This window comes from Enterobacter sp. Res13-Sevr-PEC09-46 (assembly GCF_015672585.1).
Lineage (GTDB): Bacteria > Pseudomonadota > Gammaproteobacteria > Enterobacterales > Enterobacteriaceae > Enterobacter > Enterobacter hormaechei_C.
Genome location: NZ_JADABR010000034.1, coordinates 1 through 42,174 on the forward strand (window position 1 = coordinate 1; position 42,174 = coordinate 42,174).

Here is a 42,174-nt window from a genome sequence, read left to right on the forward strand (position 1 = left end):
TGTGTCACTACTGAGTGCTGGGGGGACCAGGGGTTCTTACGAAAGGTTATGGGCGATGATACACCAGCATTTCAGGATCTGTATCCAGGATGGTTTGTAAGTTACAAGGCCGATGTTGTGGAACCTGGTTCAAAATATGCGAGCGCGCGTTACTCCAGGGGGAATGGGGCATTACCAAAAGACTGCCGAATAATCTTTTTCCACGGCAAACCGCGACCTCGCGAAGTGTCAGAGGATTGGCTTCCCCTTATCAGCTCATTTTTTGAGCGAGAATCAGAATAATATTGCTCTAATAATTCCATATTTTTAAAACGTGATGTACACTCATCACGTTTTTTATTAGAGCAATCTACAAGGTGCACTATGTGGCCATTCCGACGGAAATATCACTACTGGCTGATCGCCTTTGTTACGCCGACCGGCGGTATCAGGCATGTCATCACCAGGTATCGCAACAAGAGACTCACCTTAGCCAGAATTTTACAGGCTGCCATAGGTGAGGGACTGGATACAAATTGCGTAGTCCTTCCTCCTTCATACTTAGGAAAAATGACCGAAGCACAAGCTAATACGGAACTTTGAAATGAGCACTTCAGCACAAAACCAATCAATCGAAAATGTATGTATCCCTGATGTCCTGAATGCCGGTATCCCGGCCATTATCCAGAACATCCGGGCCGCGCAACGCCGCGTTAGTTGTGATGACCTCACAGCACGTTTTTTTGATAATGCGGTTCAGTCAGCGGAGATGCTTCACGCACAGCTTATTGATGTTTATAACGCAGAAGCTGATAGCCATAACTCCCTGGTAGATGCAGCTGAAAATATGCAGTTGGATCTCGGTCTGAAGGGTAAAGAAATTGAAGAGCTTCAGCTGGAAATTGAACATTTGAAACGCCAGCAACAGGACGCGATCGACGATGCGACGCATGACGCCAACCAGCGTGCTGATAATGCCGAACGTATAAGCATTGAGCTGGAAACAAAACTCAATGAAATGACTGCGATGGTTGAACTGCGGAACTCACAGATTTCAACGCTAAAATCTCAATATAAAGAGATCATGAAACTTGATCCTTTTAACCTTGAGAAACGCTATAACAAAGCTAAAAGCGAGCGACAGGAACTGCGTAAGCAGGTCGCCGACCTTAACCAACAGCTCAAAAAAACTATTAAAGATGCAAGCGAGGCGCGCGTGGCATTTGCTAATAAAAAAGCAGAGGTTACCGCGCTGGTTAATGAGAATGCCAAATTTGCGACGCTCAAGAAGGAAATGTATGGTATTACTGAGCGCCGTTTCCCTGCAAGCAAACTTCATCCGACGTTAGGGCAAATCTCCTTCTTCCCGCGCCTCCTGGCTTATGGGATCTCATCGCCTAAAGAGTTCAATAACGAGCGTCCTTATATCGTTTCTAAGCTGGACTTTGCTTATCAGTTCTGCTGCGACATGGGCTATGCCATTGATATCCGAATCAACGAATGGTTGATGCCAAACTTCCAGCCGTTGGCAATTTTCCGCGAGTTCCAGCCGGAAGGTTGGGTAGAGTTCTTCCATGAATTGATCTGTAAAGAGATGGAAAGCCGTCGCCCGGAATTGGTCCGTCGAGTTGAGTGGGCGCAAGAGGTTATGTTGGCAGATGCAGAGCTGCCGTTCGAACCGGAATTCATTGATGATCTGGCAACTAAAGGGCTGCATACCCTGTTTGATGTGGTTACCCGCCGTCATGAGCAGTTGGTTGTCGAATTGGGTTTAGAGGAAACTGCGGCAAGAAGACTTCTCGATGTTTGCTATGCACGTAGCGATGCATGGGAAAAAGAGAACGGCGGCACTATTTACGTTCGCTGATAGTTACAGTGTCACTTTTAATGCTGGTGGAGTGCTCCCACCAGCATTTTTTTTCGTCCAATGAGGAGGGCATTTGAGTATTTTCAATAAACACGCACACCAGGAACGTCCGTACATCGTCATAGTAGATATTGATGGGACGATATCAGAGGCAACGGAAGACAGGCTGCATTTACTTCCACCACCTGGCAAAGGTGCATTAACAGAGCACTGGAACGAGTTTAACCTTGCCTGTGACACTGATGCTCCCATCACTCCAGTTATTGATATGGTGCGCCAGTTGTCCGGCATTTACACCCTCTGGTTTGTAACCGGGCGCTGTGAGATAGCCAGGGATAAAACACGAGCCTGGTTGCGTAAGCACGTAACAAATGGGGCGGAGCCTTTGCTATCTATGCGTCCTGCCACCGATGACAGAAATGACGGTCCAGCAAAGATTGATCTCCTGAAGAAAATTGGTCTAAGTAAAATTGCGTTCGCGCTGGAAGATAAGATTGAAGTGGCGCGTGTTTTCAGGAGTCACGGCGTACTTACGTTAATGGTCAGGGAGTATGAAAACGCGCTTCTACATCAACAATAATTGCTCTAATAAATCTTGATTTTTAAAACAGAGAAAGTGAAAATAAAAACATGCCGTAAGGCGTGGCATGTATCCAATCAATCACAGGAGCTGAAAATATGAACACGGCATTCAAAATCATTATGGCCGCGATCTATTTCTGGCTGTTCTCTATCACTTTTGGCGGCATCGTCGCGCATGGGTAAGGGGGATGCATGAAAGGCGAAGTGAAAGAGCGCGGCATGATTTTCAACGATGAGATGGTCCGAGCCATCCTCGAAGGAAGGAAAACGCAGACGCGGCGGATAATGAAAAATCAGCCTGCGGAAGTTGGTCCAGAAGCACCAGTGATGGTTAGGGAAATTGGTGCAGGTTTTCAGTGGTACGGGGCTGATGGTGTAAGCAGTGTTTTCAATTGCCCCTTTGGTATCGTCGGCGATCGAATTTGGGTTCGTGAAACATGGGCGATATTAGGCAATGAGGATGGTTGCAGTGTGGACTGGAACGACAACCTTTGTCGTGGCGATGAGAAGAACGCAGCAAGGATTTATCGGGCCAGTTGCGAGCAAAAACCTGGTGATTACGGCTTATGGTCGATACCCGATGATGCCGACTGGAAACCTCACACTGTGAATGAAAAGTTTGATGGTGGGTGGCGTCCATCAATTCACATGCCGCGATGGGCATCACGCATTCTGTTGGAAATTACCAACGTGCGCGTTGAACGGTTGAACGATATCAGCGAATGCGATGCAAGGGCTGAGGGCGTTCCGCCTGCTGGAAGTTTGCTTCCTGATCACCCGGGAACATTCCTTACTCCCAAGGGGGATTTCGCAATGGCCAAGGTTGCGTTCCAGCGCCTGTGGGAATCCATCTATGGTGAAGAAAGCTGGAACGCTAATCCCTGGGTGTGGGTAATCGAGTTTAAGCGCATTCAGGAATAAACCGTGAGTATGCATCAAATCGTCAGTTTTTCAGGTGGACGAGCATCAGCCTGTCTCGTTCATCTGTTCGAATAGGTAGTGGCATGACAATCGTAAAAACCCATACCGGCACCGTGATCACCAAAGACGGTCCGCAGGTAAAAAAACTGCACCAAACAGAGCGGATGTGGGTCGTCGGCAAAAATGAGTTTTACCACAAAGATACCGGACGCCGCCACTTTGCAGAAAATACGCGCCGTCGACTGCTGTTAGACACCATCAAGCCTATCGAGGTGAAGCATGTTTAAACAGAACGAAAAAGCTATCGCTCAAATTGCTGATTATATCCCGCGTGCGTGCCGGGGTATGCAGTTGCAGGAAGCCAAAGCGCGCCTGGAGAAAAAAATTGCGCTCTATATTGATGACGGCTGTGATGCTGCCGTTCTTAACGCGGCGTTCGCACCAGCTCTTAACAGTCATACTCGGGAGTCTTTTTTTTCGTGCATCGAAGCGCAACTCCGCAAAGGAGGCAGCCAGTGAGCAAAATTAATTACCGGGCACTGCGTGAGATAGCAAAACAGGCAACACAGGGCGAATGGGTCGCATTTATTTCGCCGGGTACTGGTACGTATGCGGTGCATACGCCCGGTGATAAACGATGTGAAGATGTTATCAAATGGACCGGCTTTGATGGGCTGAAAAACGCAGAGAACAACGCTCGTTATGTTGCCGCATTCAACCCAAAGGTTGCACTGGCGCTACTTGGTGAAATTAAGCGCCTGGAGGACACAAATATTGATGCTATGTGCCGAATAGCACCGCTTGAGACTAAGCTCGCGGCGCTGGTGGCAGAGAACGCCGGGCTGAAACACGCAATGGCCGTAACTCTTGAGCATGTGTCGGTCACGGATGCAGGGCAGGCTGGTGTTGCTGCAATGATTATCAACGATGCCCTACACCACAGCGAAACTCCAGCTACCGATGCTTTTCTGGCTGAAATTCGTGCGGAAGCACGCAACGAGGGGATTAACTATACCGCCAGCCGTCTTGCTGCTGCGTTCAATCACGGATTTATCAATAAGTCTTTGCGTGAAGTTTTCGACGTTACACGCATGATTTTGTCAGCGAAAGAAGAGTTGGCTAATGAAGCGCATCCGATTGATGGCCTGTCTGGTGAATATGCGGAGAAATCCCTTGAAGAATGGGCGGAACAGATTCGCAAAGGAAGCAGCCAGTGAATATCGACACGACAATAACGATCGATACGCTCCTAAATACCGGTCTGGCACTTCTCGGTTGGCTTTACATCATGTCCCGTACATGGCGATGGCTGGGTTCCATTTTCCTAAAACAGTGGAAAAAACGGCGCAAACAGGAACTACGCCAGAAGGCATTAGAAGCGTTCTATGACGCATTTGAGCTTAGCCGCATTGAACCAGGTACAACAGCCAGGATAGCGACAAAAGGCGACCTGATGATAGTGATGTTCCGACAGGAGAGAGCAGAGAAAGGGGAATCAGCATGAAATTTTCCAAATTTTCTGAGTTGGTGAATCGTATTTTGTCCAACAACCACAGCCATCGTCGCGATATGGATGTAACAATCGTTGTTCATTCGCCTGGCAGTATTGGTTCAACACCTTCAGTTGAGGTTCAGTCAATTCACGCTGGTTTTGATTGGGATTCCGGGAAAGTGCTTATTTTCCCATCACAGCCACTGACCACGCTAACACCAGAACAGATTACTGATATCACTGATAGTGTGCGCAAAGGTCAGTCTTGGCACGCATATCAGGAATACAAGAAGCATCAAGAGCAGTTGGAAAAATTGTCGATTGAACTGGATGCCGCAAAACAGCGCATTGCAGAGCTGGATGGTAATCGCACGGCGCTGGCAGTGGAGAATGCCTCAATGAAGCTGTTTATCAGGGGCTGTTGCTACGTGTTTGATGGCCAGCAGGATGAAATATCTGATGCGTATATCTGCGCAACAGACGGAGGGATGCCGCAAATTCCAGCCACCGACGCTTTCCTGGCTGAAGTTCGGGCGCAGGGGGTGGATGCTGCTATAGAAGCTGCAAAAAATCTGGTGGCCCAAGAATATGAGTATAAGGATTTCAAAGCGGCGCAGAGTGATTGCTGTATGCACCCTGGTTCAGACCTGGTAGGGAAGGTTGAAATGACTGAGTGGTTAGTTGACTTTGCTGCCCAGCTTCGCAAAGGAGGCAACCAGTGAGCAAAATTAACTATCAAGAACTGCGCGAGGCGGCGGAGAAGGCTACGAAAGGTAAGTGGGCTGTTGAATTCGACGATGAGATTTACTCCACTGACGGCATAAAGCATGAGCAAATAGCTATGGTGTTCAGTGAAAACGAATCTCGTGATGCTGAATTCATCGCCGCAGCCAATCCGGCTACCGTCTTGGCGCTGCTGGATGAACGGGAAAGAAACCAGCAATACATCAAACGCCGTGACCAGGAGAACGAGGAAATTGCGCTAACGGTAGGGAGGCTTCGCGTTGAGCTGGAAGGCAAAGACAGCAAAATAGCCAATCTTACCGCCGAACGCGATGCTCTTCGTGAAGGTGAGATGGGCGACGCTAGGCATAGCAACACACGGGCCGCAGCTGATATCTACTTCCAACTGGTCGAGGAGTGCGAAATTCCTGCTGGCGGATCTCTGGTCGAGTACGTTGACGATATGCGCGAGAAGCTGGAAGCCGCAGAGAAGCGCATTGCAGAGTTAGAAAGTGGTTCTCAGGCACAAAAGTTAGTTGAAGCAATCATTGTTGCGATAGAAAACGAACAGGAAAGGCTTTTTGATGAAGATTACCTAATGGATTCGAAAGAATGCATTGACGTAATTCGTGAAGAAGTAAAGCGATGGAATGATTCCCGTGCCGCTGGCATTCGCATCAACGGAGGTGAGTAGTGCGTGTGGCATGTATCGGCTTGTTACCGTACCCGACTCGTTTTTGGGCTTCTGCGCTAATTGCAAAGCCACATGTCCTGATGGCTGACAACATCATCCCGGCACCAAAGCGCCGCCATACCGGTATTGCAGCGGCACGACGAGCAGCAAAGAGACGCAGGAGAGCAAAGCGATGAAAAACCGTAAGGCAAAACGACTTTTTTTACAGCGACCTGTGCGTGTGGTGGAGCTGGTTATTAGCAACCATAAGATAGCGGCACTCCATCCATTTGGTCAGGTGGCTTTTGCCGCAAAGCGTAAGCCTACTGCGTCACAGAACAGGCGGAAGAAAGGGTACGCTGTAAGATGAAAAACCGTAAAGCAAAGATTCTGTTAGTTCGTAGAAACGCTCCTGGCGTCTGGCAGTGGGTGAGACTCAGCAACCGACGGATGGGGTTGATGAAATATTACGGGATGATGGATTGTGGTTTTTGCAAAAAGCCCAGCGCGGCGCAAAACCGCTGGAAAAACCACTTGCGCACTAAAGGAGAGTGATATGGCGTTAACACACCGCGAACTCTGTCAAATTGCGTACAAGTTCCTTAAGCGCAACGGGTTCAAGGTTTGTTTTCATGACCGCTTTATAGCTGTAACCAGTACCGGAGAACAGCCAGATGCTATGGGGTTCAGAAATTCAGCATCATGCCTGATAGAGGCGAAGTGTTCTCGTGCTGACTTGTTGGCAGATAGAAAAAAGCGTTTCCGTAAAAATCCCTCACTTGGCATGGGCGACTGGCGATTCTTTATTAGTGAGCCGGGAATTATTTCAATTGAGGATTTACCACCTGGCTGGGGATTACTTCACGTTGTTAACGGAAGAGTACGGAAAGTACATGGGTGGCCCAAGGGTAATTGCTGTTGGGGTAATCCTGACGATAAGCCATTTACTGGAAATAAGCAGGTTGAATGCGATTACATGTTATCTGCATTAAGGCGCATGGAGTTGAGAGGGCACCTTAATGAAATATATGACGGTGTAATTGTTAATAAGAAAGAAGGAAACGCGGCATGATCACTATTACCAAAGAGCGACTGCTGACAATCAAGCAGTGGCGCGAAACATACGGACCTGGTAGCAACGTTGTACTGCCAGCAGAAGAAGCGGAAGAGCTGGCACGGATTGCTCTGGCATCGCTGGAAGCAGAACCGGTGGCATGGACTGATGAAGAGGAACTGCGCGATGTCAGGAAGTATGGTTTCGGTGAGATATTTCAGTGTCCGCCAGATAAATATGCGGACCCGCGTCGTGTAATCTCGCTGTATCGCGAGCTGCCAGCACCGGTAGTGCCAGATGATTGGCAACTCGTACCTAAGAAAATAACACTGGAAATGGAATGTGCTCTATCAAAAGCTGATAGCTATGAAATTGGTTGGCTATGGGCATTGGCAGCCGCACCTAAATACGAAGTACAGAACGCTAAACGCGTGCAAAACGCGCTTAACGCCTGCCGCGCCGCCATGCTTCAGTCCGGAAACTTTCGGGAAAACAAGAATTCGTCAACCAATAATTTTCGGGAAATCGCGGAAACGTCAACCAACTATCCGGCAATTCCTAGTGAGGTGTTGTCCGCAATCCTGAAGGTTGCCAGGATTCGTGCCGATTTCGATGATTTTGACGGTGACAGGCGAGGTATCGGTGATTGTCTGGATGAGGCTGAGCAAGAGCTTATCGTTACCATTAACAAATATGCCAGTCAGTTGGCAGCAGAACCGATAGCGACTAATGACGTTCGAGAGCAGCAGACAGCCGTTCCGCCAGTTCCGGAAATACAGGATGATGTCGCGCAAGCAATTGAAAATCTCAAGCAGAAGTTAGTGGAATGCAATCGCTATAACTACTGCGCAGATGCAGTTAAAGGCGTAGAGGATGCCTGCCACGCTGCCATGCTTCAGGGTAGCCAACCTGTAAGCCAAACTTACAAGTTGCCAGTTAATACACCTTGCCAAGATGCGCCAGCCCATATCTGGCTGCAAACGGCTGGAGTATGGCCAGAAGATGGCGAGTTAAGCGAATTAACGTGGTGCAGCCACAATCAGCACCATGATGACACGCTATATGTTCGAGCTGACCTTGTGAATGGCAACTATCCGGTAACTCCGGATAGTTGGATAAGCTGTAGTGAGCGAATGCCGGATACCAAAACAGCCGTTCTTGTTGCCGTGGAGTTTGACAGGAAAGGTGACTGGCGAATGAAATGGGCGACTTACATCCCGGGTCATCCTGACGCTAATGATGGGTGGATAATTCCTGGTGCGTCGTGGAAACCGTCACACTGGATGCCGCTACCAGAACCGCCGCAGGAGGCGAAATGATGGATGTAAAAGAGAAGGTTTTGCAGGTGATGCGTTCCCGGGCTGCCCTGCAAGATAAAGCTCTCGGCGGGGAATATCCATTCAGGATGGCAACCTGGAATCTGCGGTTGGCAATGGAGAAGGAATTTCCTGATGAAGAATGGCGTTCGGCAGATTTGCGCAAAATTCTTATGGAGCTGGCTAAAGATGGAACAGTATCCAAAGATACCCATGCCAGCCGGATTGGTCAGGCGGTATGGAGACTGGAGGTGAGGTAATAAGCTGGCCTGAAGCATTTGCGATTGTAGGCGTAGCTATGGCGATTGCCGCTATTTTTATCTTCTGGGGGTAACGATGGGAAAATTAACTTTTGTAGTCGAATTTGAGGATGGCAAAGAGCCACCTGTTAGCGCCAATCTTGATGTTGCTGGTGGCAGGCTGGTTTCGGTTCTATTTGGTGATTACCGCGACGACTTCTTTCAGCCTGAAGAAGTTGATGTAGTGCGAGAAGCATTAAACGAGCTAAGTGTTGATAACGATGATGCTCATGCGGAAATCATCAAAAAAATGGAACTGCTAACTCACTAAATTATCAATTATGGTGCTATCACCTACGACACCGAGAGAAAATTTATAATGTCAAAAGTAAATGTTTTGATTTTTTCAGCAATTGTTGGCTTTGGTTTTACTGCCGGAGTGCAGATTTATATTACGTGGGAAAAAATCATCAACTACGCATGGAGTTGTTTTATTAAGTGAGGTAAGTATGTGGAGAGGTAATAATCATGGCAAAAGCCAGATGATACTTACCGAATATAAGCTAGACCACAAAACCAATAAATCACGCTCAGTATATTTGCTCCGGCACAATAGCCGCGTAAGAAATACCGTGCTGGAACAAAATCTGACAGTTGAAATGGATAATTGCGGGGGATTCAAGCCAACAATTTCGCTTGATGATTTTCCTCGTGGTTTAAGCGAAAGAGAAGCAATGCTGAAATTAGCAGAATGGCTACAAAGATTAAGCATTGCTATTGAAGATAACTGGTCTGAACCTTAAATTTATATGATGACACTAAAACATTTTCTTGACCGCCCATTATGGGCGGCAGCCGCAGGCTATGACTTTAATTATATGGATTGCATGTCTTATACTGCCAATGCATACGACCATTCGTTCATCCTGCTGTTTAATTCTTTAAGAATATTGCCGGAAACAGAAGTTGGAGAGCTTCATTTATGGCTATTGGGCTTTATCGCGGCTGTCGTTGGTATTGCTGTATGGCCTTTTATTTTCTGGCTGGTGGCTGTTGTAGTGTGGTTTAAGTGCAAGACATACCGGAAAAAGTATTTCTTAGGTGATGGAATGACTGATATTGCCAAAATGAACATTGAAGAATGGACTAAGGAATGTGAAAAGAAATGGCGCAAAAAGAAATGACCAGAATCACTGAAGAGCGCATATCAGAGATTATTTCCCGTATCGAAATGTATGGTCACGGTGCTGGATATACGGCAGATGAAGTATTGGAAATAGCCCAGCAGATGCTGGCCTTGAGACAAAAAGAGCAACATGAAAGTAATACGTGTAGATTGAATTTTGAGCATTGGCTGGAACAGCAACGCGGAAAAATCGATGTGGACTGTGGTTGTGTGTCCACTGAAACATTCATGCACTGGCTGCGGGTAGCTTACGAGGCTGGCAACTATCCGGATATTCCGGATAGTTCGGTGCCAGCGCCAGGAAAGGGCGTCACCGGTGAACGTATCCGCATTAAGCCGCATGTTTATCGCGAACTGGTTAACCGTCTCCACGATACAGCGATCAAGTGTGCTGGCACCCAGCAATTACGAGAAAGAATTAGCCGTGTTTTGGGCGACGTTATTACACCAGATCATCATAAACAAGCCGAGAAAAGTGACCTGGAAAGGTGTCACCTTGAGGCGGCATTAAACATTAAGCCGGGGCATACGCTTGGCATTATTGATGCACTATTGGTTCATAAGATGGCCAGGGCTTTATTGCCGCTGGTGGCTGAAAAGCATGAGGTGGACCATGCCAACGAAAGCTGAATTACAGGTGCGCGTAGATGAGCTGAAAAAGAGAACGCGAGCCTCAAAAAAATGCTGTCGCGGGCGGAAAGGGAATTATCAGGCAAATTATTGCCAGAAGAACTGCCACCAGCAGATATACTAGATCGAGTGTCCCAGTGGATGAAGTCTTTTGGTTTACCGTGGGAGGCTTTTGGTGCTACGACCATCGCAGATGGTGTGATGAACTTGATAGCAATTTTCCCTACTTTGCGGAAGGGAACACCTGCCCTCAATGCAGGGGATAGCATTTGACGAAATCGATCACCCTATCCTGAACTTCAGAAAGAAGGTCTTTTTCACGCGCCAGGACGTCAGGATATTGACGTTCTGGCCTTACCAGATGCCGGAACTTCCCATTAAGCAGAATGGCCTCAGAAAACACTTTTACGCTGTGCTTTATCCCCTCTGTTTCACTTTTCAGCGTCAAAATAAAGCGCAATTGCTTATTAGCCTGATTCGGATTCAATACACGAATTTGCAGTTCGTCTATGCTGTTTCGCAATGGGATTGATGCCACCACACTGGTGCAGTCTCTGATTGTCTGAATTGAACGGCTAACATTGAGAACGTTATTGTGCATGTGCCTGATCCACTAACTCCTGGAGGTTTCTTGTGTCAGATCGAAATATAGCAGCTAAAAGCCAGGAAGAGCGAGACAAGGTGAACGTAGACCTTGCCGCCAGCGGCGTTGCTTACAAAGAACGGCTGAATATACCTGTGATTGCAGAGCAGGTGGCCCGTGAGCAACCGGAAAACCTGCGCGCCTATTTCATGGAACGGCTACGGCACTACCGGCAGTTAAGCCTCCAGTTGCCAAAAGGGAGCGATCCGGTGTATCAGAACGAGGATGCACCAAAAAAATAACGGCAAGATGGGGGAGAAATGTGATTAGCCCCCAGCGTGGCGCGCCTACAAACCCCGCTTTCACAAACTATGCCTTTTCAATGTATACTGTATGAATAAACAGTATCATTGAGGTAAAACGCTATGGGCTTCCCTTCTCCTGCGGCGGATTATGTTGAAAGCCGAATTTCTCTTGATCAGCAGATAATTAGACATCCATCAGCAACCTACTTCATGCGGGCAGCTGATAGCCATCACCGTGAGGGAATATTGCAGGGTGCTTTGCTGGTGGTTGATTCTTCGCTTACTCCAGTTGATGGTTCGCTGCTTGTGTGCGCTATGGAGGGTGAATATCGCATAAAGAGATACAGGAAGTATCCGCGCCAGCACCTGGAGGATTTAAGCACCGGGAAGAAAGAGGCGTTACCAGTAGATGACGATGGATGCACGGGCAGTAATGCTGTTTTTGGTGTGATCACTCATGTCATCAATGATGCCCGAAGTGGGGAGTTTGATGATTGTCCGGTTATTTAAGCTGCAAAGGGCTGGTGCTTTATGCCTGTGAGGTTTATAATTGTGTACACATAACGAGTACACGAGGTGTTTATGCAATCCATTAACTTCCGTACCGCGCGCGGCAACCTTTCTGAAGTGCTCAACAATGTTGAAGCCGGGGAAGAGGTTGAAATCACCCGCAGAGGCCGTGAGCCAGCAGTAATTGTCAGCAAGGCTACTTTCGAAGCCTACAAAAAAGCGGCGCTGGATGCTGAATTTGCATCCCTGTTTGACACCCTGGACTCCACCAACAAGGAACTGGTTAACCGATAATGAGGCATATATCACCGGAAGAACTTATTGCGCTTCATGATGCGAATATAAGCCGCTACGGCGGCCTGCCTGGCATGTCAGATCCGGGCAGGGCAGAGGCCATTATCGGGAGAGTTCAGGCCAGAGTTGCCTACGAAGAGATCACCGACCTTTTCGAAGTCTCCGCCACCTACCTGGTGGCTACAGCGAGAGGGCATATATTCAATGATGCCAATAAGCGTACCGCGCTAAACAGCGCGCTGCTATTTCTACGCCGTAACGGGGTGCAGGTATTTGATTCACCTGAACTGGCAGACCTTACTGTAGGCGCTGCGACTGGCGAGATATCTGTATCTTCTGTCGCCGACACGTTACGTAGATTGTATGGTTCTGCGGAGTAGATTAATGGCACGCAAATACAACAAATTGTCCCGTGAAGCGTTAAAGATGCTTCTTGATGGCGTGAGTCGCCGCGAGGTAAAGCAATACCTGGTTGGTAAGCAAATTGGAGCCAGGGCTGCTATTGCTGTGTTATGCCGTCAGGAAATGGTTGTGCTTAAACAGAGAATGCCGGGCAGCAGATAAAGCCCAATCAGTGATGAAAGGTGTGATGTGAAAGCCGTAATTACTCCCTTTGTACAAAAAGAGCTTGGCGTCGCCACATTCAAAGTGGATCAGGAAGTCAGAAAGCTGGTGGAGGCTGGCCGTAAATTTATTATGGAGCCGGTGCCGCGTGAGTTAATCGAGCACATGGAAGACGGCCTCGTTGTTACCGAGCAAACCATGGCAACAAATGAGGCGTTGCAGCCGTTTTTTAACAGCGATGAACTGTTTCGCCGTATTGGTGGAATTGACGCGCTGGTGGCGTGGTTGCGCAGGAAAGAGGGGCAATGCCAGGCCGCAGATCGTAGCTGGTGTGACAACCATATTGTCCACGCAGAACGAGACAATAGCGCGGTGTTGTTGTGCTGGCATCACGATAACCATTACCGGATGCGTGGTTTTAATGAGCTGAAAGAAACGCTGCACAATAATCGCGTTAACTGGATACTGGATGTCGCCCGTCAGGAAATGGGCCTTTCAAATAGCCATGATTTAAGTATTCAGGAGCTGTGCTGGTGGGCTTTCATGCGCAACATGATGCACCTGATGCCGGAAGAAGTCTGCCGCATATCAATAAATAAGATGAAGGCTACTCCGCAGGATAGCGGACCTCTGAAAGAGGCGGATATTCGCCCGTATGACGATCGCGCTACAGCATATGTTCAGATGATGGAAGAACGCGCCGCGCCGATGCGTGCAAAAGTATGCCCTGTGGATGTTGACTCCGACCCAGGTATGGCGCATTTCAAAATACCAAAACTTCAATCGCTAAAATTGCCCGAGTACATGGACTTTGTGGCTTCCCGTCCATGCTGTGGCTGTGGAGCTGCGGGAGCTGGCGCTCACATTACGCCTTATATCGTTCGTCATAGTCGATTATGCGCGCATGACATTTATGCTATTCCTCTGTGCCAGTCATGCCAGCGTGATATTGAGCGTGACCGCGATAATTGGGAGAAGACGCACGGTAGGCTGGCGATGCATCAACGATTGTTCTTTGATTACGCGCTTGGAGTCGGCGCTATCACAAGTCACTCGTCGAGCGTTAGATAAAATTGCTCTAATGTATTGCTATTTCTTTAATCGAGGGTATTATATTCGACGTTGATTAGTTGACATGGGCTAATCAGTAGGTGACAGGATGTTACTTAACTGGCAGGGACGCCACTTCATGGAAATAAATCACTCACGAATAACATCGTACGAGATTGCGGATTACATGATCCGCACTAAATCTCTTCTATCAGCGAAAGAACTCGCAGCAATTCTTGAAAAGGAATACCCGCATCTGGATGTCGATAAGCGCGATGTTTATCTGCGCTTAAAGGCTATCGCTGTGTCTAAGTATTCGTCTGTTTTGATTGATGACAGTACACGCCCACGTAGATTTCAGATCCACTCTCTGAATCCTGAATTCTTTCGCCGCAGCCGCGCTCCGCGCCGGTTTGATGAAAAACTCCAGAACGAACTCTATATGACGCAGGACGAAAAGGAACGCCGGGAGCACCAGCCTTGGGTGATGGCGCGTCAACTTTTCAATAAGGTGGTCCGTCAGCACCGTCATTACGGTAATGCCACATCCGCACGTATCTGATTGATTGCTTGCCCGTTCCGGGCCTTTTGACATGTGACTTTCGTTACCCTCGCGTCAAAAAGAGTTTTATACGAAAGGAAGCATAAGTGACCTGGGACGATCACAAGAAGAATTTTGCTCGCCTGGCGCGAGATGGTGGTTACACCATCGCACAATATGCCGCCGAGTTTAATCTCAACCCAAACACCGCACGTCGTTATCTCCGTGCATTCAAAGAAGACACCGGAACAGCGGACAGCCGTAAGCCAAATAAGCCTGTCAGAAAACCACTAAAAAGCATGATCATTGATCACGCTAATGATCAACGTGCAGGTGATCACATTGTGGCTGAAATGGCTGAAAAACAAAGAGTTAATGCTGTTGTCAGTGCCGCAGTCGAGAACGCGAAGCGCCAGAATAAGCGCATAAATGATCGTTCTGATGATCATGACGTGATCACCCGCGCCCACCGGACCTTACGTGATCGCCTGGAACGCGACACCCTGGATGATGATGGTGAACGCTTTGAATTCGAAGCTGGCGATTACCTGATAGATAACGTTGAAGCGCGGAAGGCCGCGCGCGCTATGTTGCGTCGGTCCGGGGCTGATGTTCTGGAAACCACTCTTCTGGAAAAGTCTCTCTCTCATCTCCTTATGCTGGAGAACGCCAGGGATACGTGTATTCGCTTGGTTCAGGAAATGCGCGATCAGCAAAAAGACGATGATGAAGGAACTCCGCCTGAATACCGTATCGCGAGCATGCTAAACAGCTGTTCCGCGCAGATAAGCAGCCTGATCAACACCATTTACAGCATCCGGAATAACTATCGAAAAGAAAGCCGGGAGGCGGAAAAGCACGCTTTGTCTATGGGGCAAGCTGGCATTGTTAAGCTGGCATACGAACGAAAGCGTGAAAACAACTGGTCAGTGCTGGAGGCAGCTGAATTCATCGAGGCGCATGGAGGGAAAGTACCGCCCCTGATGCTGGAGCAAATCAAAGCCGATCTGCGTGCTCCTAAGACCAATACCGATGATGAGGAAAGGCAAACAGCCGTCGGTGGCCCTTCTCTTGAAGATCTGGACAAAGTTGCGCGAGAACGGGCCGCCAACCGCCGCGCCGATGCCGCATTGTGGATTGAGCAGCGTAGGGAAGAAATCGCCGATATCGTTGATACAGGCGGTTATGGAGATGTTGATACTGAAGGTGTATCAAACGACCCATGGCTGGAACAAGACCTGGACGAAGACGAGGAGGAAGACGAAGAAGTTACCCGCAAGCTATACGGGGATGATGATTAATGGCCAGAAGTTGCGTAACGGATCCACGTTGGCGCGAGCTGGTGGCGCTATATCGTTATGACTGGATTGCTGCCGCTGATGTTTTGTTCGGCAAAACACCTACCTGGCAGCAGGATCTGATTATTGAGTCTGTGCAGGAACAGGGTAGCAAGACATCTGTTTCGTCTGGTCACGGTACCGGGAAATCAGACATGACTTCTATCATGATCATGTTGTTCATAATCATGTATCCCGGTGCCCGCGCCATTATCGTTGCGAACAAAATTCAGCAGGTAATGACCGGTATATTCAAGTACATCAAGATAAACTGGGCTACTGCCACCAGCCGTTTTCCATGGCTTGCTGATTATTTTGTTCTGACAGAAACCGCTTTCTATGAGGTTACTGGTAAAGGTGTATGGACTGTAGTACCGAAGGGCTTTCGTCTGGGAAGTGAAGAAGCTCTCGCCGGTGAACACGCAGATCATCTTCTGTATATTATCGATGAAGCCTCCGGTGTCAGTGATAGAGCTTTCGGTATCATCACCGGTGCTCTTACCGGACAGGATAACCGCATCTTATTACTGTCACAGCCTACACGCCCAAGCGGCTATTTCTACGATACTCACCATAAACTGGCCAAGCGTCCTGGTAACCCTGATGGCGTTTATACGGCGATCACGCTTAACAGTGAGGAATCACCGCTGGTAACGCCAGCATTTATCAAAATGAAGCTGGCGGAGTACGGCGGGCGTGATAACCCTATGTACATGATTAAGGTACGCGGACTATTCCCTAAATCACAGGATGGCTTCCTTCTTGGACGTGATGAGGTTGAACGTGCGACGCGGCGGAAAGTCAAGATTGCCAAAGGATGGGGCTGGCTTGCATGTGTGGACGTTGCTGGTGGTACGGGACGGGATAAGTCCGTTATCAATATCATGATGGTGTCCGGCCAGAGAAATAAACGCCGTGTAATCAACTATCGAATGCTGGAATACACAGACGTTACAGAAACGCAGCTTGCCGCCAAAATTTTCGCAGAATGTAATCCTGAGCGATTCCCAAATATCACCATAGCGATAGACGGCGATGGGCTGGGTAAAGCAACGGCGGATCTGATGTACGAGTATTATGGTATTACCGTACAGCGTATACGCTGGGGTAAAAAGATGCATAGCCGTGAAGATAAGAGCCTGTACTTTGATAAACGTGCTTATGCCAACGTTCAAGCCGCAGAGGCCGTAAAATCTGGTCGTATGAGACTGGATAAGGGTAATGAAACTATTGAGGAAGCGTCGAAAATCCCTGTAGGGATTAACTCCGCAGGTCAATGGAAGGTGATGAGTAAGGAGGATATGAAGAAAAAACTCAACCTGCACTCACCAGACCATTGGGATACATATTGTTTCGCTATGCTGGCGGATTATGTTCCCCAGGATGAAGTGCTTAGCGTCGAAGACGAAGCGCAGGTTGATGAAGCTCTGGCATGGCTTAATGAATAACTCATTGACCATGCCGGATGGAAACTATTGCGCGCTTTCGGGGTTGTCGTTTACTGGCTGCCCTTTCTTAGTTTTACGGCTGCGCGTAACTGATGCGGCTGATTTGACCTTTTTCTCTTCGCGAGTGATGGCAATTTGTTTTTTTACATTTTCAATATCTGCCAGGCGATATATTTTTGCCTGCGGCCAGCGGTCGCAGATGATCGGTTCTATAGAGTCATAAAGGCTAAATTTTGCTTTCTCGAATTCACCGTTGATGATGATTCCATCACGGAGAGTTTCATCGCAGATAAACACACCACACAGCGGCACATGGTAACTAACTGATTTACCATCATTGTAGTTAGGGCTACTGGAAATGTAATGGACGCGCAGCATTGTTTCGCTAAAGCCGTGTACACGCATACGGAATTTTTCATCCTCCGGGTACTGCTTCATTAGCTCTTTTGTTGCTTCCAGGTTCTCTATGTATTTCGCACTGTGCTCATTGATCCCCGCGCTTTTCTGGATGCGAATGTCCTTATCAATCAGATGAATAATGCGGCCAGCGGTCATGTTGACGCTGTTCACAGCTTCTGTCTGATAAGTTGTAACCTTACGCACACCGCGAAGGATGTTAGGCACTGGATATAAAATAGTCTTTGGGATATTGAGGTCTGGGTACTGTTCCAGTTCCCGCGCCATTAAAGTCCATTTATCAATTTCAGCCTGAATGCTGTCCGTTTCTTTGAACGGCAGAACGACAACCGGGCGAACAGGACGACCGTCGCTGGCGGCATCAACGTGTTGGGCGCGTGCAACAGCTTTTTTTAGAAAGAGATCCCTGAAGCTGACGAACTCCTGGTACAGTTGTTCGCCGTAGACATAATTTATCATTGATCCTCCTCCAGAATTGACATGGCCAACAACTCACAGCGGATTACACTGGGAGTTGTTGGCCACCATTATAGAAGGATCCAACGAAAATAATAGATTTATTAGTGCATTTATTGTGAGTCTGGCTGGTTAGTGGCCATGAGATATTCGATTGTGTCAGTGAGATCATCCAGGTCGTCTTGGGTGATGCGGTACTCCTGATTGGATATCTTTGAGTAGTGTTCAGCAATGGCGCGGGCAGCGTCGGTTTCGGCGGGGTCTACAGATAAAGCGTTAGAGCAATGTCTAACGTCGTCGATGGTTGGTGGAATGAAAGCCATAATTATGCCTCACTGTATTGACAACACAGAGCCTGAAGCTCTGACCTACTGTTTCACCCATGATCCATGCTGGGGTAATCTAACAACATTGCGCTGTGTGTAAGATGAGCAATGCATAGCTGTAATGCCGTTGTATAAGGTTTCCCTGTTTGCTCATTTCCTTCTGAGCCGCTCTACAACGCTGAAGACACATTAAATAGTGAATCCAAAGTCGTATTACGAAACGGCGGCAAAACTATAATTTATTAGAGCAATTGTCAAACAACTATGAAAAACAATCCAGTTTTTGGCTGGTGGAGTGGGATTTTTCTCTCAAAATTTATTGCTCTAATAATTATTGATTTTTATGCGCAGCTGGACGTAAACTCCTCTTCAGACCTAATAACTTCGTATAGCATACATTATACGAAGTTATCTTAAGGGTTATTGAACATGATCAATTTACCTGTAAATCCATACAGTTCAATACCTTATCAGGTCAAATAGTGATCACTTGATCATTTGATCAAGGTTGCGCTACGTAAAATCTGCGAAATGTTGGCAGTGTTAGTGCTCCAGATTTCGCGTAGCGCACTTAGCACCACCAATCAATCAGAGGTGAAAAATGGGATATTCAGCTGCTAAAGTGTCCACTCATATTGAGCTTGAGAAAAACCGTGGTTACTGGCGGGCAAAAGGGTTTGATCGTGATAGTTGTCAACTGTCATTATCGCGCGGTGAAGAGAAAATAGAACGCACGCGCGGTCGCTGGCGTTTCTATGACGAGAACCATAAACAGGTAAAGGCAGAGCCGATCCTGTACACTTTACTTAAAACCATTATCTGAGTGTTAAATGTCCAATTTACTGACCGTACACCAAAATTTGCCTGCATTACCGGTCGATGCAACGAGTGATGAGGTTCGCAAGAACCTGATGGACATGTTCAGGGATCGCCAGGCGTTTTCTGAGCATACCTGGAAAATGCTTCTGTCCGTTTGCCGGTCATGGGCGGCATGGTGCAAGTTGAATAACCGGAAATGGTTTCCCGCAGAACCTGAAGATGTTCGCGATTATCTTCTATATCTTCAGGCGCGCGGTCTGGCAGTGAAAACTATCCAGCAACATTTGGGCCAGCTAAATATGCTTCATCGTCGGTCCGGGCTGCCACGACCAAGTGACAGCAATGCTGTTTCACTGGTCATGCGACGGATCCGAAAAGAAAACGTTGATGCCGGTGAGCGTGCAAAACAGGCGCTGGCGTTCGAACGCACTGATTTCGACCAGGTTCGTTCACTCATGGGAAATAGCGATCGCTGCCAGGATATACGGAATCTGGCATTTCTGGGGATTGCTTATAACACCCTGTTACGTATAGCCGAAATTGCCAGGATCAGGGTTAAAGATATCTCACGTACTGACGGTGGGAGAATGTTAATCCATATTGGCAGAACGAAAACGCTGGTTAGCACCGCAGGTGTAGAGAAGGCACTTAGCCTGGGGGTAACTAAACTGGTCGAGCGATGGATTTCCGTCTCTGGTGTGGCTGATGATCCGAATAACTACTTGTTTTGCCGGGTCAGAAAAAATGGTGTTGCCTCGCCATCATCCACCAGCCAGCTATCAACTCGCGCCCTGGAAGGGATTTTTGAAGCAACTCACCGATTGATTTACGGGGCTAAGGATGACTCTGGTCAGAGGTACCTGGCCTGGTCTGGACACAGTGCCCGTGTCGGAGCCGCACGAGATATGGCCCGCGCCGGAGTTTCAATACCGGAGATCATGCAAGCTGGTGGCTGGACCAACGTAAATATTGTCATGAACTATATCCGTAACCTGGATAGTGAAACAGGGGCAATGGTGCGCCTGCTGGAAGATGGCGATTAGCCATTAACGCGTAAATGATTGCTCTAATTCTTTGATATTTATGGTGACATATGAGAAAGAATTTCAACATCGGCGGAAAATATGTAGTGCTGTCAGTGAGCACTAATATTCAGTCGCCAGCCGTCATTGTCACTGTAAAGCTGAGCGATAGAATGCCTGATATTGACTCAATATCCGTTGCGTTCCCTGTCAGAAGTATGCGTAGTGCTGAACATTTCGTGATGAATGCCACCGAGGAAGAAGCACGGCGCGGTTTTGCTAAAGTGATGTCTGAGTTTGGCGAATTTTTGGGGCACGTTGACAAAGCCCTCTCAATCAGTTCAGCAAGGTCCAAAGCATTAACAGCTTCCATGATGAAATAAAAAAAGCCTGGCAAGGAGCCAGGCTGCACAAAAGAGCGGGTTTGTATTCCGCATCCAATCAATCAAGAAGGAGTATAGCACACAGGTACTGAAGTGAAAAAATGTGATTCGCGATAAACAAAATCTCTACCATTGCTCTAATTGATTGCTATAATTGAGCCGCAGTTTTTGTCAACTACGAAGACGTTGCCATTACTTAACTCCTTGACATCATTGGCGGCCATCAGGCCGCCTTTTTTTTGCCATATGAAAACAATCGAACAAAAAATTGAACAGCACCGTAAGTGGCAGAAGGCAGCCAGAGAACGAGCGATCGCTCGGCAACGGGAGAAGTTGGCTGATCCGGCCTGGCGAGAATCTCAATATCAGAAAATGCGGAATACTATCGACCGCCGTATCGCTAAACAGAAAGAGCGCCCACCAGCCAGCAAAACGCGGAAAAGCGCGGTAAAAATAAAATCTCGTGGCTTGAAGGGACGAACACCGACGGCGGAGGAGCGGCGCATAGCCAATGCTCTTGGCGCTCTCCCCTGCATTGCCTGCTATATGCATGGAGTAATATCTGAAGAGGTGTCTCTGCACCATATCTCCGGTCGTACCGCGCCTGGTTGTCACAAAAAGCAATTGCCACTTTGTAGATGGCACCACCAGCATGCAGCACCGGCTGAAGTAAGAGAAAAATACCCCTGGCTGGTCCCTGTTCATGCCGATGGTGTGGTTGGAGGCAAGAAAGAATTCACCTTGCTGAACAAGTCAGAGATGGAGTTGCTGGCTGACGCCTATGAGATGGCAAACATCATGCACTAATAAATATATTATTTTTAATCTGAAATAATTGACAACTGACAAGTGACTTCAGTCAGAATCATCACATGCCCGGTACGGATGGATCCCTTTTCAAATATTCCATGGACGGCACAGTCTGAGTACCGGGCGCTACCTTCAGTTGTATTGCTAAGCCGCCGCTGGTGGCTTTTCTTTTTTGTAGGGGGCGCTATGGATAAGAAAATATGCGTTGTTTCGATGAGCGTCGGCAAACCGGCGTCAATGACTGCTGCATGGATCAACAATGAGCTAATAATGGCTGAGCGGACCAGCTACCCTGAACGCCGCCGCGATATGGAACTCCAGCTGCTGCGCGAATTGCGAGAAAAAGAGGAAAAGGGTTTTATCGTGCTGGTGGAAGAGGAAAACAGCTTTATTACTGGTCGAGTTGGCCAGCGTGTAAGGTTGCGCGATCCCTTCATGAACGGCAGGCCGGTACTAATTGAGGCAATGCAGATTTATAAGGAGCTGGAACGCCAGAAAGCAATCAAGTTACCGCGCAAGGAATCCGGCAAATACATCCTCCACCAAAGCATCTTCGATTCCGAACACGATAAAAAAGGCGATGAATTTTTCAACATTAACTGGAGCGAAATAACGACAGAGCATGTTCTGACGTTACTATGTTGCTTTGCGACGGAATACAACAACGTTGCCAGCGCCGACTACATCAGGGCAATGGCTGGAGAAGTTGAGGCACGCCAGGAACCATCGTTACTAAGCCCTCTGATTAACATAATTCGCGGCACCCAAACGCTGGCACAAAAACAGGTGCCTAAGGGAGTATTAACAGGAAAAGGAAATTATCTATAAACGTCAATGCATTAGGGTATACTTCTCCGTAGAACTATAAGTAAATGGAGTAAGTAATGAGCGAGTATATAGAAATTGCCTATGCAGCGGCTACACATAGGCTGTGCTTTCTTACAGGCACTGGATTTTCAAAGGCTGTTTCTGATGATAAAGCCCCAAGTTGGCAATCTTTATTGGAGCAACTGTGCGGTTTATTGAAGGATGGTGACTCACTCAAAGAGGAATTATTTCCTGATGGAAAAGCAAAAGACCTTAGCCTTGAAGAAGCTGCTCAGGTTATTGCACTAAAATTTATACTTTCGGGGAAAAATATTTACCAAGAGATTGAGAAAATCATAGCCTCAATCGAACTTGATCCATCAATTGAATATATTCAAGACTTTTTCAAAGAAAACACATTTAAAGTAATTACGACAAATTATGACAAGTTAGCAGAAAAGCTGGCTGGAGAGAATCGAACGTGTACAATCACCCCCGGCCTGCCAATTCCAAAATATAATTGTGAGGTTAAAGTCTACCATGTTCACGGTTCTATAGACTCCCCATCAGACATGGTTGTTACTAGCGAGGATTATTTCAGATTTATAAATGGTAATTCTTACTTTTCTAATAAACTAAGCACAGTTCTACATGAAAACACTATTGTTATCCTTGGCTATTCTCTAAGTGACGCGAACCTAAAGGCTATTATAAATGAATATAAGGTATTTTCACGGGACAACGTAATGTCCTCCAATATTTTCCTTGTTTCCCGAGGGGAACTATTGCAACCTATTAAAGATTACTATTTTTCCTGCTATGGGGTTAGGGTTATAGATAAAACAGAGGTATCTGATTTCTTTAGAAAACTTAACGATAAAATTCCAGAAGCAAAAAAAATAAAAGACAAATTGAGGCACTCAATCAAATCGGTAATAAAAAACGGAAGAGAGTATAAAATAGAGTTCTTGAAGCTAGAGGATTCTTTTTATCATATCATTTCCTCCATTTCATCATCTGGATATAGCTGGAATAATGAAAATGTATTAAATGTTTTTTGTAATATAATAGATAAAAAAATAGAACTTACTAAAAAGCCTGGCGCATGGGAGCAGTATGAACACCTGGCAAAATGGCTTATTTATTTCGGTAGTTTATTTGAAGTAAAAGGAACCAATTTTGAGAAAAAATACATACATGCGGTTGAACACTCAATGACTTATATGAATAAACCTTACGAAACAGGCTACTCATGGCGAGCATATCTAGCCTGGAAAACAAAATGGCCTTCACTGACAGCATCTAACCGCTCTCTTATTAAGAATGAGATGGAAGATATCCCGCTACAACAGATTCACGATATTGTATCTAAGTTTATATAGTATATTTATCTCCGGCCTAATCTCCCTAGGCCGGAGAGTTCTTAATCAGCATTCAGAAGCAATGCGTTATCTATGATGATCTGCTCCCATTCTTCGAATGCCCGGTCGCGGACGCCCTGGGGAACACTGTTTGTTTTGAAATCGACGACCGTCCGCCATTTCCCGTCCGGACGGTACATGCGCAGAGCTTTACTTCCCCCTTCCCTGCGCACCTCAACGTTATGCTTGTCAGCAAACTCTTGTAATGCTCGTAGCGTCCCATGCTTTACTGTGTAGTATCGCTTTTTCAAGTTTTCTCTCCAGCCTGTGCCAAGGCTTCAACTTCCAAATCGTAAGACTCAAACTCATAGTCCTGGTCGTCAACTTCTTCAGGCACTGGCAGTAAATGCCAGGCTGAGTATATCTGACCATTATCAAAACGCTCCTGGCTGTAGAGCGTCGCGGCTATGAGTGTTAGCGCCGGGCGGTCATAACGGTAAATTTTGCGAACGTCACGGTCAACGAGACGACCGAAATTACCATAACCGCGCTCCAGTAATAATTTTTTAATTTCCGGCCAGTATGGACCATAGCTGCGGTACAGGCGGGGATTTTTCAGTAATCGCCCGCGTAGCCCTGACAGGAAGAAATCAACGTATTCGTCTTCTGTCTTTCCTAACAACGCTGTACGGAGTACCGCCTCAAGATATGTTTTATTCGGTTTTATTGTATCAGATAGTGTGGCCATATTATGCGACGCCCGGCGAACCGGGCGCTCCTGTTATGCGTATTGTTGGATGACGGCCAGAACGTCCGCCACGTTGTGTTTTGTCTCGATAATCCACCAGTTACCCGGGAAATCGCTGTTCTTCGCCTTCGCTGGCAGCCAGCGAGCGCCGAATTTCGCCTTGATTGCGTCTTTCGCACGGAAAAGAATGCCTTTCATGCCGGACGCCTCCTGAAGCCCAAATACCTCGCCAGCGGCGAATTTTGGTGCGTACATCATCTTCAGGTCGGCGGTGGATACGCGATAATTCAGACCAAGAGACTGAGCTATGCTGGTGGCATCACCCTGTATTGATGATAACTCTTCTTGTTTCTCGTTTCTGGCGGCAATTTCTTCCTCCGTGATGTTGCCTAGGGCCAGGTTTATCCGATCAGCGTCTGCCTGTTTCTCTTCATCGGTGCGCCCGGAAAGTACCGTGTTAATTCTGTGCAATATCTCCACATGGTTCTTGCGCATGCTGAGCAATTCCGGCGTAACCTCGTTAAGGTCCACCAGCCCAAGGATGGCAAGGTCGGAAAACATTGATACCAGGTTGTAGGTCATGCGATAGCTGAGTTGGCCATAGGCTGATGGCAACTGCACCGCATCCATTTGATAGGCATCCATAAATTTAGAGCCGTCGTTTACGACATCCGCAATTGCCGGTGTGATTTTTCCTGTGGTGGCGGCCTCCCTGATTGCTGTTACCCACGATTGAGTCAGCGCGGCGACTGCATGATTCAGATTGGCTTTCCGTTCTGCTGCAATGCGCGCACTTGCTGCGTCCATTGCCTGCTTGATCTCGTCTTTATTGCTGTAAATGCCAATGGTGCCAAACTGTGCTGTGGTGATCTCATAATCTGACGCCCGGAACTCATTGGTACCGAAAATGGCATTGGTGACTTCAAGTTCAGAATCCCCGTTACGAGTAGCCCCCTGGCTTGTTTTTTCCGGCATTCTGGCGATCGCATCCGCTATTTTCTCCTGAATTGCTTCAGGGGATAGCGTATCTCCGTATGACGCGATTACATCGCCATAATTGGAGCCAAACAGTTCAACCAGGAATGTTTCTGCCGAACGGATCTGGCGGTTATTCCCTTCCGACATCATACCAAGCACCCATTTTGCAATTGACGACTTCAGCGCGCCGTCACGGCGATCCGGGTAAACCGCATGCTTCAGTGGGTCCGTATAGGTACCAACAAAATCAATGCTATAGCCTGACTCTGTAGTCTGAACGCCGTATGAGTCAGTGATTTTGATCATGCCGCGCTGCTGGAAACGGTAGAAATCGTCACAGGAAATGATGTCGTTAATCCCGGCAATGGAGACGCCACCACTGATTTTCTGCATAACAGCATCTTCATCGGGAGTTACATCAACCTGTTTATCCAGCGTCTTCACATCCCAGTTACCCGATTTGGTACCTTTGAAGGTAAAGATAATCTCCACGTCTGCGCGCTGGCTGTCGAAGTCCAGCGACTTAATGCGAACGATATCACCGGCACAATCGTAGTATTGGCCTACACGCCATGAGCGATCGCCGATAACAAGGAACTCACTCGCATGGTTAACCAAGTCAGGATCAACATCCAGAATGCCTTTATTTATTGCATCCTCCACCAGCGGGCGCAGGCGTTTGATATCCGTCGCGGCCTTCTGAGTACGGTTCAATAATTTCTCATAGCGGGAGATGGCTTGAGAGATATTAGCCTTGCGCTGAATGGCGCTTTTCAACGACGCGCGATACTGTGCTAACAACGTACGGTCTGTGTGATGGACGCTACCCCAGCGGGCTTTCCAGTCTGCGTTATCAGCTGCTTTGGCCATTACCGCCTGTTTGAATTTAGCTACCTCGGCGGTGGTCTTTTCAAGTTCCGCTTTGCTTCGCTCTAATTCAGCGGTAAGTACCTCCACATCCTCGCCAGCTGCGTGCTGCGCCTTGATGTAGTTCTGAAGGTCGATAGTAGCCTGTTCTTTCTGGCGAGCGCGTTGCGCGGCTTTCGCCTTATCCATTTGAACCTGCATCATTGCCAGACGTTCGCCATCATCCTTAGCGGTATACATCTGCATTTCGATCATATCGTTGGCGTCGGCGTTCTCCATTTCTGACTTATCTGAACGGAGGATATCGGAGATCCAGCCTGCTTTACGCTTCAGCGTCTTCAGTCGGTATTCATCGAAAGAACCCTTGCCGCAGTAGTAGTGAACGCGAACGCTTGCACGGTTGGAACCAACTCGGGCACCGCGACCGTTACGCTGTGCGATACTGGCTGGTGTCCATGGCAACGTCAGATGATGGATGTCAGTCGTTCCTCGATGCAGGTTGATACCCACCTCTGCCTTTTTGTTGCAGATGATGATCGGAGTCCGGCCCTCCTGGAAGTCGGCTGCAATCTTTTCCAGACCGCCCAACGACATTTCATTTTGCTGCGCGATATAGGCGTCATACAGAGCCATTTGCTCGTTGTATTTCGCTATCTGTGCATCTGTTGGTTCATCCGGTAACTCTTTCGGCGGTTTAACCGCTTTCAGTTTCTTACCGGTTTTACCTGCCTCGGCAACCGTCTGAGCATTCAGTATCCCCACCTTTGAAGGTTCAAGGTTAAGAGCATTGCAGATAATGCGCTTGAGCTTCTGGTGCTGCGTTTTTTCATCGGTGAAGATGATTTGCTTACCTTCCGGGAAAAACTCCTTCAGCGTGGCGATCAGCTTCGCGTATTTGGGTGTAACGGGGTGAGTTACGGTCTGTTCGTCAATGCCAAACCTGGCCAGGCGCTTATTCACTTCCTGCTCGAACGCTTCCGGAACCTGCAACTGAATAAACTCGCCCTTATCTATCAGGGAGTATTGCGATTGCTGCGTGATTGAATCATCACTGTCGTCGTCTTCGCTGGTGGCTTGTTTAGGCAAACTGTCTGCCAGCTGCTGCACCGCATCGGCGTACTCCGGCAGGAAACGATAGGTGATCCGGCGATAGTACAGGTCCATGTCAGTACATACGCGGTCCATATCCCTGATTATTGAGAAGATCGGACGGGCTTTCTCGTGCTCAATCACGCCGTCTTCATTGACCGAGGTCGTTACACCATTGTTGGCTTTGGCCGCCGCTTCCGCCTGCTGACGCAATTCTTCATACGCCGCCAGTTGTTCTTCAGTAAGTGGTGCATCCTGCTGGTGTTCGTCCAGTTCCGGGATCTCCACGGTATCCTTAACGTCTTCCGCCGTTTTAAGCGTTGTCCAGCGATGGAATATGCCGCGCAGCGCATCAAGGTTTTCAAAACCCACCAGCGCCATTTTTTCTTCAACTTCGCCGCTGATTTTCTGTACCGTTTCCAGCCTGGTCTTGCCGAAGAATTTTACGAAGTCATCAGGACTGTAGATCCCCATCTTCTGCCAGTATTCCTTCGGCAGAACATGAGAAAGCATGTTGTATGCATCGATCGGGGTGTTAACGACTGGTGTTGCAGTCAGGAGAACCGGTCCGCGCCCGCCATTCTTTTTCATCAAGTACGCGTTTTTGATTGCCATATCTCGCGCCGATTGCGCCACCGCGCTGGTGGGCAGATAGGCCAGCTGTGACGCTTCGCGACCATTTTTATAGCTATTGCGGTAGTTGTGACCTTCGTCAGCGATCACACTATCGAAGCCCATATCCTCAAAGTACGGATACTTCTCTGCTTTTTCGGTGCCGGTATCTGAATACTCCGACAATACCCGGCGACGCGCGGCCTCTTTGCGGTGGGAGTCGGAGTCCATTGCGCTGGCTACGCGTCCGGCGGCAACGAAGTCATAAAGCATATCCTGTGCATGCTCATCTACGGTGTCATCACGTAGCGGAATGCGGGCGTATTGTTCTTTGGTAAACACGACTGCACGGTAATTTGAGTGCGGGATCGCGTTCATCCGCGCCGTGATAGTGGCTTCATCTGCCAGCTTAAGAGCATCGCGCATAACTGGAGTGCCATCAGTACCAAGAACAGGTTTACCGTTCTCATCGAGCACCTGCACCTGGCGAATCTGATCGCCATCCATCAGCACATCAAGACCGACGAACAGGTAGTTACTGAATGCCTCTTCACTCAGGAATTCTTTTGCTTCGTAATACCAGTTTTCCAGCACTGATTTAGGCACTACATACGCAGTACGGGTGGAGCGACCGTTCTCATAGTTGAACGCCTCAAGCGCCAGCGCGGTCGTGGTTTTACCCAGCCCGGTGCCGAAGCCCAGGATGCCGCGCCCATCTTCGGACAGTCGGCGCACCTCGCTATTCTGGTAATCAAATGGCTGGCGCTTACCGCTTAATCCCTTCAACCCAAGCGGATCGCCAGAGTGTTCATACGGGATATTGCTATTGAACACATCGTTGTATTTGGCAACCAGCTCATCGTAGCGATCGTGCGTCTTGATCCACTTATTGAACTGGTCCTCAAGCAGTGCCATCTGCTCGCGGTAGCCGTTCGCCGTCGCGCTATCTTTGCCACCGATACGCGCACCATTGAGATACTTTTCCAGCTGTGCCGGGAACCCGGTCGCGTTTTCACCTGATTTACGGTCCCACTCGTAGCGAATCTCACCTGTTTCTTTATCCTTGCGCTGGACGACACCGTATCGGTGCCCGACGAACAGACCATCACCACCGTGATAGGTGTCAGAAACCATTTCGTCGCCTTCCAGCTGCACTGACTGCACATAGCGCAGATCCGGATAGCCGTTTTCCTGCAAAAATTCCAGAATGACGGAACGGTCGAACCAACGGCTATTGAGCTTAAACCGGATATTCTCTGCTGGCGTCTTGATGCGCTTCTCTTCGATAGCTGCCAGCTGATTAAGGACGTTGTTCTTTACTGGACCGTCGGGGAGTGTGGCGAGGAATTCCTGTTTTGGAGCCACTATCTCGTTAATGTCGCCGCTGGTGGCGCGGGCGAACGGAACAATCCCGCCATACGGTGAAACCGCAATACCAGGGGTGCTGGCCAATAAATTAAGCAACTCTTCATCACTGGCTGGCAGTTCGCCGGTAAACGCAAGGCGGAAATCATCGAGCTGGATTGGATCGCGGGTGAGATCGCTATAGAGATAACGCAGGGTGTCCTGATAGCTGGTGGAGTCATAACTTGCGCTGGAATCATGCGTAACCAGCTTCCCTGTCAGCTCGTCAGAAATAGTGCCATCCAGCTTAATTGCACCACGGAAAGCAAACCAGGCGCGCGCACCGCTCCCCGACAATTTCGCTATCGGACCGCGACCGGGGTTACCAAAACGGTCAATCTCTGCCTGCAAACGGGATACCAGAGAAAGGCGCTGCTGTTCGATTTGTTCAGCACTATGCCCGGCGGCCTTCATGTCCTGATATTCAATTAACATCCGGCCAATCATCGCCCCGCGATACAAGCGTTCACGGTATTTTTCAGGCTGGCTGTTAATCCAGTCCACCAGCTGCACCATATCGTCGCTGATTGATGTGGTGTACTTATCGCGGACATTTGCCATCTGGGTAAATGTCATGCCGAGACGGCCTTCTGTTGTAGTCAGGTTACGCTGAAGAGCCTCCCAGCTATCCGCGCCATAACTGGCAGCATCGATCTTAAGTTCCTTCCCGGCATCAGCTTCAATCCAGCGACCACCAGCATATTTTTGCCATACGCCATTAATCAGGCGCATTTCCCCTTCACCAACAACGTCTGCGGTCGGTGACGGTTCAGCCATATCGAGCAAAGACCAGTCGATACGGCTTTCGAAACGATGAATCAGCTTCGCTTTAAGAGCCTGGTTATCAATCTGACCGTCGGCACGAACCTCAATACGCCCCTGGAAGCCCTTTTCCTGGGTGCCATGAACAAACCGGCGGCCGTCCTTTTCAAACCACTTGCCAGAAATAAACGTTGGCCAAAGCACATTTGCCGATTCGAGAGTGCTTTCATCCACCAGGGGGATTTTCTCAGCCATCTCTGCCGGATGTTTGCGCATCAGCACCACATCAACAACTGTACTGGTCCCGTTTGCGTCAAAAGTACCGGTAGGCAAGCGGTGGGCACCAAGAAATTCAGCTTTCCGTGATAGGCGCAGGCGTAACCGCTTCATGTTTGAACCTGAAACAATGGACGGCGGCACAATCACGCACATGAATCCGCCTGGCTTTATCTTGTCCAGCATGCGGAGCATGAAGTAAGAACCCATGTCCGTTTCTTCTGCGTAAGGCTTATCGATGTTGCGTGTGTTATCACGACCACCGAACGGAACGTTACCCACAACATGGTCGAATGAATCGTTAGGCGTGCTTACAGCCAGTTGTTCGAACGGAGAAATCTGTACGCTGTCTTCCGGGTGCAACAGCTGGTTTATACGACCGGAAACACTGCTGATCTCAGTCGCGGTCATCACCGTACCAACCGGTTTTGTCTCATTAAAAACGCCGGTTCCCGCCGATGGTTCCAGAGTGTTACCTACGTCCGCGCCGTAGAGCTTCATGATCTCCCAGACACCTTCAGCGATCGGCTTTGGTGTGTAATATTCGGAGACGGACCCGCCAATGCCGCCTTCACCGGTGTACCCAGCCAGGATCTGGCGCTGTTCATCTGTCAGTGTCGCGCCGTCCACCAGCGAATTAAGCAAATCTATCGCCTTCTGATTCGCCTCACGGCGCAGTCGGTCATAGCTTTTGCCTTCCACCTTTTCCACGCCGTATTTAATCGGCGCTCGGCGAGATGTTATTGCCCTAATGTATTTCAATATTTCGCTGACACTTGAACAGCGAAACACCCCCATAGATAGCTTGTTCATTGGTAATCCTTAACAAGTGACTAGTGTTAAATTTCCGTTCAAACACGATGCGAATTATTCTAATTAAGGTGCAATCTTGGCAGACAATAAAATCACGCTATCCTCGGTCAGGAAGGCGCTGGCGGGGGTTTTTAAAGACAACGGAGAACGGGACAACATCCTCCTGTCCGCGCTGGCTGTGCACGGCGGAAGTGGGTATTTGTTTTCTCGCGCAGGGTCACCGGTACAACTGTCCGGCTTCTTAGGCGGCAAACCGGGCGATAGTGGCATGGCTGGCGATGGGCTGGTGGACGGAAGTCGCTTTATCTTTGATGAAGTTCAACTGCCGGAAGACCGCTTGCAACGCTATCCGCTACTCGAAGAGATGGCGGTTTACAGCACGATCGCCACCGCGCTGAACATCCATATTACGCACGCGCTCTCTTTCGATAAGAAGACCGGGCAAACTTTCTCTATCGTGCCGGTACATAACGGAAACGATAGTGACTATGACGCCGCGCAGGCGTTGTGTGACGAGCTGATGAACGACATCGGGCGAACCATCAACAAAGAGGTCGCCGGGTGGGCATTTATCATGTCTGTATTTGGGGTGGCTTATGTCAGGCCATACGCCAAAGAAGGCATAGGGATCACGTCTTTTGAGTGCTCCTATTACACCCTTCCGGGCTTCATCAAAGAGTTCGAGGTCAGCGGCAACCTGGCGGGATTTAGCGGCGATTATCTGAAGGACGCGTCAGGGAAAATGGTTTTCGCCGATCCGTGGGCCATTATCCCTATGAAAATCCCCTACTGGCGGCCTAAGTCAAACCTTATGCCTGTGCACACTGGCCATAAGGCTTACAGCCTGCTGGATAATCCGGAAGAGCGCACACCGATTGAAACCCAGAATTACGGGACCAGCTTGCTCGAATACGCCTACGAGCCGTACATGAATCTGCGTTCGGCGATCCGCTCACTGAAGGCAACGCGTTTTAATGCGTCGAAAATTGACCGAATCATCGGCCTGGCGATGAATAGTCTGGATCCGGTAAAAGCAGCCGATTATTCGCGCACCATTACTCAGACGCTTAAACGAGCAGCTGACCTGATGGAAAAGCGCGCACGCGGCGCGAATAACATGCCTACGGTGACCAATACCCTGCTGCCTATTATGGGCGACGGCAAGGGACAGATGACTATTGATACTCAGACCATCCAGGCTGACATCAACGGCATTGAAGACATTCTCACCTATATGCGCCAGCTGGCGGCAGCACTTGGCCTCGATTACACCCTCCTGGGGTGGGCAGATCAAATGTCCGGCGGGCTTGGTGAAGGTGGATTCCTGCGCACGGCAATTCAGGCCGCCATGCGCGCCTCATGGATCCAGCAGGGCGTAGAAGAGTTCATTCAGCGGGCTATCGATATTCATCTTGCTTTCAAGTACGGCAAGGTATACCCGGAAGGTGATCGCCCGTACAAAATCGAATTCCACTCCGTTAATACCGCTCTGCAACAAGAGCACAACGAAAACCGCGACTCGCAGGCGAACTACGCCACCATCGTTACGCAAATCCTCGATGCCGTCAGCAATAACAGCGTCCTCGCCAATTCCGATGCATTCAAACGTTACCTGTTCAGCGATGTGCTGGAGATTGACGAAAAAATCTCTGAAGCACTGGTGAACGAACTGAAAGCGAAAAGCGAGGACGACGATCACCTGATGGATTCCATCATCAAAACACCGCCACAGGAACTGGCGCAAATCCTTGAATCGGTCTTTAAAGAGGGAAACGAGAATGACTGATGTTTTGAAAACGGTCACTGACCGCTTTTGTCTCTATAGTAATGCTAGAAAAGGTCGCCAGAACGGGCGACAGTATGTATTAAGCGCGGTAAAGACCATGCTTGAAAGCAAGGAAACTCAGGAAGGTTTACGCCTTGGTGAGCTTTTCGGCTATTACGGTCACGGTCGCCGACAGCTGACCGGCAAACTGGAAGTACCAGAAACCAGCGTGATCATGGTGGAAGGTCGCCCGGTCGTTATCGACAATGTTCCAGCTTGCCGCACAGTAGCTATATCCGTTGACGACAACGGCATCGTTACCCATACACAGGAAATTCTTAACACAGAGCCGGGTAAAATTGTCGCCGCGATGATCGAAAGCCGAGCTGGTGGCTGGAGCTGGGCCACTGGCGGGCGTGAGTCCGGGAAAATCGCTGTAACCACCAGCTTCCATGGTGTGGATTATGTGACAACGCCGAACTATATCAGTCTGGATCATCCTGCCAGCGCCGGAATGTTTGAAAGCGCGGATTCTAAATCTTTACTGGCAGAGTCCCTGGCGGCGCATGGGTACTCCGACGAGTCAGTGCAGGCCGTTATATCCCATTACGGCAAAATGGCTGAACTGGAAATGATGGTGGAGGCGACAGAGCGTACGGCAGAACTGGAAACTGCACTACTCGAAAGCCAGGGCCGCCACCTCGAAGCAATGGCCAAGATCGCAGATGCTGAAGCGCGAATCGCTTTGCTGGAGGAAACAGCGGGTATCCGCGACGATGTGCTGGCAGCAATGCAAGACGAACTGGATAACCTCCCGATCTTCGTCTCCGCCGCCCAAAAAGACGCATTCCGCCTCAAAGAACCTGGTGATGCAAAAATCGTTGCCACACTTTTCGAATCTCTGATCAAAGTTGGCGCACGCAACTTGCCTGTCACCAAGAAAATTAAGGAGGTTCCGCAAGCGGCTAACGTCCAGGCACCGCGTGAGACAAGCATCATCACGTTTAATAATTCAATCAATCCGTTTAAATAACCACCAAAAATAACCCCGGCAGCTGCCGGGGTTCTCGTTAACTATTATCGCCTTCGCCTTCGTGCCATATATTTGCGCACCGCGCGGCGTGGACAATCTGAAGCGGTTTCTTTCTGCTGCATCAATCTCGCAGCCATGCTCAAAAATGTCAGGCACAGCCGAAGCCCGGCATACAATAGCGGTTCCAGTGGCCACGTCTCATTGAGCACATATACCGCCATGAAAATCGAGTCAAAAACTATCGCCGCCAGCGATAACTTCATTGTCGAAAGTCGGCGGAGCTGCCGGAGTTTATTCATTGACAAGCCCCGTCAGGCAAAGCTGGCGTTCTTTTTCACGGCGAATCTTTAAACCTCGCAGGGGCACGCCGTTACTGTTCACGAAATCAGGGAGATGGTTACACATATTCACCCATTCCCCTTTCTGCGCCCACTTGTGGATGGACGTTTCTACTCGCATGCCTCGCGCTTTGCTGTAGTAGGTCCGTAAGCTATTGCATCCCATATTGAATGCCGCGCTTGTCATTGCACTGAAGGCATTATCGGGCATGTCTTTGCCCCGGAAGTGCTGATTAATACAGCGTTCAGCGATCAGGATATTCTTTTCCCAATCAGCGGCGATTTGCTGGTCGGTTTTTCGCACACCCGGCGTTACCCCGTGTGTATTACCGATCCCGTCAGTCCATACCCCCGCCGGGCACATGTATGGATCACGTCGGCAACCTTCAGCGTTACCAATCAGATCAAGCCCCGCCTGGTTGGTTCGCACATTGCCATTACCCATCACGATGGTAATCATCACCGCGATAGCGCAAATTGCACCGCCTCCTGCGGCTGTTTTTCCCTTCATAAAGACCTCATAAGCGAATTTTTTACGCTCCAGGACAAACACTCATTCACAGCCAATACCGACTGACTCGATCCCTTTAGAAGGCACAGGATAATGCAAATCACTTGTTAGCCACGTTTCAAAGATATACATTATTGCTCTAATTAATTTATTTTATTAGGTAAGAAAAGTGGCACAACGCGGTGTAAACAAAGTCATCCTGATTGGTACCCTGGGGCAAGACCCGGAGATCAGGTATATACCAAATGGCGGCGCAGTCGGAAGACTCAGCATCGCAACGAATGAATCATGGCGCGATAAGCAAACGGGCCAACAGAAAGAGCAAACAGAATGGCATAAAGTCGTTTTGTTCGGAAAACTTGCTGAAATTGCGAGTGAGTATTTACGAAAAGGTTCTCAGGTCTACATCGAAGGGAAACTTAAAACCCGTAAGTGGACTGATGACGCCGGTGTAGAACGTTACACGACGGAAATTATCGTCAGCCAGGGCGGCACCATGCAAATGATCGGCACTCGCCGCGACGATTCACAGTCCTCAAATGGCTGGGGGCAGTCAAACCAACCTCAAAACCACCAGCAATACAGCGGTGGCGGCAAACCTCAGAGCAGCGCCAATAACGAACCTCCAATGGACTTTGAAGACGATATTCCGTTTTAGAGTTTATGAGTAAAAAACGACTGAAAGAAAAGCGGTGGTCCAAACGCCAACAAAAGCACGAACTCGCTAAAAAACGCCAAAGTTGGCAATGGCACGCGTTTTTAACGAACAGAACACCACGAGATATTGCTTTCGCTGGTGGGAAAACATTCCTAACCCACCTGAAGACGCAATACATCAGTTTTTAAGCAGAGAAAAGACTATGACAGCACAAAATACTAAAACCATTCAATACCGCCTACGTAATGGCCAGAGTGTCGAAGTGACCATCAATAATGATGGAGTACCTGGCGAAAAGGTTTCTATCTCTGATCTGGCTATCGAAAAAACCATCATGTGCCACCTTGGCTTTACTGAAGAAGTGAGCAAAAAGCATGGTGTAGCAATCTGGAGCGCAATGGATACTGGTATGCGCAAATTCATTACTGCTCGTACCCCAGGGATGACCATGATGGACCTCATGCAGATTGCGCCGCTGTTTGAATGTGAGCCTTTAGATGTATTCAGCAATCCAGCTATCTGCCAGCAGTTATATGGTGAGATGAAACTCGCGGTTACCCCCATTGTGCTGCATGAAGGATCGCTTGCTGGCGTGTGGAAAGTAGAGCGTATTTCAAGCTACATGCCTTTCCATGTCAACGGCGTAATCACTGGTGAAAATCAACCTGTTTCCGTTATAAAGTCAGACCTCAAGCGCGCAATTCTTGAAGCAAGTTGTCGAGTTGTCGGCCTGGGCAAACAGTCTTATGTTTCCTTCCCGGCTGGCCCTGAAGGCCCGGCAGAAATTCTGATTATGGATGCCGATCTGCTATGGCAAATACAGTTTCTGATTGGCAAAAGCATCATCCGCGCTGAAGAACTCGATCAGTACATTACCTGCACGATGACGGATGAAGTCAAAAGTGTGGCTATAGCCAATGCCCGGAACCTATGTCGTGCTGCATTAACAGAACTGCAAGAAAACACCACGGAAGAGGTGGAAAGTGATTAATCGTATACAGAATGAATCTGCCTGGTTAGCACTGATAGAACGGTATAAAGACAATTGGGAACTGGCAGCAAAAGAGTTGCTTGATATTGAGTTAACACCTCATCAAGCAAAAATTATTAACGCGATAAAGAACACCGGAGCCAAAATCACTGCCACCACACCACATGGTATTGGGGAAACCTCTATTGTGGCAGTGATTAGCATCCTGCAAACAATACTGTATTCGTGTTCCCGTACAGTGGTTGTTTCTCCTGCGATTAACGATTGTCGAAAAACAATAATTGACTATATGTTCCGTTATTGGGAGCGAGTTACCCAAAAACACCCTTTTCTTGGCAATTATTTCAGAATACACCCTGACAAAGGGTTGGTGCATATCAGTGAAACATGGGGATGCGTCTATATAACCTATTGTCTGAATAACGAAGAGTCTCTGGCTGGTTTTACTGGACCGCACGATCTTTTCATCGTTATTAACTCGGCGGAAATCAGCGATCGCGCTCATGCAGTGATAACTGGCAATTTAACCAATTATGACTCGCGCCTGCTGTTGCTGTCGAAACCATCGGAACGCGAGAAAGGGTACTTTTATGATTCGCATCACCGGTTGGCCCATAGTAAAAACAATCCTGCTGGTTTTTTCACGGCGATAACTCTAAACACAGAGGATTCACCTCTCGTTTCTGAAGCATATCTTGAATTCAAAGCCAAAGAGTTTGGTGGGCGCAATAGCGATGAATATCGCCGATTGATCTTGGGGAAATTCCCCGGGATTCGGGAGTTGATGGAAAAGTCATCTGTTCCCCGTAATATGCACTTCACAATGACTGACGGTAGTAAATGGGTAGTGCCTACGATCGTGATCGCCAAACACCATGCGAAACATCACGCTCAAAAACACAACTCCAGCACATTAGACTGGCTGAAGGCCTATACAATACCGTTATTCTCGGCAAACCATAACGCTATAACTGAATGGGCTAAACAAATCCCCTGGCAGGATGTGGCTGAAGAGGCATTTGTCGAAAAACCACCAAGAGATATGCACGAGCACTGTTGGCTGACATCAGAAAAGAGTTTCTCGTGAGGTAAAAATCCCGCCAATTGGCGGGATTTCTTCAATATACGATCTGGTCTACATGATCACCAAAATCATCGTCGTCGTCGTCCTCATCGCCACCATCTACTGCTGGCCAATCAACAAACCAGCCAGCGTAAAGATGCAGCGTTCGGAGAACATCACTTGCGGGAGCATCAAGGGTGTTAACGAATCCCATATAGCTATTGGGATTTGCCCCAGCTATGGCTTCAGCGATCATGTCCTCGGTAATGTCACCGGAGATAATGCTTAAACGCCCGGAAACTTCTTCATTATCATCAAATTCGATAATGGCATCTCCGCCTAATGGCGCTGCGATTTTAATCTGCATTATTTAGCTCCTTTGCCACACCTAATAACAGTTCCAGCAATCCGTCACCATTCATCAGTGATGCGGCAGCGGCCTCTTTGTCATGATACAACTGAAGAGCCATAGAGAATACTTCCGTTGCTGACGTTTTGGAAATAGTCGGTGATTTCTGCCGAATTTTCCCGGAATTACTCACTGAGGCTGGCGGGTATACCTTCGCCATATAAATATTACTCAATCGAGATCTGAAGCACCATTCAGGCTTGCCACGCCCACCGATATTAACGAAAGATGGCTTATCCCCTTCAACATTGGCCTTCAGGAATGACCGGGCTTTCTCTAACAAACCAGGGTTACTGTACTCAAGATGATGACCCAGCTCGTGCCACAGTGCACTTGCATTTTCATCGTTCAAATTGACAGCAACAACACCATTAAGATTTGCATATGCCCTTCCCTGGTGGTGAACCACCTTTGTTAAGGTCGAAATTTTACCGCCGGTCAGGCGATAAATATCAGCAAGTTCCTTGCGCAGGTCTATCCCACCATTCTGTCCAGCGCGGGCTTCTTCCACTTCTTCTGTGATAAAAGAGTCGGCCCACTCAAGAGCTTTTTCTTCAGATACGGATGAGTTTGCGATCGCACTGTTCATGGCAGATAACACTTTCTCGTGGACCGAACCCATACTTCGCTGATTCATTTGCCAGCGTGTCTGCGGGTTATATGAGAATCGCTTAAGTAGTTGGTCAAGCTGCTCAAGTTCTTCTTCACTGACATACTTTTTAGCCTCACCAATAATGCCAGGGAGAATATTGCCGTTAGGATTAAACGCTCGCGAAAGGAAGAGTTTCAGCGCCCCCATGCCCTCCGATGCTTCAATGTCACCAATAACCCGGTTAACAATGGCCGCACTCTTCGGATTAGCATCCGCCAACGCTCTGGCTACGATTTGCAGGGACGATACGACCTCACGCTGCATATCAGTCCTGATCTCATCAATATACTCTGGCGTTATGCCGTGCTCTTTAAGGATATCCCGGCCTTCCGCCGTTACCCCATCGATATCACCGACATGTTTATTAACACGACTTTGCAATGCCTTAAATGCCTTCAGAATTCCACGGGCATCATCCGCTTTACTAACGGCCTTCCTGAATGCTGGCAAGAAGTCTGAGTTAACCTCATTTTGTTGATCGGCCCACTGAATGGAGGCTTCTTTCATCTCGTCCAGAGTCAGATCACCCAACGCGGTATGGTCTGTGAATATGAGCGACAACCTCTGAACCATTTCTGCCAATGGTGATGCCGAATGCGCCGCGCTAAGGAATGCTTTCACCCTGGTTGGGCGAATGGAAAACCAGTCAATAGCTGGTGGCATATCTCCGTTTTGTATCGCCTGCGCTATCTCATCAAAGCCGTCGCGCCCAAGGGAGGATGCGTGATTTAACAATCCGCGAAGTAACGAATTGCTGATACCGAATAATCGGCACCATTTATTCACGTCGGCAACAGGCATTCGAACAAAATGCGCAAGCACTTGTACAAGCTGTTCATCCTGGGGATCTGTACGGGAAAGCAGCCTGATCAGATGAATAATGTCTTTGATGCCGGATGCCCGATGTAATAGCAAACTGGTATATGGAGCAACACCATTGTAACTACCGCCGGAAACGGACTCGAAAAGACCGCCGGATATCCCTTGCATGCCTTCGTTTTCCAGTTCCTGAGACACCTGGCGAAGGATATCCTGTAACGACACATCACCACCGCCAAACATATCCCCCAGCGCCTGGCCCTGGTGCTGTAACTCATCATTGATACGTTGAGCCATCAACTTAAAGGCGGAGGCCATACGCTTCGCGCTACGGTTATTCGCGACGATGAACAACGCGAGTGCTTTCACTTCCGGGGCCGTTTCGCTGAACATATCCCCCTGAGCAATAACATCGGTAATATGCTGGCCTGACTCCTTCGATTGCCTTACCAGGTCTACCGCATCTTTCAATGCCGCCAGCGCCTTTTTATCGAGGCTATCCGCTGTCTCAATGCCATCAACAATAGTTGTCACAGCCTGCTTGTGCGCTTCTCCTGATAAAGCCTGCATCTGGACAAAATCATTGGCTGCCGCATTAAGCGCCGTCAGAACATTACGCATGTCCGGATCAGGTTCTTCTGCAACCATCCTTACCAGGCGCGCATCCTTATATGCCTTGGCAAAGATCGCGTTTTGTATACGGTCTACAAGTTGCCGTGTTGGTCGCCCATCTTCAGTTACAAGGCCAGCCGCCTGTGTGGCACCAACTTGCGTCATAAATCCGCGAATAAACGCGTCATTACTGCGGCTAAGCAGATCTCCGCTTTCTGACGGGTTAAAAAGCGCCATCATCGCCGGTGTTATGCTGTCGGCATCAACAAAAGCCTTTTCACTGGCTGCCATTTCCTGAAGATCAGAAATATTTGAGTCCTTGGCAAACTGAACGCGGTCAACCTTGGTTAACCGGCGGCGCACCAGTACCGGAGCCGTCATTGATTCAACCTTTTCAGGTCGTATGCCGAATTCGGTCGCATGATCAATCAGGTACTCACGATACCGATCCGCATTGCCGTCCTGATAGGCTTTGATGATCCCCATGGTCCGTCCATTACCTGACTCAACGGCATTGTCCTCACCAATTATCGGCGCACCATGGCTGGATAAACCGGAATCAGTAAGCTGAGCAGGCCGCAAATCTTTGGATATCTGGTTAACCTGAAGAAGGCTGGATGCGCGGGTCCGGTCGCGCGGCTGAAGTTCCTGGGGATAGTCAGGATTAATTTTCCCATCCAGAGTATTGGATACCAAAAGAGCTGAGGCATCGACGATATCAAACGCTGTTTTTACCTCGTCTCCCTTCGCTGTCACCACATACGAAACCCGCCCATAACCGGGCAGGTTCTTTAGCAGCTCGATCAGCGTTTCTATGCTGGTGGCCATTACCACCTGATCGCTTAAGCTCATCCCTGTTACGCCTTATGCTGCCTCTTTAATGTTGGCGGCTATCCATGCCGCCGTGTGCTGTTTAACCTGGTCCAGGTCGATGTATGTGCCAACATATTGACTCAAATCCTGCAAGGTACCGATAAATGCATCGGTGCTCTGATCGACGAATTTATCAGCCAGGAAATCAGCAACCAGTTTTGGCACACCATCATGTACCGAAGGTTGTTTTTCCTCGCCACTACTGCCGCCGGACACACCGTACCCCATCTGTTGCATGATCTGGTCAATTTCATCGCTGATATCCAGCAACTCCATGCCACTCGCGGTAGCCGCTTTGGACATCAAAGCATCCAACTTATCGCTGAGATCCATTAACTCAATAGCTGATAGTGTCATGCCGCTACCCCCGCTTTCTGGATTGCTACCAGCAGATCAGCCAAGTGGCGAGCAGCGCCATTAACCAGCTCTTCGTTTTCCTCAAAACGCCCGGCAGCCTGAAGGGCTGCAATCGCTTCCCGGACATTACCCCGGGCGTTACGGATCTCCGCCATGTCAGTGCTTTGCATATCCATCACGTTATTGAGATATTCAATGGCTTTATTAGCCTCTGCATCTGCTTCGCTAACCGTTTCATCAGGCTGTGCCGGGGCAGGTTCTGGCTGAGTAATCTCACCGACTTCGGCCTGCAATGCATTGATCATGCTCTGCACCATTTTCTCGGTGCCAGCGCCCCCCGGAAACGCAATATTGGGGAAAGTTTTTTGAAACTGAGTTTTCAGCATTACGCGGAACTCGTCTGGTGAGCTGGTGGCCAGCTCCAGAGCTTTTTGTGCATATTTGCCAAACGGACCATTAGTAAGTGTCTTCGCCAAGAAGTCGAAAGAATCCTCGCGAGGCAATAACTTCAGGTCGTACTCACTCATTTGCTGATCAGAAAGCGGGGTATCGTAAGTAGCAATGCCGTAGCGTGCATATTCATAATACGGGTCACCTTCATCAGGGCGCGGCAGAATTGCTTTGTTACCTTCAGGTATTGCACCAGGGGCCGCCGGACGCATTTGCAGGGCATATCGATATGCACCTACAGAGATTTCTGGTTCAGGCGAAGAGCTACCGGTATCCTCCGCTGGTTCAGGTTCGACGTTTTCCGGTTTATGTTCTTCTGGTTGGACCAGGTATTCCGATACATTACCCGCTTTATAGGCTTTAAACAGCTTGCCGATCGCATCTGCCATGTCCACACCC

47 protein-coding genes and 2 pseudogenes are annotated in these 42,174 nt (G+C 48.6%); 38 read left to right on the plus strand and 11 right to left on the minus strand.

What is annotated here, in order from left to right; translation table 11 throughout:
* From IMQ56_RS23085 to IMQ56_RS21890, 18 genes and pseudogenes are all read left to right on the plus strand, one after another.
* Positions 1 to 282 (plus strand): annotated as a pseudogene (locus IMQ56_RS23085) (hypothetical protein); the annotation flags it as partial.
* Positions 283 to 583: 301 nt separating this feature from the next.
* Positions 584 to 1,846, plus strand: coding sequence for a hypothetical protein (locus IMQ56_RS21810; protein WP_000107675.1), 1,263 nt, complete (start codon positions 584 to 586; stop codon positions 1,844 to 1,846).
* 73 nt (positions 1,847 to 1,919) lie between these two features.
* Positions 1,920 to 2,426, plus strand: a complete 507-nt coding sequence (locus IMQ56_RS21815; RefSeq protein WP_000021755.1) for a hypothetical protein — start codon at positions 1,920 to 1,922, stop codon at positions 2,424 to 2,426.
* A 194-nt stretch (positions 2,427 to 2,620) separates the two neighbouring features.
* Positions 2,621 to 3,349 (plus strand): hypothetical protein, encoded by a 729-nt coding sequence (locus tag IMQ56_RS21820; RefSeq protein WP_000675630.1) that lies wholly within the window; start codon positions 2,621 to 2,623, stop codon positions 3,347 to 3,349.
* Between the two features lie 83 nt (positions 3,350 to 3,432).
* A complete protein-coding gene (locus IMQ56_RS21825; protein WP_000158003.1) occupies positions 3,433 to 3,636 on the plus strand; it encodes a hypothetical protein in 204 nt (67 codons plus the stop codon).
* On the plus strand, positions 3,629 to 3,868 hold the full coding sequence (locus IMQ56_RS21830) for a hypothetical protein (RefSeq protein ID WP_000476202.1): 240 nt from the start codon (positions 3,629 to 3,631) through the stop codon (positions 3,866 to 3,868). Before IMQ56_RS21825 ends, IMQ56_RS21830 begins: the two co-directional genes overlap by 8 nt.
* Positions 3,865 to 4,566, plus strand: a complete 702-nt coding sequence (locus IMQ56_RS21835) for an ead/Ea22-like family protein (protein ID WP_000036165.1) — start codon at positions 3,865 to 3,867, stop codon at positions 4,564 to 4,566. The genes IMQ56_RS21830 and IMQ56_RS21835 overlap by 4 nt, the downstream gene beginning before the upstream one ends.
* Positions 4,563 to 4,853 (plus strand): DUF4752 family protein, encoded by a 291-nt coding sequence (locus IMQ56_RS21840; protein WP_001018057.1) that lies wholly within the window; start codon positions 4,563 to 4,565, stop codon positions 4,851 to 4,853. Before IMQ56_RS21835 ends, IMQ56_RS21840 begins: the two co-directional genes overlap by 4 nt.
* On the plus strand, positions 4,850 to 5,563 hold the full coding sequence (locus tag IMQ56_RS21845; RefSeq protein ID WP_023155371.1) for a hypothetical protein: 714 nt from the start codon (positions 4,850 to 4,852) through the stop codon (positions 5,561 to 5,563). Before IMQ56_RS21840 ends, IMQ56_RS21845 begins: the two co-directional genes overlap by 4 nt.
* Positions 5,560 to 6,258, plus strand: coding sequence for an ead/Ea22-like family protein (locus tag IMQ56_RS21850; protein WP_023155370.1), 699 nt, complete (start codon positions 5,560 to 5,562; stop codon positions 6,256 to 6,258). The genes IMQ56_RS21845 and IMQ56_RS21850 overlap by 4 nt, the downstream gene beginning before the upstream one ends.
* A gap of 345 nt (positions 6,259 to 6,603) precedes the next feature.
* Positions 6,604 to 6,792 (plus strand): hypothetical protein, encoded by a 189-nt coding sequence (locus IMQ56_RS21855; protein ID WP_000797279.1) that lies wholly within the window; start codon positions 6,604 to 6,606, stop codon positions 6,790 to 6,792.
* 1 nt (position 6,793) lies between these two features.
* Positions 6,794 to 7,309 (plus strand): hypothetical protein, encoded by a 516-nt coding sequence (locus tag IMQ56_RS21860; RefSeq protein WP_001229203.1) that lies wholly within the window; start codon positions 6,794 to 6,796, stop codon positions 7,307 to 7,309.
* Positions 7,306 to 8,610: a DUF551 domain-containing protein gene (locus IMQ56_RS21865; RefSeq protein ID WP_062871768.1), complete on the plus strand. Its 1,305-nt coding sequence runs from the start codon at positions 7,306 to 7,308 to the stop codon at positions 8,608 to 8,610. The genes IMQ56_RS21860 and IMQ56_RS21865 overlap by 4 nt, the downstream gene beginning before the upstream one ends.
* On the plus strand, positions 8,607 to 8,867 hold the full coding sequence (locus IMQ56_RS21870; protein WP_000969524.1) for a hypothetical protein: 261 nt from the start codon (positions 8,607 to 8,609) through the stop codon (positions 8,865 to 8,867). Before IMQ56_RS21865 ends, IMQ56_RS21870 begins: the two co-directional genes overlap by 4 nt.
* Before the next feature lie 76 nt (positions 8,868 to 8,943).
* Positions 8,944 to 9,177 carry a hypothetical protein gene (locus IMQ56_RS21875; RefSeq protein ID WP_000517420.1) on the plus strand — a complete coding sequence of 78 codons (234 nt, stop codon included), beginning with the start codon at positions 8,944 to 8,946 and terminating at the stop codon, positions 9,175 to 9,177.
* A gap of 178 nt (positions 9,178 to 9,355) precedes the next feature.
* Complete coding sequence (locus IMQ56_RS21880) at positions 9,356 to 9,649, plus strand: hypothetical protein (protein WP_000268000.1); 294 nt, start codon at positions 9,356 to 9,358, stop codon at positions 9,647 to 9,649.
* A gap of 6 nt (positions 9,650 to 9,655) precedes the next feature.
* Positions 9,656 to 10,030 carry a hypothetical protein gene (locus IMQ56_RS21885; RefSeq protein ID WP_000988651.1) on the plus strand — a complete coding sequence of 125 codons (375 nt, stop codon included), beginning with the start codon at positions 9,656 to 9,658 and terminating at the stop codon, positions 10,028 to 10,030.
* Positions 10,012 to 10,662 carry a hypothetical protein gene (locus IMQ56_RS21890; protein WP_001702237.1) on the plus strand — a complete coding sequence of 217 codons (651 nt, stop codon included), beginning with the start codon at positions 10,012 to 10,014 and terminating at the stop codon, positions 10,660 to 10,662. The genes IMQ56_RS21885 and IMQ56_RS21890 overlap by 19 nt, the downstream gene beginning before the upstream one ends.
* Before the next feature lie 250 nt (positions 10,663 to 10,912).
* Here the strand turns inward: IMQ56_RS21890 and IMQ56_RS23090 are convergent, their stop codons facing one another.
* Positions 10,913 to 11,263: a hypothetical protein gene (locus IMQ56_RS23090; RefSeq protein ID WP_023155285.1), complete on the minus strand. Its 351-nt coding sequence runs from the start codon at positions 11,261 to 11,263 to the stop codon at positions 10,913 to 10,915.
* A gap of 32 nt (positions 11,264 to 11,295) precedes the next feature.
* Here IMQ56_RS23090 and IMQ56_RS21900 point away from each other — a divergent pair, with 32 nt between their 5' ends.
* The 9 genes from IMQ56_RS21900 (at position 11,296) to IMQ56_RS21940 (ending at position 17,294) form a co-directional block, all read left to right on the plus strand.
* Entirely contained in the window at positions 11,296 to 11,547 is a 252-nt protein-coding gene (locus IMQ56_RS21900; RefSeq protein ID WP_001283837.1) for a DNA polymerase III subunit theta, read from the plus strand.
* A gap of 123 nt (positions 11,548 to 11,670) precedes the next feature.
* Positions 11,671 to 12,060 (plus strand): S24 family peptidase, encoded by a 390-nt coding sequence (locus tag IMQ56_RS21905; protein WP_000506724.1) that lies wholly within the window; start codon positions 11,671 to 11,673, stop codon positions 12,058 to 12,060.
* A 72-nt stretch (positions 12,061 to 12,132) separates the two neighbouring features.
* Positions 12,133 to 12,354: a type II toxin-antitoxin system Phd/YefM family antitoxin gene (locus IMQ56_RS21910; protein WP_001190712.1), complete on the plus strand. Its 222-nt coding sequence runs from the start codon at positions 12,133 to 12,135 to the stop codon at positions 12,352 to 12,354.
* Positions 12,354 to 12,734 (plus strand): type II toxin-antitoxin system death-on-curing family toxin, encoded by a 381-nt coding sequence (locus IMQ56_RS21915; RefSeq protein ID WP_001216045.1) that lies wholly within the window; start codon positions 12,354 to 12,356, stop codon positions 12,732 to 12,734. The genes IMQ56_RS21910 and IMQ56_RS21915 overlap by 1 nt, the downstream gene beginning before the upstream one ends.
* A 4-nt stretch (positions 12,735 to 12,738) precedes the next feature.
* Entirely contained in the window at positions 12,739 to 12,918 is a 180-nt protein-coding gene (locus IMQ56_RS21920) for a hypothetical protein (protein ID WP_001702235.1), read from the plus strand.
* 27 nt (positions 12,919 to 12,945) lie between these two features.
* Complete coding sequence (locus IMQ56_RS21925) at positions 12,946 to 13,989, plus strand: DUF968 domain-containing protein (RefSeq protein ID WP_023155284.1); 1,044 nt, start codon at positions 12,946 to 12,948, stop codon at positions 13,987 to 13,989.
* An 88-nt stretch (positions 13,990 to 14,077) separates the two neighbouring features.
* Positions 14,078 to 14,530 (plus strand): late promoter-activating protein (Gp10), encoded by a 453-nt coding sequence (locus IMQ56_RS21930; protein ID WP_001312282.1) that lies wholly within the window; start codon positions 14,078 to 14,080, stop codon positions 14,528 to 14,530.
* A gap of 86 nt (positions 14,531 to 14,616) precedes the next feature.
* Positions 14,617 to 15,810: a terminase gene (locus IMQ56_RS21935; RefSeq protein ID WP_000219604.1), complete on the plus strand. Its 1,194-nt coding sequence runs from the start codon at positions 14,617 to 14,619 to the stop codon at positions 15,808 to 15,810.
* Complete coding sequence (locus IMQ56_RS21940) at positions 15,810 to 17,294, plus strand: hypothetical protein (RefSeq protein WP_000124159.1); 1,485 nt, start codon at positions 15,810 to 15,812, stop codon at positions 17,292 to 17,294. Before IMQ56_RS21935 ends, IMQ56_RS21940 begins: the two co-directional genes overlap by 1 nt.
* 24 nt (positions 17,295 to 17,318) lie before the next feature.
* On the opposite strand, the gene IMQ56_RS21945 is transcribed toward IMQ56_RS21940, so the two are convergent.
* Together IMQ56_RS21945 and IMQ56_RS21950 are read right to left on the minus strand one after the other, a co-directional pair.
* Positions 17,319 to 18,170 carry a phage repressor protein C1 gene (locus tag IMQ56_RS21945; protein WP_000611656.1) on the minus strand — a complete coding sequence of 284 codons (852 nt, stop codon included), beginning with the start codon at positions 18,168 to 18,170 and terminating at the stop codon, positions 17,319 to 17,321.
* A gap of 110 nt (positions 18,171 to 18,280) precedes the next feature.
* Complete coding sequence (locus tag IMQ56_RS21950) at positions 18,281 to 18,490, minus strand: hypothetical protein (RefSeq protein WP_000874154.1); 210 nt, start codon at positions 18,488 to 18,490, stop codon at positions 18,281 to 18,283.
* 604 nt (positions 18,491 to 19,094) lie between these two features.
* On the opposite strand from IMQ56_RS21950, the gene IMQ56_RS21955 reads away from it, so the two are divergent.
* The 6 genes from IMQ56_RS21955 to IMQ56_RS21980 all read left to right on the plus strand — a co-directional run bounded on the left by IMQ56_RS21955 (position 19,095) and on the right by IMQ56_RS21980 (position 23,716).
* Positions 19,095 to 19,316 (plus strand): hypothetical protein, encoded by a 222-nt coding sequence (locus IMQ56_RS21955; protein ID WP_000542332.1) that lies wholly within the window; start codon positions 19,095 to 19,097, stop codon positions 19,314 to 19,316.
* A 7-nt stretch (positions 19,317 to 19,323) separates the two neighbouring features.
* Positions 19,324 to 20,355, plus strand: coding sequence for a site-specific integrase (locus IMQ56_RS21960; RefSeq protein ID WP_024245509.1), 1,032 nt, complete (start codon positions 19,324 to 19,326; stop codon positions 20,353 to 20,355).
* Positions 20,356 to 20,405: 50 nt separating this feature from the next.
* Entirely contained in the window at positions 20,406 to 20,717 is a 312-nt protein-coding gene (locus IMQ56_RS21965) for a hypothetical protein (RefSeq protein ID WP_023155282.1), read from the plus strand.
* A gap of 246 nt (positions 20,718 to 20,963) precedes the next feature.
* A complete protein-coding gene (locus IMQ56_RS21970; protein WP_023155281.1) occupies positions 20,964 to 21,524 on the plus strand; it encodes a Ref family protein in 561 nt (186 codons plus the stop codon).
* A 189-nt stretch (positions 21,525 to 21,713) separates the two neighbouring features.
* Entirely contained in the window at positions 21,714 to 22,355 is a 642-nt protein-coding gene (locus tag IMQ56_RS21975) for a hypothetical protein (RefSeq protein WP_001376241.1), read from the plus strand.
* Between the two features lie 56 nt (positions 22,356 to 22,411).
* A complete protein-coding gene (locus IMQ56_RS21980; RefSeq protein WP_023155280.1) occupies positions 22,412 to 23,716 on the plus strand; it encodes an SIR2 family protein in 1,305 nt (434 codons plus the stop codon).
* Positions 23,717 to 23,757: 41 nt separating this feature from the next.
* Here the strand turns inward: IMQ56_RS21980 and IMQ56_RS21985 are convergent, their stop codons facing one another.
* From IMQ56_RS21985 to IMQ56_RS21995, 3 genes are read right to left on the minus strand one after another with little or no spacing between them, the layout of a single operon-like run.
* Positions 23,758 to 24,006, minus strand: coding sequence for a hypothetical protein (locus IMQ56_RS21985; RefSeq protein WP_000747846.1), 249 nt, complete (start codon positions 24,004 to 24,006; stop codon positions 23,758 to 23,760).
* Positions 24,003 to 24,443, minus strand: coding sequence for a hypothetical protein (locus tag IMQ56_RS21990; RefSeq protein WP_000224043.1), 441 nt, complete (start codon positions 24,441 to 24,443; stop codon positions 24,003 to 24,005). The genes IMQ56_RS21985 and IMQ56_RS21990 overlap by 4 nt, the downstream gene beginning before the upstream one ends.
* Positions 24,444 to 24,476: 33 nt before the next feature.
* A complete protein-coding gene (locus IMQ56_RS21995) occupies positions 24,477 to 31,244 on the minus strand; it encodes an N-6 DNA methylase (protein ID WP_196065248.1) in 6,768 nt (2,255 codons plus the stop codon).
* Positions 31,245 to 31,320: 76 nt separating this feature from the next.
* Here IMQ56_RS21995 and IMQ56_RS22000 point away from each other — a divergent pair, with 76 nt between their 5' ends.
* Both IMQ56_RS22000 and IMQ56_RS22005 read left to right on the plus strand, forming a co-directional pair.
* On the plus strand, positions 31,321 to 33,030 hold the full coding sequence (locus IMQ56_RS22000; protein ID WP_196065251.1) for a phage portal protein: 1,710 nt from the start codon (positions 31,321 to 31,323) through the stop codon (positions 33,028 to 33,030).
* Complete coding sequence (locus IMQ56_RS22005) at positions 33,023 to 34,042, plus strand: head processing protein (RefSeq protein WP_000132937.1); 1,020 nt, start codon at positions 33,023 to 33,025, stop codon at positions 34,040 to 34,042. The genes IMQ56_RS22000 and IMQ56_RS22005 overlap by 8 nt, the downstream gene beginning before the upstream one ends.
* Positions 34,043 to 34,333: 291 nt before the next feature.
* Here IMQ56_RS22005 and IMQ56_RS22010 read toward each other — a convergent pair whose 3' ends face one another.
* Complete coding sequence (locus IMQ56_RS22010) at positions 34,334 to 34,891, minus strand: lysozyme (RefSeq protein WP_024166579.1); 558 nt, start codon at positions 34,889 to 34,891, stop codon at positions 34,334 to 34,336.
* A gap of 169 nt (positions 34,892 to 35,060) precedes the next feature.
* On the opposite strand from IMQ56_RS22010, the gene IMQ56_RS22015 reads away from it, so the two are divergent.
* The 3 genes from IMQ56_RS22015 to IMQ56_RS22025 all read left to right on the plus strand — a co-directional run bounded on the left by IMQ56_RS22015 (position 35,061) and on the right by IMQ56_RS22025 (position 37,627).
* Entirely contained in the window at positions 35,061 to 35,549 is a 489-nt protein-coding gene (locus IMQ56_RS22015; RefSeq protein WP_000068869.1) for a single-stranded DNA-binding protein, read from the plus strand.
* 202 nt (positions 35,550 to 35,751) lie between these two features.
* Positions 35,752 to 36,540, plus strand: coding sequence for a hypothetical protein (locus IMQ56_RS22020; RefSeq protein ID WP_000126782.1), 789 nt, complete (start codon positions 35,752 to 35,754; stop codon positions 36,538 to 36,540).
* Positions 36,533 to 37,627: a hypothetical protein gene (locus IMQ56_RS22025; protein WP_023155275.1), complete on the plus strand. Its 1,095-nt coding sequence runs from the start codon at positions 36,533 to 36,535 to the stop codon at positions 37,625 to 37,627. Before IMQ56_RS22020 ends, IMQ56_RS22025 begins: the two co-directional genes overlap by 8 nt.
* A gap of 31 nt (positions 37,628 to 37,658) precedes the next feature.
* Here IMQ56_RS22025 and IMQ56_RS22030 read toward each other — a convergent pair whose 3' ends face one another.
* The 4 genes and pseudogenes from IMQ56_RS22030 to IMQ56_RS22045 all read right to left on the minus strand — a co-directional run.
* Positions 37,659 to 37,970, minus strand: coding sequence for a hypothetical protein (locus tag IMQ56_RS22030; RefSeq protein WP_001165933.1), 312 nt, complete (start codon positions 37,968 to 37,970; stop codon positions 37,659 to 37,661).
* Positions 37,960 to 40,947 (minus strand): hypothetical protein, encoded by a 2,988-nt coding sequence (locus tag IMQ56_RS22035; protein WP_196065253.1) that lies wholly within the window; start codon positions 40,945 to 40,947, stop codon positions 37,960 to 37,962. The genes IMQ56_RS22030 and IMQ56_RS22035 overlap by 11 nt, the downstream gene beginning before the upstream one ends.
* 12 nt (positions 40,948 to 40,959) lie before the next feature.
* Positions 40,960 to 41,325: a hypothetical protein gene (locus IMQ56_RS22040; RefSeq protein ID WP_000175491.1), complete on the minus strand. Its 366-nt coding sequence runs from the start codon at positions 41,323 to 41,325 to the stop codon at positions 40,960 to 40,962.
* Positions 41,322 to 42,174: pseudogene (locus IMQ56_RS22045) on the minus strand (hypothetical protein); the annotation flags it as partial. The gene IMQ56_RS22040 and the pseudogene IMQ56_RS22045, both read right to left, overlap by 4 nt.

Bases quoted from the DNA above. Each gene is read 5' to 3' on its own strand.
- IMQ56_RS22035 (WP_196065253.1), bottom strand. From the start codon at position 40,947: ATGAGCTTAAGCGATCAGGTGGTAATGGCCACCAGCATAGAAACGCTG.
- IMQ56_RS22005 (WP_000132937.1), top strand. From the start codon at position 33,023: ATGACTGATGTTTTGAAAACGGTCACTGACCGCTTTTGTCTCTATAGT.
- IMQ56_RS21830 (WP_000476202.1), top strand. From the start codon at position 3,629: ATGTTTAAACAGAACGAAAAAGCTATCGCTCAAATTGCTGATTATATC.
- IMQ56_RS21825 (WP_000158003.1), top strand. From the start codon at position 3,433: ATGACAATCGTAAAAACCCATACCGGCACCGTGATCACCAAAGACGGT.
- IMQ56_RS21975 (WP_001376241.1), top strand. From the start codon at position 21,714: ATGGATAAGAAAATATGCGTTGTTTCGATGAGCGTCGGCAAACCGGCG.
- IMQ56_RS21970 (WP_023155281.1), top strand. From the start codon at position 20,964: ATGAAAACAATCGAACAAAAAATTGAACAGCACCGTAAGTGGCAGAAG.
- IMQ56_RS21950 (WP_000874154.1), bottom strand. From the start codon at position 18,490: ATGGCTTTCATTCCACCAACCATCGACGACGTTAGACATTGCTCTAAC.
- IMQ56_RS21930 (WP_001312282.1), top strand. From the start codon at position 14,078: ATGTTACTTAACTGGCAGGGACGCCACTTCATGGAAATAAATCACTCA.
- IMQ56_RS21945 (WP_000611656.1), bottom strand. From the start codon at position 18,170: ATGATAAATTATGTCTACGGCGAACAACTGTACCAGGAGTTCGTCAGC.
- IMQ56_RS21910 (WP_001190712.1), top strand. From the start codon at position 12,133: ATGCAATCCATTAACTTCCGTACCGCGCGCGGCAACCTTTCTGAAGTG.
- IMQ56_RS23090 (WP_023155285.1), bottom strand. From the start codon at position 11,263: ATGCACAATAACGTTCTCAATGTTAGCCGTTCAATTCAGACAATCAGA.
- IMQ56_RS21810 (WP_000107675.1), top strand. From the start codon at position 584: ATGAGCACTTCAGCACAAAACCAATCAATCGAAAATGTATGTATCCCT.
- IMQ56_RS21855 (WP_000797279.1), top strand. From the start codon at position 6,604: ATGAAAAACCGTAAAGCAAAGATTCTGTTAGTTCGTAGAAACGCTCCT.
- IMQ56_RS21980 (WP_023155280.1), top strand. From the start codon at position 22,412: ATGAGCGAGTATATAGAAATTGCCTATGCAGCGGCTACACATAGGCTG.
- IMQ56_RS21865 (WP_062871768.1), top strand. From the start codon at position 7,306: ATGATCACTATTACCAAAGAGCGACTGCTGACAATCAAGCAGTGGCGC.
- IMQ56_RS21875 (WP_000517420.1), top strand. From the start codon at position 8,944: ATGGGAAAATTAACTTTTGTAGTCGAATTTGAGGATGGCAAAGAGCCA.
- IMQ56_RS21870 (WP_000969524.1), top strand. From the start codon at position 8,607: ATGATGGATGTAAAAGAGAAGGTTTTGCAGGTGATGCGTTCCCGGGCT.
- IMQ56_RS22020 (WP_000126782.1), top strand. From the start codon at position 35,752: ATGACAGCACAAAATACTAAAACCATTCAATACCGCCTACGTAATGGC.
- IMQ56_RS22040 (WP_000175491.1), bottom strand. From the start codon at position 41,325: ATGACACTATCAGCTATTGAGTTAATGGATCTCAGCGATAAGTTGGAT.
- IMQ56_RS21940 (WP_000124159.1), top strand. From the start codon at position 15,810: ATGGCCAGAAGTTGCGTAACGGATCCACGTTGGCGCGAGCTGGTGGCG.
- IMQ56_RS22010 (WP_024166579.1), bottom strand. From the start codon at position 34,891: ATGAAGGGAAAAACAGCCGCAGGAGGCGGTGCAATTTGCGCTATCGCG.
- IMQ56_RS21820 (WP_000675630.1), top strand. From the start codon at position 2,621: ATGAAAGGCGAAGTGAAAGAGCGCGGCATGATTTTCAACGATGAGATG.
- IMQ56_RS21885 (WP_000988651.1), top strand. From the start codon at position 9,656: ATGATGACACTAAAACATTTTCTTGACCGCCCATTATGGGCGGCAGCC.
- IMQ56_RS21920 (WP_001702235.1), top strand. From the start codon at position 12,739: ATGGCACGCAAATACAACAAATTGTCCCGTGAAGCGTTAAAGATGCTT.
- IMQ56_RS21960 (WP_024245509.1), top strand. From the start codon at position 19,324: ATGTCCAATTTACTGACCGTACACCAAAATTTGCCTGCATTACCGGTC.
- IMQ56_RS21905 (WP_000506724.1), top strand. From the start codon at position 11,671: ATGGGCTTCCCTTCTCCTGCGGCGGATTATGTTGAAAGCCGAATTTCT.
- IMQ56_RS21995 (WP_196065248.1), bottom strand. From the start codon at position 31,244: ATGAACAAGCTATCTATGGGGGTGTTTCGCTGTTCAAGTGTCAGCGAA.
- IMQ56_RS21880 (WP_000268000.1), top strand. From the start codon at position 9,356: ATGTGGAGAGGTAATAATCATGGCAAAAGCCAGATGATACTTACCGAA.
- IMQ56_RS21955 (WP_000542332.1), top strand. From the start codon at position 19,095: ATGGGATATTCAGCTGCTAAAGTGTCCACTCATATTGAGCTTGAGAAA.
- IMQ56_RS21890 (WP_001702237.1), top strand. From the start codon at position 10,012: ATGGCGCAAAAAGAAATGACCAGAATCACTGAAGAGCGCATATCAGAG.
- IMQ56_RS21845 (WP_023155371.1), top strand. From the start codon at position 4,850: ATGAAATTTTCCAAATTTTCTGAGTTGGTGAATCGTATTTTGTCCAAC.
- IMQ56_RS21860 (WP_001229203.1), top strand. From the start codon at position 6,794: ATGGCGTTAACACACCGCGAACTCTGTCAAATTGCGTACAAGTTCCTT.
- IMQ56_RS21965 (WP_023155282.1), top strand. From the start codon at position 20,406: ATGAGAAAGAATTTCAACATCGGCGGAAAATATGTAGTGCTGTCAGTG.
- IMQ56_RS21990 (WP_000224043.1), bottom strand. From the start codon at position 24,443: ATGGCCACACTATCTGATACAATAAAACCGAATAAAACATATCTTGAG.
- IMQ56_RS22030 (WP_001165933.1), bottom strand. From the start codon at position 37,970: ATGCAGATTAAAATCGCAGCGCCATTAGGCGGAGATGCCATTATCGAA.
- IMQ56_RS21915 (WP_001216045.1), top strand. From the start codon at position 12,354: ATGAGGCATATATCACCGGAAGAACTTATTGCGCTTCATGATGCGAAT.